The sequence below is a fragment of the Thermosediminibacter litoriperuensis genome (genome assembly GCF_008124715.1).
GTDB classification, from domain to species: Bacteria; Bacillota; Thermosediminibacteria; order Thermosediminibacterales; family Thermosediminibacteraceae; genus Thermosediminibacter; species Thermosediminibacter litoriperuensis.
This window is the reverse complement of the sequence record NZ_VNHO01000002.1, coordinates 1-56,548: the sequence shown is the minus strand read 5'-3', so window position 1 is coordinate 56,548 and position 56,548 is coordinate 1. Positions and strand designations below refer to the sequence as shown.

Here is a 56,548-nt window from a genome sequence, read left to right as displayed (position 1 = left end):
AGTTCCTGTTAGAACTTTAAGGTTGGCTGTATTCTCTAGGGCTTCGGCTAAAGCCGAACCTTCGGTCGTACCTGCTCTTTTTATAGCATCCACCAGCAGATACAATGCATCAACAGCCAGGACCGGTTCCGGCAATACAGGTTCTTCTCCGTATTTTTGCTTATATTCTTTTACAAAGTCCTGTATATCAGGATCATCCATAGAGGCGTGGTTTACCAGGTAAAAACCTTCCACCGCTGATCCTCCCAGTGTAACAATATCCGGGGTTCCGCAGGCATCACCGCCCATGAGAATAGATTTTATACCCAGGTCTCTTGCTTGTTTTGCCGCTAAAGCAGCTTCTTTTTGCGTATTCGGAAGGAATATGACATCAGGATTATTCTGTTTTATCTTTCCCAGCATTGCCCTGTAATCAAGTTCCCCTGATCTGAAGGCCTCCTTGTTAGTGATATTACCGCCCAGCTTTTTGAACTCATCTTCAAAATACTTTGCAAGCCAGGCTGAATAGTCATCACCCACATTGTATAAAATAGCGGCCTTCCTTGCATTCAACCTGTGGTAAGCAAATTGTGCCAGAACCTTTCCCTGGAACGGATCTATAAAGCATGTCCTGAATGCGTATTTTCTCACTTTACCTTCCTGAGGAACGGTTACCTGTGGGTTTGTCGCTTGTGTTGCGATAAACGGGATTTTATTTTCTTCAGCAACTGAAGACATGGCGATTGCCAGCCCGCTCATTGCCGGCCCAATTATAGCCACAACTTTATCCTGTTCTATCAATCTCTTAGCGACATTGACGGCTTCGATAGAATCCCCACGGTTATCGTAACTTATCAGTTTGATCGGCCTTCCGTTGATTCCTCCTGCAGCATTTATTTTGTCGACCTCCAGCCGCAGGGCTTTTTCACAGGATTGGCCCCAAATAGATACATCCCCGGTTAGGGCCACAGTATTCCCGATTTTTATGGGTTCGACACCGTTTTTCTCCGATCCATTTCCATTATCGGATTGTTGTAAAGGTTCGCTACACGCGGTCAGGGTTAAAACGGCAACCAACAAAATAACAAAGAAGGCGCGGAATTTTTTCTTATTCACCTTTTTCACCCCGCATTTTTAATTGAATTTTCAATAAATTTAAGTCAGGTCAATAACTTTTACCACCCCTTTTAACTTAATCTTATTAGAGCCGTTTTGAAGTTAACATAATGCTCATATAGCTGTCTTAATAAATTTTACCAAGCAAAATACATACCAATCCCAAAAAGTCTATATGGATTGGAGCTATAGCGCAAGTACATTTTGCAGTGCAAAAAAATCGGTGCAAAATTTTTGAATAAATCACTTTTAATTGATGATATATTAAATTCTGATATTGATTCTGAGCTGGTTGGCGATTGCGTGATTCCTTCATAAAAAAAGCAGGCTAGACTGCATATCTGCCGTCTAACCTGCTTTATCCACTTATCCCTGCATCACCATTTCCTTTATCTTCATAAGCCTTGTACGGCTTGAACGCTCGTTTTCGTCCAGCTTCATGGTGATGTATTTTATGGTATTTTCGAGCTGCGGTATCAAAACATACTCCAGAGCGTTTACCCTGCGGCGGGTCTTTTCTATCTCATCGGCCATGAGCTGGCAGGCCTTCTCAATTTCCGCCAGCTTCAACATCTTAGGAAGCATGGCCGACAAAGTGCGGATGGCCGAGTCCATTTCCGCCGACGTGTTCGCCAAGCCGTAGGGAAAAAGATTTTTCCCCTCTTCCCGGGATATCTCCAGCCTGGGCACGTTGACGCTCATGATGTTTTCCTTTCTGATGTTTATGCTGACCCTGGCCGAGGGGATCATGAGACTTTCTTCCACCACGTTGGCGGGCATCTGGCTTCTTGCCATGGTGAAACTTTTGAAAGCACCGACGAGCTCGCACTCGACCTCCTCGCGCAGGAGTTTATTCTGCTTGACCATGTCTAAAAACTTCTTTATAAGCTCATCCTGCTTGTCTTTCAGGAGCTTGTGGCCACGTTTTGCGGTCACAAGCCTCTTTTTCAACCTGGTTAGTTCCATCCGGGTAGGATTTACCCGTATTTCCATGTCTATTCTTCTCCTTTTTCAGGAAGGTATTTTTCGATATATTCGTCCCTCACCCTCTTGAGCTCGGCCCTCGGCAAGATCGTCAGGAGCTCCCACCCTATAGTCAGGGTCTCCTCAATGCTCCTGTCCTCGTCTTCCCTCTGGGCCACGTACCTGGCCTCGAACTCATCGGCGAATTTTGCATAAAGCTTATCCGTATCGGAAAGAGCGGCCTCACCCAGGATAACCGCCAGCTCCTTCGCCTGCTTACCGCGGGCGTACGATGCAAACAGCTGGTTCATGGTGTCCGCATGGTCTTCCCGGGTCTTGCCGCGGCCGATACCCTTATCCTTAAGCCGGGACAGTGACGGAAGCACGTCTATAGGCGGATAGATGCCCTTCCTGTGAAGTTCGCGGCTTAAGATTATCTGGCCTTCTGTAATATACCCGGTGAGGTCGGGTATCGGGTGGGTCTTGTCGTCTTCGGGCATGGTCAGAATGGGTATCTGGGTGATGGACCCATTCCTGCCCCTTATTCGACCCGCCCTCTCGTATATGGTCGAAAGGTCGGTGTAGAGGTAGCCGGGATAGCCCCTACGGCCGGGAACCTCCTTCCTGGCGGCCGATACTTCGCGCAGAGCCTCGCAGTAGTTGGTCATATCCGTCAGGATGACGAGCACGTGCATGTCTTTCTCGTATGCCAGGAATTCCGCGCAGGTCAAGGCCATGCGCGGGGTGGCTATACGCTCGATTGCCGGGTCGTTGGCCAGGTTAATGAACAGCACCGTTCGGTCGATGGCACCAGTACGCCTGAAATCCGAGATGAAGTAGTCGGCTTCCTCGAAGGTTATACCCATTGCAGCAAACACTACGGCGAACTTGCTCTCGGTACCAAGAACTTTGGCCTGCCTGGCTATCTGTGCCGCCAGCTGGGAGTGGGGCAGACCGGAACCCGAGAAGATCGGGAGCTTCTGCCCCCTTACCAGGGTGTTCAGCCCGTCGATGGCGGATATTCCCGTCTGGATGAACTCGGAAGGATAGTCGCGAGCCGTCGGGTTGATGGGGCTGCCGTTTATATCTAGCCGTTTTTCCGGTATGATCATTGGGCCTTTGTCCCTTGGACGGCCGAAGCCATCGAAAACCCTGCCCAGCATGTCGGTAGAAACCCCGAGCTCGATGCTCCTTCCGACAAACCTTACCTTGCAGTCGTTTATATTAAGCCCCGTAGAGCCTTCAAACAACTGAACCAGCGCTTTATCGCCGCTGACCTCCAGCACCTGTCCCCGGCGGATTTCTCCAGCCCCGGTCTCGATTTCCACAAGCTCGTTGTACTTGACGCCTTCCACGTTTTCTACCAACATCAACGGTCCGACTATTTCCCGGGCGGTTTTATACTCCCTAAGCATCGGCTCCACCTCCTTCGGTGAGGTCCTGCATAGCCTTCTTTATCTCCTTCTCTATTTCATCGAATACGGACAGGTTCGATTCCTCGATATATTTGGCACGGGCGATTCTCTCGCGCACCGGGTGCTTCTCTATTTCCGAGAACAGGGCGCCTTTTTCAAGGGCTTTCTGCGCTTCTTCGTAGAACATCAGTATCAGCTTCAGCATCCTGTACTGCTTTTTCATCGAAGAGTAGGTGTCCACCTCGTGGAAAGCGTTTTGGTGCAGGAAGTCTTCCCTGATGGATCTTGCAACTTCCAGCACGAGGCGGTCCCTGGTGGAAAGAGCGTCGATACCCACTAACCTTACTATTTCCTGAAGGCTGGCCTCTTCCTGCAACAGCCTCATGGCCTCGCTTCGCAGCTCTCCCCAGTCGCTGCTCACGTTTTTGTTCATGTAGTCCTCAACGACGTCGGAGTACAGCGAATAGCTCGTCAGCCAGTTAATGGCCGGGAAGTGGCGCGCATAGGCCAACTGAGAGTCCAGAGCCCAGAACACCTTCACCACGCGAAGAGTCGCCTGGGTAACCGGCTCCGACAGGTCGCCGCCCGGCGGGGATACGGCGCCTACCACCGTTAGGGCACCCTCGCGGTTGTCGCTGCCCAGACATATGACCCTGCCGGCTCTCTCGTAGAACTCCGCAAGCCTCCTCGAGAGGTAGGCCGGATAACCTTCCTCGCCCGGCATTTCTTCGAGCCTTCCGGACATCTCACGCAGAGCCTCGGCCCACCGGGATGTGGAGTCAGCCATCAGCGCCACGCTGTAACCCATATCCCTGAAGTACTCGGCTATTGTTATACCGGTGTATATCGAAGCTTCACGGGCCGCCACCGGCATGTTGGATGTATTGGCGATCAGCACCGTGCGCTTCATGAGCGGTTCCCCGGTCTTCGGGTCCTTGAGTTCCGGAAATTCAAGGAGTACGTCGGTCATCTCGTTGCCGCGCTCGCCGCAGCCTATATAAACGACTATCTCGGCGTCGGCCCACTTGGCCAGCTGGTGCTGGACTACAGTTTTGCCGCTGCCGAAAGGTCCGGGTATACATGCGGTCCCGCCCTTGGTAACCGGGAAAAGGGTATCGATGACCCTCTGCCCCGTGGCCATCGGAATTTCGGGCGGCAGCTTCTCCTTGTAGGGCCTGGTCTTTCGTACCGGCCACTTCTGCATCATCGTAACTTCCACTACCTGCCCGGAATCGGTCTTTATCCTGGCAACGGGTTCGGTTACGGTAAATTCGCCTTCCCTGATGTCCTCGACGACGCCCGAAACTCCAGGGGGTACCATTATGCGGTGTTCGACTATAACGGTCTCCTGTACCGTGCCGATAATATCGCCGCCGCTAACCCTGTCCCCGGGCCTGACTCTGGGCGTAAATCCCCATTTTTTCTCACGGTTCAGGGCAGGCACATCTATACCTCTTGTTATAAAGCTGCCGACTTTTTTTTCTATAACGTCAAGAGGTCTCTGGATTCCGTCGAAAATGCCTTCCAGCATTCCCGGTCCCAGTTCGACGCTGAGGGGTTCTCCTGTGGACACCACCGGGTCCCCGGGACCCAGTCCGGAAGTCTCTTCGTATACCTGAATCGATATTCTCTCTCCGCGTATTTCTATGACTTCACCTATAAGGCCCTGAGTACCCACCTTTACCACGTCGAACATCTTGGCTCCGGGGAGGCCCGTAGCCACCACGAGGGGACCGGAAACCTTGGCTATTACACCTTGGCTCATTCCCTTCCCTCTCTTTCAAAAATGATATCCACTCCAATGGCTTTTTCAACAGATTTCTTCACGTCACTTATACCGATTCCCAGAGTACCCCGGTTGCTGGGAATCAACGTAATGATAGGCAACATTTTATCCCTGAAAAGGTCTATTCTCTCCCTTATCTTTTCAGCCAGCTGTTCGGTTATGAAGATAACAGCGTAATTCTCACGAACAAGTTTCATGAGTCTGTCCGCGGCTTCTGTCTCGTCGACGGCGGGGAAGGTGTCAATACCCGTTGACTTAAATGAAAGCACTGTATCGCGGTCTGCGATTACTCCAATTTTATACATACACATCCCTCAGCCTTTCCCTTATCATATCTTCGGAAATGCCGTTGATCTTCCCCACCATCAGAACCCTCAGGATTTTGAGCTCATTCTCCCGGGCCCCAAGATATCCCGCGACGGTTTCCAGCCCGAAGGGCTTATAAAGCCCCTTCCTCAGCATACCGAGCAGGAAATCGTCGGCCAATCTCTCGTAAACCGCCGGGCTGCCCGTGGAAACCCAGCTCTCCAGGCCTTCTTTAATAACCATGGAGTACCTGGAAGACGCCAGGGCTTCGATCAGGGCCGGCACCGGTTCCTGGATCATCTTCTCGAAAAACCCGGTATCGATGGTACCGCCCGGCAGGAGGGATTTCTCCAGGGTCCTGAAATCGGATTGCATATACTTCAACCTGACCACCGTCTTTATATTGGTGAGGTCCATTAATGCGGCCAGGTAATTTTTGAGAAAATCGTGGCCGATCTCCCGGACGAGCAGATTGAGCTCTTCGTATAAGGCCCTGTCCAGTATGAGGTTCACCTGCTGCGGGTCCCGGGTTTCTTCGTAGACTTCAGCGGCCCTCTCAAAAGCAGCCCGCATGCGCTCCGGGACGGCTGCATCGCTTTCACCCTTGCTCAGCTTGAAAAGTTCTTCGGCGGAGACTTCGCCCAGGGTGGAGAGGTTCTCCGGCACCTCAACGCCGAGTATCCTGCTTTTTAAAACTACTTTTAGATTATGGTAGTCGTACTTTAGGGTGAAAAACCTGACGACTCTATGGTCTTTCAGCGATTCTTTTATCACGCCCAAAGTCCTTTTCATGCTGTTTTCCAGGGCCTTTTCGAAATCGTATACACTTTCCAGTTCTTCAAAATCCGGGGCATAATCGGTCTCGCCGAGGACCCTGAGGACTGCATCCAGGTCCTGCGCCTCTAGGATCCTCTCGATGATGTTCCTGCTCAAGAGCCTGTTCTCCAGGGCCCTTATCCTGCCCGATGCGTATAGGAATTCCTGTTCCCGGGCCATCGCCATCACTCCTCAAAAAGTATTCGGGCCACTTCGGTCTCCAGTTCTTCCCTCTGGGCCTTGAGCAGGTAATCGAAAGTGCAATTGATCTCCACCGTCGCCGATTTTAATATGAATCCGCTTTTTATGGGTCTTTTCTCTCCCGAAAACCTGATGTTGCCTGCTTTGCCTTGCATTTTCAGGGCTTCGTTAACCCTCACAAGCAGTTCCGGAGTTATCTTCCCCTTGTCAGCCTCGGAAACTATGATTTCCTCATTGCCGTCAACGGCGGCGGCCAGGATCATGTGGTAGGCCAGGTCCCTGTACCTTTCGGCATCCAGATTAAAAAGCTTATTTTCTGCACCGGCGAAGGCCTCGTCTATTAGGGCCTGCTTGGCCTCCAGATACCGCTTTCTCTCTTCCAGTTCGGCCATGGACAGGATCTTCCTCTTTTCCTCCCCGGCCGCCTTCCTGGCTCTCTCACCGGCATTGGCTTCGAGTTCTGCGGCTTTTTTTCTGGCCTTTTCCAGGATTTCAGCCGCTTCCTTTTTCGCATTTTCTATTATCCGGTTTTTTTCCTCTGCAGCTTCCTCCAGGATCTTTTCCTTTATCTTTGCAATGCCCTGCATTATAAGCACTCCTTAAGCCAGCTTTAGACCAAAGAGCATCAGTATCGAAGCGAGCAGCGCCAGCACCGCGTAGGTTTCAACCATAGCGGCATAGGTTATACCTTTAGCCAGTTCTTCGGGCCTCTTGGCTACTATTCCCACACCTGCGGCCGCAGCCCTGGCCTGGGCGATAGCCGAAAGCAGGCCTACTATAGCTATAGGAAGGCAGGCCGCGAAAACCAGTAGTCCCTGATAAGTGGAAAGAGGCAGCAGATTTCCTCCCAGGATTCCTATCCTCTGCATCACCACGAACCCGGTGAGCAGGCCGTATATACCCTGGGTTCCGGGCAGCGCCTGCAGTATCAGGGTCTGGCTGAATTTGCCTGGATCCTCGGTGACTACTCCGGCAGCAGCTTCACCGACCAGGCCGACTCCTTTGGCGGAACCGATCCCCGGCAGGAAAACCGCCATAGCAGCTCCTAACAATGCAAGAACTTGACCGAGTGTGACTTCCATTTAAATTCCTCCTCCAAAAGTTTGTTTTTTTAATAATTTTAATTTTAATTAAATATATTCAATTTATTCTATTAAGCGTCTTCCAGGTCCACGTACTTCGTCCTAATCCTCAGGGGGTCGAAGGATCTGCCCCCGCCGTCGTAGAACTTGCCGAAGAATTCGATATACTGCAAGCGGCTGCTGTGGACGTAAGCACCCAGGGCGTTTACCGCTATATTGAAGAAGTGCCCTCCTATCATCACCAGCAGCATCGCGATATACCCTAATATATTTACTCCCAGCATTCTAGCCATAGTATTTATGACCATCGCTATAACGCCTGTCGCAAGGCCCAGCGCCAGCAGACGGGAGTAAGAGAGTACGTCGCTGAGGTAACCGGTCACGTTGTAGAGGCTTAAAAGCCCCGACGTGAACTTCTTTATTATACCCTTCTGAGACCTGCCCTGCGTCAGCACGAGACCCACGGCGCCGGCGAGGGCCACGGATTTTGCTATTCCCGCAAAATTGGGAAAAGCCATCATCACGAGCCCCGTCAGCAGCACCAGCCACAGTCCCTGGTCCATGAGGGCGTCGGCTATCTTTCCGTTTCTTATATTTCTATAACCGTTCAGAATTATACCGGTGTATATCTGTATCAGGCCGAAGGCAAAACTCAAAAACAAAACGGCCAAGGGGTTGTCCAGGGGGTTCAGCCAGAGAGGCTTGACCTTTATAAGGTCACCAAACCAGCTACCGAAAATCATCCCCCAAACAAAAGTCGATATTCCGCCCAGGAACAGCAGCTCGGCCAATTTTTTGCCCATTCCCTTAAGCTTGAGCTTCCAGAGGGCAAGGCCCGTCAGCAGGGACAGCACAAGACCGTAACCCGCATCGCTGACCATCATACCGAAAAATACGAAGTAGAAGGGTGCCATAAATACATTGGGGTCTATCCCCCTGGGATCGGGAAGGCTGTAAAGTTCGGTTATTATCTCAAAGGGCTGTACTAACCTCGGGTTTGACAGGGCCACCGGTATGTCGTCCTCTTCCGACGGTTCGGCGAAAACCACGTGGACTGCACCGGTGGTGGAGGTGACCGCCTCTTTTACGGCTCCTACCGAAGGCTCGGGAACCCAGGCTTTCATAAGGAAGACTTTGTCGGTTCCCACCATCTTCAGGAAGTTCTCTTTCTTCTGTTTTTCCAGGAACCAGTAATCGTAGAGGGCTTCCAGGTCCAGGAGCCGGTCCGCCAGCCCGGAAATTTCTGCCTTTACTTCTTGCCTTTCAGCTTCGATGACTTTTAGCCTTTCCTGAAACTGATCGATTATCTGTGCCGGAGTCCCCGAAAATCCCGAAAATTCTTCTGTATTGACCGAAAATTCCTTAAACAACTCCTGAATGTCGGATTTCGCCGAATTGTGATAGATCATTAATAAAAGGCTGTCTTCCCGGCCTTCTCCCACCGGCATTATTTCCACGGGAAGATCTTTTTCAACCGCTTTATCCATGAAGGGTTTGAAGTTCTTTTTGGGGACCGCCACAGCCCTTACTTCCACCTTGCCGGTGGAACCCAATTCCTCTACAGGGACGTCTAGCCGCTCCCAGGGTTTTATTAATTCAATCTGATTTTTTATTCTGGATTCTTCCGTCTTGAGCCTGGAAAGCTTCTGGTCAACGCCGGAAAGCGAATCTACGAGCTCAAAAATCTCGCCCTCCCGGTTAAGGAGATCCTGCAGCTTTCTCATGCTGACCCTGGGCCTGCCGTGGATCAAGGGGTTTAACTCCCTGCCGTAAGGCTTCAGGAAATCGATGGCGAATTTCAGCCTGCCGAGCTTCAGTTCAAGCTCCGATAGCTCGTGACCCACCTGTTCCGGGAGCTTTTCGTTGTTGATGCCAACATCGATATTTTCCTCTTTCAGGTCTGCAATTTCGACCGCTCCCAGTTTCTGCAGGGCGCTGAGTATCCGGTCCCGCTCTTTATGCAGGCCAAAGACGTACATTTTTTTCATCTTAACAATTGCCATGGAAAGTCACTATCCTCTCCACAATTAAGTCTACAGCTTTTTGAATGCGGCCTTCCGCCTTTTCCCGAAGTTTTCTGATTTTGTCTTCATACTGTTCCCTCAAAGCCAGAGCTTCTTTTTGCGCTTCTTTTTTCGCATCTTCTATAATATTTTTAGAAGCCTCTTCGCCCCTCCTGCGGGCCTGTGAAATCAGTTCTTCGGCTTCGCGGTTGGCTTCAGCCAGTATGAACCTCGCTTCCCGCTCGGCTTCTTCCACCATTGCCCTGGCCTTGTTCTCCGCGTTTTTGATATCATCCAGGATTTCCTTCAACCGTCCTCCACCTCCCCGAAGAAAAAATTATTTCTTTTTTTTGAATTCAGCGGATACCAGTCGGTACACACCTGCTACACCAGAAAAAAATCCTAGTATTACCCCCAAAATCAAAAAAGCGCTACCAGTGGAAAACCTCCTGTCCAGATAGGCTCCAGCATATACACCGCCCACTATGGGCAGCGCTATATTTAACCCTATTTGCGTTAAAAGTGCAATATGTTGCATTATTTTGATGTCTTTCATATGGGTTATTATACAATATTAATACAAAAAATTCAAACCAAAATTTTAGAGTTTATTGTTTAATTCCTCGCATTTCCTCCATTTATCTTCGGTTATGTCTATTGTGAAATATCTCACAATAAAATCATACCATCTCGATGATAACTCACATACAGTATATTCTCACCCATTTGGCTTAATTCCAGCATATTGTAATTGGGATAAAACAAAAGTACCCGCCTGTTAGGCAGGTATGGATTTAATTCCCTCGTGTGGCAGGCGGTTTCGTGTTTTTGCCGGCTGGCGGATCCTTCTTCCCATAATCAACGTTCTTCGGGGTACTGGCGGGGACATCCTTTCCCCCGTCCTTTACCGATGAATCCGAAGTCCTGTACCGCGGGTTCCTGAAGGGTTTTTCTCCTTTTTTATCTCCTCTGGCCGGTGAACTCACGCCCCTCGTGCTGTCGAAGTGCTTTGCGTCCCTGTCGTCCCCGCCTTTTAAACCGGACGGATTGCCCCGGTGCTCTCTGCGGTCTTCTTTATCCCGTTCCTTTTCATTTGCCGGTACATCTTTGATTTCCCCGGGTGATCCGTCTTTCGCCGGCTTTTCTTTTTCGGCCTTTTCTTTCGGTGGTATACTGGGGGTTTTCGGACCCGGCCTCCTGTCGCCGTCTATTCTATCCTTCCCGGTTTTAGCTTTAAGTTCTTCAAGCATTTCTCTGACGCGCATCTTTTTCACGCGTTCCACGTCTAAAGCGGGACTTTCTTTCTTCAGCTTTTCATAAAGCAGCAGCTTGCCCTGGGATATCCCCATCCTTCTGGCTTCCTGGTGCTTTTTTATGGGGGCTTCCTGAACCAGTACTTTTACTTCATCCGCACCATTGCGCTGTATGGAAATACCGCCGTCACCCTTCAGTTCCTGCCGTGCGGTCTCCTCTAACTTTTTTTCGAGTTCCGGCATTTTTTTGTCGTGCACGTTAGATATGGTAAACATCACAACCGAATCCGGCCCGAGGAGGTTCTGCTCTCTAGCCCGGAAAAGCAGCATCCTGACGACCCTCTCCGGAGGCAGGGTTCTGAATGAAGTCCGGTCTCCCACAAGGCGGGCGCCGTCGTCATTAAGACCTTCAACATCTATCACGCGGTTGAACCGGTTCAGTGACATCTCCACACTGGGATTCACATCCATTGTCACGTAGGTCACCGGGCGGAAAAACGAAGCGATTCCGTATCCCGCCATAACAACAGTTATCATAAATACCGCGGCTAGAGACGCTATTCTCCGGAATACGGTGTAATTGGTGGTGATCTCGGGAATATCTATTTCATCACCGATCTGCCGGCCTTTATACATATTGTATATTTTTTTAAAATCGCCCCTTTGGTTGACGACTATGATGTATTCTCCCTCGACGTCGACAATTACGGCCTTCACCTTTTTACCTCCACTTAATGTACTCTTTTATGTACCTGTAATCCCCCGATAAAATAATCACCGCTGCTATTATATAATTTCGTCCTCGCTCGATCTTCTTTCGGGGTATTTTTGTCGCCTTTTCAATTTTATCTATCGGCAAGTATTTTTTCCGCTTTATCGTATCTAGTATTTCCGGTGACGCCATTATGAAGTCGATTACCTGAAGATAAATCCGGCGGGTGCCTTCCTGTCTGGGAGAACTCCTGGCCACATCGGAAAAGGTCAGTCCCCATTTTTCCAGTTCCTTCTTTATCTCGAGGATTTCCAGCCTTCTTTGTTCGCTTATCTCTTCTTCCCTGTGTTTTTTTATGGATTCGTCGATACTGATGTCCAGCTCGTATTCCTCGTCATACTCCTGATTCTGCGCGATGTACACTACCGTTTCCCTGTTTTTCCGTTCCCGCCGGTAGTAATCGACCAGCCGGCTTCTTATCACGTTTTTGGCAAAGGTGAGAAAATTACCTTTTTCTATATCGTATCTCTGAACGGCTTCGTTAAAGGCGATCATGGCTATGCTCAGCTCGTCGTCGATACCGTATTCGACCCGGCGGCCCAGGTACTTTTCCACAACCGAAGCAATGAAAGGCCTGTATTCCTCAATTAAATGGCTTATCTCATCCTTGTTGCTTTTTATCATCATGACCCTTTCGTTTATAGAAGGATGCGACATGGCGACCTCCAGCTACCATACTGAACCAATTCTATTATAGCACAGAGTTGCAAGGTATTGGAAAATTAAAAAAGCGGGGAGGGATCCCCGCCTCTATAAAATCTTTACTCCTCCGGCAACACCTGGTTCAATATTACACCGAGTATGGCGGCCAGGCCCATGCCCCCTATCTGGATACCGCCCCAGAGGTTTACTACGGCGCCGCCTATACCGACAACCAGAATTACGCTGGATATTATAAGGTTCCTTGACTTTTTAAAGTCCACGGCATTCTCGACAACGGTTCTGACACCGATACTGGCTATCATGCCGAACAGGATTATGGAGATGCCGCCTATCACCGGCTCCGGCACAGTCCCTATGAGAGCGGTGAGCTTCTGGAAGCCGGAAAGAAGTATGGCTATTACCGCCGCAACCCTCATCACTTCCGGTTTCCAGACCCCGGTCAGCGCCAGAACGCCTGTGTTTTCGGAATAGGTGGTGTTGGCCGGCCCGCCGAATAATCCCGCCAAAGATGTGGCTACACCGTCACCTATCAGAGTCCTGTGAAGGCCGGGGTCTTTTACGAAGTCCCTCTCCACCGTAGCTCCCACGGCGAGCACGTCGCCCACGTGTTCCACCATAGTGGCCACCGCCACCGGCGCAATAAGACCGATTGCCGCCAGGTTGAATTCAGGTTTTGTAAAGGCCGGCACGGCAAACAGCGCCGCCTCCTGCACGGGTTTCAGATCCACGATTCCGAAAATCAAACTCACCGCATAACCTGCAATTAATCCCACGAGCACCGGTACCAGTTTGAAAAATCCCCTGCCGTACATGCTGACCAGTGTTACCGCACTAAGCACTATCAAGGCGACCGTCCAGTTCTGAGAGGCGCTTTTAATTGCCACCGGCGCCAGGTTGAGACCTATAACCATTATTATCGGGCCGGTCACCACCGGCGGGAGAAGGTTTTCCATAAATTCGCGCCCCAGAAAGTAAACCAGCGCCGCCATCAACACGTAAAGCAAACCGGCCACAATGATGCCGCCCTGGGCCGCCGGAACCCCCCACTGTTTTACCACCAGTGCTACCGGCGCAATGAACGCGAAGGAAGAACCCAGGAAAACCGGAACCTTCCTTTTCGTGACCAGGTGGAACCACAGGGTGCCCACCCCCGCCGTGAAAAGGGCCACTCCCACGTCGAGCCCGGTAAGCAGCGGTACCAGCACCGTGGCCCCGAACATCGTAAAAGTATGCTGGAGTCCCAGGATGAGAAGCTGAAGGAGTGAAATCCTATCCCCCTCCCTTATCGGACCTGACAGTTCTCTTGGGCTTGCAGTAAGTTCTCTCATAATTTTCCTCCTTCCAAAAATTAAGCCCCTGCTGTGAGACATAGACAGCAGAGGCTTTTTTCTCTATCAAAAAAGCCCTTCCCCGTCAGGCGGAGAAAGGCTTTCCTTCATCTTTATGTTAAACCCCTTCGCCTTACTAGCCTCACAGGACCAGTTTAAAGGCTGGCTTTATTCAATTTCGCTTTCTTTGTATATTACCATGCGCGGAGAAGGTTGTCAAGGGGAAAATAATTCCCGTCTGTAGATGAGCCAGAGTTTCGTTCACACTACTTTTTTAAAGTAAAAAAGACATTGCAAAGGGTGGGTATCCCTGGGGTATTATGGATATGGCAAACCAAAAACCCATTAAGGATGGATCCCACCCAATGACATTATACCAAATATGGCACAAAACTGGATGCTCTATTTAAATTATAGGCGGCCGCATTTTGGTAAAAACATGAATGGAATGACTCCTGTTGAGGCGTTAAAGTTTTATCGATGCTTTTATCATTCTGCGATTGGCTCTATGCCTGTAGTTGTTTTGGATCAGCTTATAATTACGCTTCTTTGCTTTTTGACATCTCTTCTTTGCCTTGGGATAACCTACTCAGAAATAAAAAGCTATTGGAACGAAACTATGGCACATTACATTCCGTAAAAATACATTACATTAAACCTGTAATTATCTATTTACCTTTTAAGTAGGAATCGTATTTTTCAGACAAATTTTCGATAACCCGTCCTGCTTCTGGCAGGTTTGCTTTAACCCGGTCTTCCTTCTCTCTCCTTTCAGTCAACAATTCAGCCACTTTTAGAACATCTCTGGCAAAGGATTCCCAAAAGTCTCTCGACTTGCCGTCTTCGGTATTAATTGAATCTCTATTAAGTTTTAATGATATATCTTCTATAATTCTAATAAGTTTTCTTATTGGAGTTATGGATTCGTCCAAATCCTTGAGAAAAACTGTATTTGTAGATGCTAAATTATATCTGAAAGCCTTTAATACCAGGTAAATCCATATCATCTCCATTCTATACTTTTCATCCCGATTTTTAATGTATTTTTGTAAATTGTCGCCGAAAATACCAAAATACTCTCCGCAGGTAAATACGTTGGATAATAGTCTTTCCTCTTCCTTTTTTTTAATATCCAGCAATTGAGCCACAAATACAAAATTTAAAAATATGCTTACTACCAATAACATTGATATCAACGTTAAAGTATATTTTTTCATTTCGGTCTCTCCTTCATTTGCCTTTGTATAACCGGGCGGGTGGAGGCTGTAAAAAGGCTACAACGTAAGCGTCATTGTATCTTGCCTAATGGTCATTTTATTAAAGGATTTTTGCTTCTTACCGAAGGCGTCTCAAAATATCAAGTATTCGGCAATTATTTTTATAACCGAGCATATTTCCAATCTTCAAATCCATGTTCGCCCTTGCTTCGTATTCTGCTATCCAATCCCTCTTGCCGTCTGGGTCAGCTTTTGTTAAGAATATATTGGGCCTTATTTTTTGCGGGGATTTACTTGGATCAAAAGTTAGGATCGCATGATCTGCTGGAGATATCTCTCCTGCCTCATACAGTTTTAAGGATATATCACAAAGCTCATCGAAAGAAGCATTTCTAATGTTATATACTTTAGCAAGTTATTCCCAAATATTTGAAGAATACTCCGTTTTGTGCTCCATCTTTGAATTTTCCTGCATCAAGATATATGGTCTCGTATTATCACGTACATTAGATTTCATATTTGTACTGATATATGGCTTTGTTTGATAATAATTTGTGTTGACTCTCATTTTATCCTTCACTCCTATTTTAATTGTGATCAAATTTGTAAGTCTCTTTCATATCTGTGCGGGCTCTCAACCGGAGATATTAAAGATACCTTCCGCGATGAAATTGAACCGAAATTTCTTCCCTATAATATAGTCGTTTTATGCTGCCAAAAAGTTCCTTGAAGTTAAAAATTTTTTAATAATAGATATGAAAAAGTTTTGCAATAAAGGCGGTATCTTAACAATGGAAGATTTTGATCTTTTCGAGAGTCTCTACCGTATGTATTTTTCAAAAGTTTACAGGACGGCGTACCTGGTCGCCCAAGACGAGAACATTGCCCAGGATTCCATTCAGGAGGCTTTTTTAATTGCCTACGAAATATTGAAAAAAGGCCCTGTGGACCTTCCTCGGTTCCCGGCGCTGGTTAGCGCTATCGCTACCAAAAAAGCCGTAGACCTTATCCGGAAGAAAGCAAAGTATGTACTCATGGATGAGGTCTTTATGGATAAGATAGTCTCCATGAATACCGCCCTGGAAGTTTCGTTCGATTCGATTACGGATGCTGAAAATAGAATAGATATGGATAAAGCTTAAAAGTAGCTGAACCCGATTCACAGGCAGATCGTAGTATTGAAGTACTACAACAACCTTTCCGAAGGTGAAATATCGAAGTATCTCGGAGTGCCCGTGGGAACTGTCAAAAGCAGGCTTTTCCGCGCCAGGCTGTTTTTAAGGAATATCCTGGCGGAGCAGAAGGAAGGGGTAGGATACGATGAAAAAAGATAAGGATGCTTTCGACCTTTACCTGTCCAAAAAAGTAAAGGGATGCGCTGAAGACATCCCCGTTCCGAAACATATCGAAGATGAAACCTGGGTCAGTATAAAAAAAGAACTAGAGGCCAAAAAGCATAAACAAACGAATATCGCGAAAAGAATGGTCAATGCGGCTTTTGTCCTGGTGGTATTTTTTATGGGGGTGTATGCAGGAATCGCCGGCAAAGAGGTCACGGCCGATTCGAAGTTTTTCAACGTTGTCAGGAAATACTGGAATAATGTAATGACTATTTCGGGAAGAACCGGCGGGGAAAATTACGGGACGCTAAAAGATGTTTTTATTCCCATTTATGAAGCGCAGAAAAATGTGCACTTTCAAATCTCGGTCCCTGAATATCTGCCCGAAGGATATAGTTTCCACGGTGCGAAGATTTCCGGCGGGGGAAAGGATTCTGTTACGTTGATTTATAGAAAAGGAACAGAAGGCGAGGAACTTAGAATAGAACAATTTTCTATAGCGCGGGAAACAGCCTTTTCTCACAATTTCCGGACAAACGATGCAGAAGTTAAACCCCTCAGCATAAATGGATCATCCGAAGCAACGCTCATCCATTTCAAGAAAAGCGGATTAAGGCATCTTTTATATGGAAACGGCTCGACTTATTTTATAATTACGGGAAAATTGAGCGAAGAGGATATAATTCGGGTAGCCGAAAGCATGAGAACCTAAGGGTAATATCAAACCATAGTTACCTTTTTATCTTTGACGGAGTTTTTAACACCAATATGAGCACCATCGGGGTGCTCATATTGGTACGCTCTCACCTTCATGAGCCGCTCTAAAAACACCATTTGAGAATGTATTTTTGTAATACTATGTTATTAAGGAACGCTCATTATTCTTTTCATTTGCTCGAGAATTCCGGTTTTTTTATAACAAATACCGTTGTAAATGTAGCCGTTTTCATAGACTTCCACAATCTTGGAATCACCATTTATTGTAAATTTCAAAATCAGCTTCTCGTTCTCGTTATTATTAATAATCTCTTCTTTTTTAGATGGTTCCGCATCGTACAAAGACCTTATAAAAATTGTTTTCGCATAACTGTAATCTTTAGTATACTTTTCAGATTCTATTACAAACACTTTGTCGGCTTTAAAAAGATATCTAACATCATTTTCTTCGGACTCGGTCGCAGGAATAATAGAGCTCACAAAATCCCAGATGTGGCTATCGGTAACATATACATTAAACCCACCATTAGTTTCAAGCATCATTTCCGGATTTAAAATACACAACACTATTTTTTTATTGTCAGGGTTTTGTGTATAAGCTTCAATAACATAATCCGGATAATCGCCCCATTTAGGCCCAACTATTTCTTCATACTCAATAAAAGCTGATTCAAGACATTTAACCAGTTCACTTCTCTGTGAATCACTAAGTTCAACATACTGCTTCAAATCTTCAGCCTTTAATAAAATGCGGGATGAATTCTGGATTTTTTCTACTACGAATTTTTTATCGTAGATATACTTATTCAAAATGTCCCTTATGCAGGAGGCTTCATAAATACCGTAATACGTTTCTCCTCCCAAGTGCACGAATCCATCTTCTAACATAAATCTTTGCTTTTTAATCTTATTATAAATAAAAATTCCTTTGTCTGCGTATTCATGAAATTCTGCCGATGGCTTTTTTTCCATGGTCGAAATGATTTTCATAATATTCGCAAGATCGACGCTATCTTCAATTTCGACTGTCTTGTCGCGCAAAAATAATATCAATTTTTGAGGAGTTGCGTCTTTGAGAATTAGAACAGACCCAACTGCTAGAGTTAATAATACTAATAAAATTATTGCTTTAAATATAGGCCCTTTAAATTTAAAAATTTCAATCAACCCCTTCATATTACCTTAAGGATGGAAAAAGTTTTCCCATCCTTAAGCTAAGTACGTAAAACTCATCCGTGGTCGCGGTCGTTGAAATAGTCGTTTTATGCTGCCAAAAAGTTCCCAATAGTAAAATTATAGCGTGTAAAAAAAAAAGACCATCAAAAAGAATGGTCTATGGGGTATTCTTCAGCATGTTAGCTCAATATCAAATCTCCGGTTTAAATTCCTCCGGCTTTTTATCCGAAAGCCCGAAATAGTACAGAATGCTCTCCACTATCCGCCTGGAGGCGAATCCGTCTCCGTAGGGGTTCACCGCATTGGCCATGCGGGCGTATTCGGCTTCATCGCTTAATAGTATCTCTGCTTCTTTCACCACGCTCTCCCGCGCCGTGCCTATGACTTTCACGGTGCCCGCCTTCACCGCTTCGGGCCGCTCGGTCTCGTTCCTCAACACCAGAACCGGCTTGCCCAGTGAAGGCGCCTCTTCCTGCAGGCCGCCGGAGTCGGTCATGACCATGTAGCACCGGGCCATCAGGTTGTGCAGCTCGTCGGTGTCCAGGGGAGGCAGAAGCATTATGCGCTCGTGATTTCCCAGGATCTCGTGGGCCGTATCCCAGACCGCAGGGTTCAGGTGGACCGGATATACCAGTACCACGTCCGGATTCCGGTTGACCACGTCTAGAAGGCCGTAGCATATATCTTTAAGGGGCTGCCCCAGATTCTCCCTCCTGTGGGCGGTCACGAGGATGACCCGGTTTTTCTTAAAATCCAGGGTATTGAGAACAGACCGGCTGAAAACGTAGTCCCTTTTCACGGTGGTCTTGAGGGCGTCTATCACCGTATTCCCGGTCACGAATATGGATTTGGGATCGACGCCTTCCCTTATCAGATTATCCCTGGCGGTCATCGTGGGTGCAAAGTGAAGGTCGGAAAGAGCGCCGGTGAGCTTGCGGTTCATTTCCTCCGGGAAGGGCAGCCACTTATTGTGGGTCCTCAGCCCGGCCTCCACGTGCCCTACCTTTATGTGCATGTAAAAAGAGGCGAGGGCTCCGGCGAAGGTGGTGGTGGTATCCCCGTGGACCAGAACCAGGTCGGGTTTCGAATTTTCCAGCACTTCCTTTAACCCGGTGAGCGCCTTTTGGGTGACGTCAAACAGCGTCTGCCTCTCTTCCATTATGTCCAGGTCGTAATCGGGTACTACATCAAAAAGGCTCAACACCTGGTCGAGCATCTGGCGGTGTTGAGCTGTTACTGCCACTTCGCAGTCTATTAAATTGGTTTTCTTGAGCTCCTGCACCAGGGGGGCCATTTTAACGGCCTCGGGCCTGGTGCCGAAGACGGTTAATACCTTTATTTTTTTCAAAGGTCCATGCTCCTTTTAACGATCTAAAGTTCCTGGGATTTTTTGTCCTGAGAACCCGCCATCTGGCGGCCTGCCACTATAAAGGCCGCAAGTAAGGCGGCAAGAGCGAGGAATGCCTGTTTTACCCCGACCCATATCAGCATTAACGCACAGAATCCTAGGGCAAGGCTCAGGAGGTACATGTAAACCACCGCCTGCTTTTGGGAAAACCCCACATCCAGGAGCCTGTGGTGGATGTGGCCCCTGTCGGCCTGCATAATGGGCTTGCCTTTGAGAAACCTCCTTACTATTGCAAAGGCGGTATCGAAGATGGGCAGCCCCAGAGCCAGAATGGGAACTATTAACGCGATGGCTGTAGCGCTCTTTACGGCCCCGTCAACAGCGACGGCAGCCAGGATATACCCCAGGAACATTGCTCCGGTATCACCCATAAAAATCTTGGCCGGGTTGAAATTATAGGGCAGGAATCCGAGAGCAGCACCAGCCAGCAGGGCCGTCACCAGGGTTGCGTTAACCTGCCCGAGGCTTATGTTCACCAGCATCATGGTCACCGACGCGATGGCTGCAATACCCGCCGCCAGCCCGTCGAGACCGTCGATGAAGTTCAGCGTATTCGTTATTCCCACAACCCAGAAAAGGGTAACGGGTATGCTCCACTTGCCCAGAAAAAACATGCCCCCAAGAGGGTTTGTGACCCAAACTATCTTCAGGCCGAACTGCACCAGAATAAAGGCCGCAGCAGTCTGAAAGAGAAGCTTTACCTTCGCGGGGAGCCCGTAAATATCATCCAGCACGCCCACCGCCGCTATAAAAGCTCCTCCCAGGAGCATACCGCGCATGGAGCTGTACTGGAGGGGTAGCGTTACCAGGCCTACCGCCGTGAAGGCTATAAAGATAGCCAGCCCCCCGAGCCGAGGCATGGGCTTTTTATGAATCCGGCGGGCGTCCCTGGGGACGTCGACGGCTCCCACCTTCCACGCGAGTTTCATCACACTGGGCGTGGCAAGGTATGCAACGGCCATCGCCATGAAAAAAGCGTATATATATAACGGCACTTTTATCGCCCCTTTGTTGCCTTACTTTGCCTTTCTTAATTTTATTCCACAGGAGCCGACTTGTCAATCCCGCGAATACCGGCTGATTTCGACTCCCGCCTCGGAAAGCAGCTTAAGAGCCAGATCATCGGGATAATCGCCTTTAAATACTATTTTCCTGATGCCGGCGTTTATGAGCATTTTAGCGCAAAGGGCACAGGGCTGGTGGGTCACGTAAAGGGTAGCTCCTTTTATACTCGTTCCCCAGATGGCCGCCTGGATTATGGCATTTTGTTCGGCGTGGAGGCCGCGGCAGAGCTCATGCCTTTCGCCCGGCGGTATTCCCATTTTTTCCCTTAGGCATCCCACGTCTTCACAGTGGGCCAGGCCCGTCGGGGCTCCGTTGTATCCGGTGGTCAGGATACGCTTTTCCAGCACTACCACGGCCCCTACGCTGCGCCGGAGGCAGGTGGATCTTTTGGCCACCACCTGGGCGATTTCCATAAAATAGTCATCCCAGGGGGGTCTCATAATCTCCCTCATTTGGTGCCGAAGAGCCTGTCGCCGGCATCCCCGAGGCCTGGCACGATGTACCCGTGGTCGTTCAGGCGCTCGTCGACGGCCGCGGTGTATATGTCCACGTCGGGGTGCTTGCTGTGCAGGGCTTCTATCCCTTCAGGGGCTGCGATGAGGCACATCAATTTTATATTGTTTGCCCCCTTTTCCTTAAGCAGGTCGACGGCCATGGAGGCGGAGCCTCCTGTGGCGAGCATCGGGTCCAGGATTATGAGCTCCCTCTCCTGCACGTCAGCGGGCAGTTTGCAGTAGTACTCCACCGGTGACAGGGTGTTCGGATCCCTGTAAAGCCCGATGTGCCCCACCTTCGCTGCGGGAATGAGCTTCAAAAGGCCGTTCACCATCCCCAGGCCGGCCCTGAGGATGGGCACCACTCCGAGTTTTTTGCCGGAGATCATCCTGGCCTTGCACGGGCCGATGGGCGTTCTTATTTCCACCTCTTCCAGGGGTAAAAACCTGGTGACCTCATAGGCCATCAACATGGCCACTTCTTCCACCAGTTCTCTGAATTCCTTGGCTCCCGTATTTTCATCCCTTATAAGGGCGAGTTTATGCTGCACCAGCGGATGGTCTATCACGTAAACGTTCTTCATCCTATCCCCCATTTCTACCTCATATTTGCGTAAAGCGGAAATCTCTCGCAAAGGGCTCTTACCGCCTTGGCCACTTTGGCTTTCTTTATTTCGTCGTCCCGGTGGGTTAGCGTTATATCTATGAGCTCGGCTATTTCCTCCATCTCGGCTTCTTTCATGCCCCTGGACGTGAGCGCCGGCGTGCCGATTCGGATGCCGCTGGTCACATTGGGCTTTTCGGGGTCGTAGGGTATGGCGTTTTTGTTGACGGTGATGCCCACTTCATCCAGCAGCTTCTCGGCGGCGACCCCCGTCAGGTTCTTATTCCGCAGGTCCACCAGCATCAGGTGGTTGTCCGTACCGCCGGACACCAGGTTATAACCCCTCTCCATCAGGGCTTTGGCCAGCGCCTTTGCGTTTTTCACGACCTGCTCCTGGTATTTTCTGAATTCCTCCGTACCGGCCTCCTTGAAACACACCGCCTTGGCAGCGATGACGTGCATCAGAGGCCCGCCCTGAATGCCGGGGAATACGGCTTTGTCAATGGACTGGGCGTATTCCTGTTTGCAAAGGATCATGCCTCCTCTCGGCCCCCTGAGGGTCTTGTGGGTGGTGGTCGTCACAAAGTCGGATACCGGCACCGGGTTCGGGTGCAGCCCTGCGGCTACGAGGCCGGCTATGTGGGCCATGTCGACCATGAGGTACGCCCCTACCTTCTTGGCTATTTGCCCTATCCTGGAAAAGTCGATGATCCTGGGGTAGGCGCTGGCACCGGCTACGATCATCCTGGGCTTGTGTTCCTCGGCCAGGGCCTCCAATTCATCGTAATCGATATATCCGGTCTCCTTCGAAACGCCGTAGGGGATAAAGTTGAAATACTTCCCGGATATGTTCACCGGGCTACCGTGGGTGAGGTGCCCTCCGTGGGCCAGGTTCATGCCCATTACCTTATCGCCCACGTTCAGAGCAGAAAAATATACGGCGGTGTTGGCCTGGGCTCCGGAATGGGGCTGAACGTTGACGTGCTCGGCTCCGAAAAGTTTCTTCGCCCTCTCCCTGGCCAGGTCTTCCACTACGTCCACGAATTCGCAACCGCCGTAATATCTCTTGCCGGGATATCCCTCCGCGTATTTATTTGTGAGCACCGAACCCTGAGCTTCCATTACCGCCTTGCTGGCAAAGTTTTCGGATGCGATCATTTCCAGGTTGTTCTGCTGGCGCTTCATTTCGTTTTCAATAGCCTCGGCGATCTCCGGGTCGACCAGTTTTAAAATCTCCATAAAATCACACCCCATTTCTTATTGGTTTTCATAGGAGCTTATTTTATCGATCCGCCTCTTGTGGCGGCCTCCCTCAAACCCGGTTTCCAGCCATTCCTCGACGATCGTCCGGGCTAGGCCCGGCCCTATTACCCTAGCTCCCATCGCCAGCACATTTGCGTCGTTGTGAAGCCGCGACATCCTGGCCGAATAGACATCATGGCACAATGCGGCGCGGATGCCTTTCACCTTGTTGGCCGCAATGGATACGCCTATTCCCGTGCCGCAAATGACGATACCCCTGTCGTGCTCCCCGCGGGCCACCGCTTCGGCCAGCGTGATGGCTATATCGGGGTAATCCACTGGATCGTCGGAAAAAGTACCTAAATCCCTGTACTCGATGCCTTTCTGTTCCAGCAGCTTTATGATTTCGACCTTCAGGCTCAGCCCGCCGTGGTCGCAGGCTACCGCAATCTTCATGTTTTTTCCTCCCGTTTTATATGTTCAACTAAATTATATTTAAAAATATCAAGCCTTGTCCAGTTCTTTTTCCAGCTTTTTCAAGACCTTTTCGAGCTTTTCCTTTATTATACCCGCCACCCGGCGATACGTTTCCTCGTTGCTGCCGTAAGGGTCGGCTATATCGGCGTCCTCGTCGCCCCGCTCTTCAGCAAATTCCGAAAGGATGAAGACCCTCCCTTTAGTATGAGGGAATTTATTGATAATATAATCCCTGTGGCTCTTGGTCATGGTGAGTATGAGGTCGGCGTTTAAAAGGTCCTGGGAGAGCATCTTCGCCCTGTGGGAGGAAAGATCCACGCCCTGCTCTTCCATCACCTTTCGGGCCTGGGGGGATGCGGGCATTCCCTCCACGGCGGCTATACCGCAGGAGTCCACCTGGATCTCCTTTTCTTTGCCGCGCTCCTTCAGCATCTTCCTGAAAATGCCCTCGGCCATGCTGCTCCGGCAGGTGTTGCCTGTACACACGAAAAGTACCCTTTTCATTGAGAAAACCTCCCGAGAATTTCATTCCAATTTAATTATATTATACCCTGCGGCCTTTCTCAGCCTATTCATCACCGCCAGGCCCAAGCCAGTTTCCGGGATGCCTTCAGCCAGTACCTCCTCGACCCCCAGTCTGTCGAACTTCCGCAGGACGGAAAAGAGGTTGGAGGATATGGTGAGAGGTGCTTCCCTGTCTCCGACGGAAAGCACGCATCCGGTCCCATAAAACCTGCGCGTCTGGGCTGTGGCCATTATCCCCACCTTTTTCCCTTCGGCGGTAAGTTTCTCCGCGAGTTCGGTGATCTTCCTTACCTGAGCTTCGACGGGCCCTTCCACGACCAGCACCCGTGCCTTCGGTGAATAGTGCCTGTACTTCTGGCCGGGGGATCTGGGTTTTTGCCCCTCGGCCAGGCCCGGATCCAGTTCCACCCTTCCGAGAACCGCCTCCAGCTCCTCCCGGGTCACTCCCCCCGGTCTCAAGATAACGGGTAATTCCCCGGTCAGGTCCAGCACGGTGGATTCCACACCGACCTCGCAGGGCCCTCCATCCAGAATTAAATCCACCCTGCCCGCCAGGTCTTCGTATACGTCCTCGGCGGCGGTGGGGCTGGGTCTTCCGGATATATTGGCGCTGGGGGCGGCGATGGGAACCCCCGATTCCCTTATGAGCGCCAGGGCCACGGGGTGCCTGGGCATCCTGACGGCTACGGTGTCCAGGCCACCGGTGGTGCCGTAAGGAACCGCCCCTGACTTGTTAAGCACCATGGTAAGAGGGCCCGGCCAGAATTTTTCCATCAGAATCCGGGCGGAACGGGGAACACCGCTGACGAGTTTCTCCAGTTCACCGGGAGAATGTATGTGGACGATAAGAGGATTATCCTGGGGCCTTTGCTTGGCCTGGTATATCTTGAAAGCCGCCTTTTCGTCCAGGGCATTTGCCCCGAGGCCGTAAACGGTTTCTGTGGGGAAAGCCACGAGGCCGCCGTTTTTTATGACCCGGGCCGCCAGGTTTACGCTTTCAGGTTCCGGATTTTCCGGATTTACTTTAATCAATTTCGTCTCCATGCTATCACGTTCCTCGAATTAATAGATCAGAATGCCGGCGGCCGCTGCCAGAGCTATTATCAGGATGGGGTTCAGCTTGAAAATATAAAGTCCGGCCAGCACCGCAAAAGTTAAAATAATATCTTTTATTCCGAGAATCGAACTCTTTCCGAGGGAATAGGCCGCTTTCACGATCAGGGCTATCACAGCAGGCCTGACTCCGAAGAAGAAGGCATCGACCCAGGTAAGACCTCTATACTTCCTTACGAGAAACGCCAGCAGCAGGATGATGACAAAGGACGGTGCGGTCACGCCCGCCGTGGCCAACGCGGCTCCCCGGAAACCCGCGATCCGGTAGCCCACGAAAGTGGCCGCGTTTACCGCAATGGGCCCGGGGGTCATCTGGGAGATGGCTATGACGTCCATGAACTGTTCCAGGGTGAGCCACCCGTTTATATCTATTATTTCCTTCTGAATGAGGGGTATCATGGCGTAGCCGCCGCCGAAACTGAAAAGGCCTATTTTAAAAAAGGACCAGAAAAGGAGAATGTATATCACTCACCGGCACTCCTTTCCCCCCGGCCTCCGGCCATATAGGATATGACTCCCGTAATCCCCGACACCAGGATCACCAGGATGGGGTGCACGTTGAAAACCACCAGAGCTATCAGGCCGGTAATCGCGACCGCTACGTCGATTCTGTTTTTAAAGGCAGCCTTTTGCAGGTTGAAAGCAGCGGCCAATACCAGCACGACCAGGGCGGGGTATATTCCCCTGAATGCCTTCTGAACGGCGGGGTTCGACCTGATATCGGCGTAAACAAAGGCAACGGCCAGAATGATTAAAAAAGAAGGCAAAACCGTCCCGAGAGCCGCGACGACCGCACCCGTAAGCCCGAACAGCCTGTATCCTATGTAAACGGAAGAATTTATCGCCACAGCTCCCGGCGAGCACTGGGTAACTGCTATTATGTCCAGGAATTCTTCTTCCTTGAGCCAGCCTTGCCTGTCCACGATTTCCACCTTCATCAGGGGAATCATGGCAAAGCCGCCCCCCAGGGTGAAGGCCCCGATTCTGAAAAAGACACAGAACATGGATAGAAGCTGCCGGGGAGAAAGTCTTCTTTCACTCAACGCTCCCATCTCCCACGTGTAAGGATGCCGCTATAACTCGTTCGAAGCCGGCGTAATCCTTCAATATCTTTATACCGCCGAACCCCTCCCGCCGCAGGAGATCGGCGATTTGGCCGGCCTGGTCTTTTCCGAACTCCAGCACTATACTGCCGCCCGGTTTTAAAAACCGCGGTACGCCGGCGATAATTCTCCTGAAAAATTCCAGGCCGTCGGGACCGCCGTCCAGGGCGACCTCCGGTTCGTATTTTACATCCCTGGGCAGGTTTTCTATTTCCCCCGACGGGATATACGGTGGATTTGCCGCCACCACGTCGAAGCCTCTCAGGCCTTCCGCTTCAAAAGGTTCCCAGAGGTCACCCTTCAGGAAGCGAACCCGGTCCTCGACGCCGTATTTGGCAGCGTTCATGAGCGTCACCTCTCCGGCCGTTTCTGATATATCGGAAGCGTAAACAACGGCGCTCTTATTAAAAAATGCCACCGAAACCGCAACGGCTCCACTGCCGCAGCATAGCTCGGCGACTTTCGGTCCGGCAACACCCGATATGCGGAGGAGCACCTCTTCCACCAGAAATTCGGTCTCCGGCCTGGGGATTAAGACACCCTCCTTGACCTGAAAATCCAGGGTGAAAAACTCCTTATGGCCGGTAATATACGCCACGGGCACCCGGGAGCATCGTTTTTCCACGAGTGCCCTGTAAGTTCGGATTTCTTCCGCGCTCAGCCGCCTTTCCGGGTGAATAAAAAGGTCTATCCGCCTAACCCCGAGCACGTGGGCGAGGATGACTTCGGCGTCCAGGGACGGGCTGTCAACCCCGACCGCGGAAAGCCTTTTTCTGCCGTAGCTAAGAGCTTCGGTTAAGTTCACTGAGCCGCCCTCATTTCGGTATCGCCGGCCTCGGCGAGTCTCCTTGTCTGGTCTTCCGCTATAAGCCTTTCTATCAGCTCGTCCAGTTCCCCGTCCAGTATGTTCTCCAGCTGGTGCGTGGTGAAGCCTATGCGGTGGTCGGTAACCCTTCCCTGCGGGAAATTGTAGGTCCTTATCCTTTCGCTCCTGTCACCGGTGCCCACCTGACTCCTGCGGCTCTGGGCGATCTTTTCGTTCTGTTCCTGCTGCTTCATCTCCAGGAGCTTGGCCCTCAGTATCTTCATGGCCTTGTCACGGTTTTTTAGCTGCGAACGCTCGTCCTGGCAGGTGACTACAATACCGGTGGGGAGGTGGGTTATCCTCACCGCCGAGTCGGTGGTGTTGACCGACTGCCCTCCGTGGCCCGACGACCTGAATACATCTATCCTGAGTTCGTTGGGGTTTATTTCCACGTCGACTTCTTCGGCCTCCGGCAGCACCGCCACGGTGGCCGTGGAGGTATGGATACGGCCTCCGGCCTCGGTCACCGGTATCCTCTGCACCCGGTGGACGCCGGACTCGTACTTTAGGCGGCTGTAAGCGCCCTTGCCCATTATTTCGAAAATTACTTCTTTAAAGCCGCCCAGTTCCGTCGGGCTGGAGCTCATAAGCTCCACCTTCCAGCCCTGACGCTCGGCGTAGCGGGTGTACATCCTGAAAAGATCCCCGGCAAACAGGGCCGCTTCCTCCCCTCCGGCCCCGGCCCTTATCTCCATTATGACGTCCTTTTCATCGTTGGGGTCCTTCGGCAGGAGCAGTATTTTCAGCTTTTCCTCCAGCTCCTGTTCTCTTTGCAGAAGCTGTTCCAGTTCCCCCTTTATGAACTCCTCCATTTCCCTGTCGTTGGAGGTCTCCTTCAAAAGCTCCCTGCTTTCCTTTATCTCACTTACAACTTTTTTGTATTCCCTGTAACACGATACTATCTCTTCCAGGGAAGCGTGTTCCTTGGCCAGCTTTCGCCACTCTTCCTGCCTGGCGATTACGGTGGGATCGCTTATTTCGCGGGTGAGCTCCTCGTATCTTCTCTCTATAGCATCGAGTTTATCCAGCAACAGTACCACCTCCTGATAAAACGCTCTTCAAAGCCTCCAGGGCCACTTCAAGCTGGGAATCGTCGGGCTCCCGCGTGGTGAGCAACTGGAGCCACATCCCCGGCGCGCTGATCACTTGAATAAGCGGCGACCGGCTCCTTCCGGCCAGCCTGATAAATTCGTACGATATCCCGGCCACCATCGGAAAAAGCAGCACCCTGGAGGCTATGCGGGCGAGTATTCCGGGCCATCCCAGCAGGGAAAACAGCAGGATGCTGACGATCATCACCACCAGCAGAAAGCTGGTGCCGCACCGGGGGTGAAGGGTGGTGTATTTTCTGGCGTTTTCGATGGTCAGCTCCTCACCGTTTTCGTAACAGTGTACGGCCTTGTGTTCGGCCCCGTGGTATTCGAAGAACCTCCTGATGTCCTTCATAGAAGAAATGAATATCAGATACAATAAAAAAACAGCTATGCGGATAACCCCTTCTATGAGATTCAATAAAAGGTGACTTTTTACGCCTCCCGCGATTAATTTGACCAGAAGCGTGGGAACAACGATAAAGAGCAGCACCGCAAATCCGATGGCCAGGGCCACCGCATAGAAAATGTCCCTGCCGGTAAGCTCTTCCTCCTCTCCGGCCGCTATCCCCGCCGAATAGGACAGAGCCCTGACGCCTATGACCAGCATTTCGATAAGCGCCACGGCCCCCCTCAGCACCGGGAGCTTTAAAACCGGGTATTTATCGGTGATCGAGCTGTTTTTCTCTTTTTTTACTATTATTTCGTCGTTTTTTCGGACGGCAACAGCGGTGAATTCCGGGCTTCTCATCATGACCCCTTCTATAACCGCCTGGCCGCCGATGGCGGGCTTTGCTCGGCCCATTTCTTTCTCCCTTTCTATAATATGAATAAAGGCTAGAGTAAAAACTCTAACCTTCAAAATTATTCCTCATCCTTTATGCCGAACTTTTTCTTGAAACGCTCCACACGGCCGCCGGTGTCAACGAGCTTCTGCTTGCCGGTGAAGAAAGGATGGCACTTGGAGCAAATTTCCACGTGAATCTCGGGTTTTGTCGAACCGGTCTCGAAGGTCTCGCCGCAGGCGCACCTTACTATGGCTTTCCCGTACTTGGGGTGGATGCCTTCCTTCATTTATATCACCTCTCCGAATTTATTTGCCTACTCTATCTTACTCTTGAGAAAATAAAAGATAATGGTACTGAATACCTCTGTTATTATAGCATACGTGATTTTTTTACACAAGGGTTACGGTGAAAATGTGTGGTTATTTTGTTTCGCCTTCGCCCGCACCTTCTCCCAGCTTTGCCTGGCCATCTCCTTTATTACGTTATTTTCCGGTAAAGACCTGTCCATTATCACTATCTGAAGCCATTTTACCGCGCGTTCTTCCTTACCCAGCATTCTGTTCAGCTCGCCGATGAGGTAAAATTGCTTGGCTTCGTTCTGTATCCTTTCCCTTTCAGCCGCCATTTCGTAAAAACGAACGGCGTGTTCGAGAAATTTATTTTCTTCCTCTATGTTGCCCATTATCCTGTACACCCAGGCCAGCCTGTGGCATAGCTGCGCCATTACGCTCGCCTTCTCATTCTTCGCCTGTGCAGTGTATATCCCCATTTTATATACCAGTTCGGCAGTCGAGAGGGAACGCTCTAAAGGTATGCGGCCCCCCCACCTTACCTTCTTCAGTTCTTCCTTTACTTTCTCCTTCTCTTTGTGACCTATTTGGCGGAAAATACTCTCAAAAGCCGCATACCCGCATTCGGAGCATATCGTTACATCGTAAAAAAAAGGATAGAAATTTTCTTCGTAGTGCATTAAAAAATCGGTGTCATTGCACTTTTTGTGCAATTTAGAATGTCTAACCCTTGCTGACATAAATTTTGTACCGCAAATGGGACATTCTTCTTCTTTTTGGTATAAGAGCCTTTCCACCTGCATTTATCTCACCTTTTTCTCTCTATACTTTTTAAGCAAAGTGTGCAGCGAAGAGGAATCCGGCTAAAAAGTAAAAGAGAAATCGCGTAGTTACACATACTGCCTGTCGATTATTATCACAGGATTATACCCCGGATAAGCTTCCTTTATTCTTTTCGCAAGCCTCCGTTTCAGGGTTTTCTCCTCCTGCTCCCCCACATCGCCGGATACCACCGCATCGAAGATCACATTCTTCCTGCTGCCCGAACCGACCACCCTCAGGTCGTGGATCGAGAGTACCTCAGGAAATTCCCGGAGCACCTTTTCGATATCTCTTCTGGTCCTTTCGACCTCTTCGTCGTCTACGCTGACCGGGTCCATGTGAATCGTGAGGAACACACCCAGTTCTTCCGAGAGTTCCCTCTCGGCGGTATCTATGATGTCGTGGGCCTTCATCGCCGACATGTTTTCGGGAACTTCGGCGTGCAGCGATACTACGCACCTGCCCGGGCCGTAGTTGTGCACCATAAGATCGTGAACTCCTATTATCCCCTCATACGACAGTATCCGCCGCTTTATTTCCTCCACTAATTCCGGATCAGGCCGTCCTCCTATCAAGAGGTCCACCGATTCCATAACCAGGTTGTAGCCCGAATACATTATGAAAAGGGAAACCAGAATTCCCAGGTACCCGTCCAGGGGAAGGGTCGTGAATCTCGAAAGCAAGAGACCCAGTGTCGCCGTGGAAGTCGATATGACGTCCCCGTAACTGTCAAAGGAACTGGCGTCCAGGGCTCTGGAGTCGATCTTTTCCGCCAGCCTGCCGGTGAATTTGCCAAGCCACAGTTTAGCCGCAACAGTAAAAAGGAGAATTATAAGGGATACCGGACTGAACTCGACGGTTTCCGGATTCAGCACCCTGCCGATGGAGTCCCTCATCAGTTCAAAACCCATAAGTATTACGATAATAGATATTATAAGGCTTGTTATATACTCGATTCTTCCGTGACCGAAGGGATGTTCCCTATCGGGAGGTCTGGCAGCGACTTTAAATCCTATTATCGTCACTACCGAAGAGCCTATATCGCCCAGGTTGTTGAAGGCATCGGCGGAGACGGCTATGCTGTTCGTTATCCGTCCCACGGTGAACTTTAGCGCAAAAAGCAGTGCATTTACGGCTATTCCGACAACGCCGCTCAACATTGCGTATGCGTTCCTGCGAGCCTTTTCCTCGTCTTTTCCCGTGCCAGAAAATAATTTTTCGGCCAGTCTTTCCAGAATCATATTCCATCTCCTTCTGAAGGCTGGAGGGGAAGTTCAGTTCACCACAGAAATTTCGCCGCCGCACTTTCCGCATTTACCGCCGCGCATTTCAACCTGCACCCTGTAGTTATACCGCCGTATAACGGCTTCCCCGCACCGGGGACAGTAGGTGTTGCTGCCCTCCTCATCGGCCACGTTGCCGGTATAAACGTAGTCCAGGTACTTCGAGGCTGTCTCCCTGGCCCTTTTCAGGGTGCTCACGGGGGTTGGAGGCAGGTCCATCCTGTAATTGGGGAAATACCGCGTAAGGTGCAGCGGGATATCCCGCCGGATTGAAGAAAGCCAGCGGGCCAGGGCTTCTATTTCTTCATCGCGGTCGTTGAGCCCGGGGATGAGCAGGGTGGTTATCTCCACGTGGCAGACCTCCTGTGCCCGCTCAACAGTCCGCTTGACCGCCGAAAGGCTCCCCGCGGCCAGGTCCCTGTAGAAATCTTCGGTGTAAGCCTTGACGTCGATGTTCATGGCGTCCACATAGGGAAGCAGTTGCTCCAGCGGCTCTTTCTCTATAAATCCGTTGGTGACCAGCACGTTTTTCAGCCCTTCTCTTTTTGCGAGCATTGCGCACTCGTACACGTACTCGTACCATATGGACGGCTCGTTGTAGGTATAGGCTATACCGATATTCCCGGCCTCTTTCTTCGCTACTTCCACGAGGTGTTCGGCCGAAACCTCTTCGGTAGGAACCTCTTCCACCTGTGCAATCTGCCAGTTCTGGCAGAACTTGCACCGGAAGTTGCAACCGAAGCTACCTACCGAAAAAATCCAGCTCCCCGGGTAAAAGTGATAGAGGGGCTTTTTCTCTATCGGGTCCATGCCCCAGGAGGATATCCTGCCGTAGTTCATCGAATAAAGCCTGCCTTCGATGTTTTTCCTCACCCTGCATATGCCCGACCTTCCCTGTGAAATCCTGCAGTGGTGGGGGCAGAGAAAGCATTGAACGTGTCCGTCACCCATTTTCTCGTGATACATGGCTTCTTTTTTTGTTCCCGAATCAACCGGATGAGTCACGGCTCAACACCCCTTGATCTTTTAATGGTGCCGTATGACCTCAAACCTGAAAAGTTCGTACCCCTCGCCGGGCCTTATGCCCGCCTTCCTCAGGGCTATGTTTATCTGTTCTTCAACGGTATCGATGCCCTCCAGGTCGGGCAGCAAAAGCCCGGTTCTGTTTCCCCTTTTCACGATAACGCCGTATTTTTTGGGGTCCAGCTTATCCGGCGAATCGATAGGCTCCGGAGGAGTAAGCACGTCTACCGAGTACGTGAGCTCCGGTAGTTCCTCCGGCTCCACCGGGAAGAACCTGGGGTCCTCGCATCCGGCGCTGATGGCGTTTTTTATGATCTCCTCGGCTATATTCCTCCTGGTTGGCATGATGGTTCCGATACACCCCCGGAGCTGACCGTGTTTTTTTATTGAAACGAAAACTCCGGCTCTTTGCTCGAGCATCTCCCGGGGCAGGTTCCCGGGGACATCCATTACCCTGCCGGTCTTGACGTAAGTCTCCAGGCTCCGGCGGGCCAGCTTTACGTAGGAATCCTCCTTTTCCCGGCGCATTTTAATCTTTTCCGCCCTCCTGTTATACAGTCTTTCCAGCCAGCTTTTGCCTTCACCCTCAGGCCGGAACCGGGCAACGCAGTATCCTACTCCGAAGGGGCCTTCGTAGGACAGGACCCTGGAATCCACGCTGAAACCGTCCAGCGCGCCCAGCATTATCCATATGGACCTCAAGCCGCACTCCCCCGCCTTTTTGGCCAGCACCGGGTCTAGACCGTATAAAGCTCCGATGTCGAAACTTTCCAGGATAGAAACCAGCTTTTCGTCGAACACTCTGCCCTGAGGGCTGTAACCTGCCGGAGCGCCGGGAGTTAGCCTGTGGGAGAGGTCGCCGCTGGCCACTACCACCACCCTCTTCCCCAGAGCGCCGGCGGATTCGCGAATCACACGGCCGAAGGCGTAAAGGTCCTCGTAGGGCAGCATCCCGAAGGCCAGGGGAAGCAGTTTAAAACCCTTCGCATACTGAGTTATGAAGTAAAGCGGGACAAGCACGCCATGGTCCAGTTCTTCCTTCACCCCGTAACGTGAAAGGCGCACGCTGCTGGACTTTACCGCCGGAACTCCGGTCCTGCCGGCCCTTTCGAGAATCTCCTTCTTGAGCTCCTCGTCGGATTCAAATTCGAGCCTTACCTCCGGAGCTCCGAAGGAGGCGAAACTTCCCTTTAAGGGAAAGTCATAGATGCAAACGGCATCCTGAAAAATCGGGCCGTGGGGTGAAATCAGCACCAGGGTATCCGGCTTTAAGTCCCGGATTTCCCTTCCCACTTCATGGGCCGCCTCAATGGACGTGTTGACTTTCCGCGCTTCATCCTTACCCACTTCGGGGATCATTATCGGGGGGTGGGGCATCAGGTAACAACCAACTATACCCATGACAGGCCTTCTTTGCCCGGGCTCAGCCCGGGGCTGGGGTATTTTTATTCCGCCCTTGCGGTTGGGGGATCCCCAGCAGGCGGATTTTCCCCCGTTCCTGGAAGAACACCCTTAAGGCTTCATAATCAAGTATTTCCATAATAGACTCATCAATGACAAAAATGTTTTAACCATATTATACCATTTTATTCTGCCCGGTGTAATTTTTTTAGTTAAAAAAAAAAGGGCTCCGTAATAGCGCCCTTTTTTATATGACCTTGCTGTCCCACTTTGCAAGATTCTTTCTGGCGTTTTCCTTTATCCTCTCTATTTGTTCCTGTGTCACCGGCCGCTCGAAGCTCCTGAATCCGGCCAGCTTGAATCCGTGCTTTTTTGCAAGTCTTGTAATCTCTTCCACCTGCTCCACCGTCAGGTCCCGGCCCAGGGTAAAGCACTCGTACCGCCGCTCCAGCGCCAATATCATGGTCTCGGCCATGCAGGCGTAGCTGGTCTTCGGCTCGAATCCGAAATTAAAGTTAAAGTTCACGTCTCCGGGTACTTCCACAACCCCGCCTTCGATTATGAGCACGTCGTCGCGCTTTTCCGCCACTTCCTTGGAAACGTCTCTGGGCCTGGCCACATCGCAGACCACCGCTCCGGGTTTCAGGTCTTCGGCGTCTATCACCGTATCCACACTACTCGTGACCGTGATTATCACGTCGGCCCTCTTCAGGGCGTTCTTCACGTTTGAGGTGATCCTCACCGAAAGTCCTGTTTCGCGCAGTATCTTTTCGGCTATGCTCTCGAGCTTCTGGGTATTCCTGGCGACCAGTGTGAGATATCTGGCATCCCTCGCCAGGATCTCGGCGCATACCTTGCCTATGGAACCCGTGGCGCCGATCACCACCACCTCGGCGTCTTTTATGTCCTTGCCCATTATAGCAGCGGCTTTCACTGCACCCTCGACGGCGGTGGCAACCGTATAGCTGTTGCCCGTAGTAACCGGAATGTTTAAGTTCCTCGATATGGTTATGCCGGCGTCGCCCACCACCGACGTAAAGGCGCCCAGTCCCACTATTTTCGCCCCCAGTTTTTCCGCCAGCTTACCGGCTTTAATTATCTTTTTGATTACGAATTCTTCAGGCAGGGTCATCATCTGCCTGGTTGTGAGGGGACATGCCACAAACCAGCCCTCCACCTCGTTGTGGGGAGACCTGACCCCCGTTATGTGGGATACTTTTACCGGAGGGAGGTACTTCATCACTCCCTCTATAACTTTTTCGGGCCATGTCTTCATGAATTTGAATTTTCTGGCCACATCGTAGGTATCTATAGGGTGGATTATAAACGCGAAACTGTCCATTTTTCAACACCTCATAGTTCAGTTTAATTTTTCTATCCGGGGAAGAAATGCTAGTTTATCCAGAAGCTCTTCGTAATCCCGCGGAGTCAATTCTTTATACGGCTTTTGGGAAAGGGATACGAGCACCGCCTCCATCACGTTGGTGCCGAAGGACCTGCCCTCCAGTTCCGGAGTGGTCGTTACGAGCATGGAGGCGCCCCTCTCGGCCAGCATTTTAACGTCCTCGGAAGTGACCGTATTCGTGATTATCACCTTTCCGGGTATTTTCGGGGGCATATACCTTTTTATGTAATGAAAATCCCCGGCTATTACGTCCGCCTCTTCAAAAAACCTGCCATACATGGATTTACTGTTCTCCTGCTTTTCGCCGGTAGGATATAGCATCTCGAAGGGCAGGCGCGCGACTACAGGTGCGACAATCCTCGCCAGGATGTCTATGGTTTTCAGGGAATGAAGGGGAATGGGTATTTTGAGGGCGAATATCAGGTCGCCGTACGTCATTGCGGCGCCGGTTTTTTCCAGGGCCTCCGCCATGCCGAAGCGGTCAGCGGCTGAAACCAGCAGTACCTTTTTGCCTTTGAATTCCACCACGTTTTCCCTCTGCAGGTATTCTATCACTCTTCTTTCCAGGGTGTTTTTAAGCCCCGAACCGTCGACGACGGGAGAGATTTTAGCGGCATTGGCGAGATGGGCGGCGTCCTTGATTATGTACCTCCGGTTACCTGCGCAGATGTAGAGGTCTATGCCGCCGAGGCCGAAAGCGCTAACCTTACCGTCATATTCCCTGATCAGCTCTATGGCCTTCTTCTTGTCTCCGTCGGTACCGACACGCTCTATTATAAAATCCTCTCCCAGGATATTCATCTTCACCTTATGGTTTCTTTTAGATGAACCCAGGCTGACACTCATTACGTGTTTCAAAGTTTAATCCTCCCTTACCTTTCTTATGATTTCCCTCAGGTATTCCGGTTCCACGTAAGCGTCGTCCTTCATGGGAGACTTGCCTATCTCAACAGCCACAACCTCGTTGTCCAGCAGAGCCCTGAAAAGCCTTATCCTCTGGTCGGAACCCAGTATTATCACCACATCGTGCTGCCTGACCCTGTAAATCCAGTTCATTATTTCATTGATGAGCTCTATACCCGATTTCTTGTAGACGAAATCCCACCGCTCCCGGTCGGTCATAAGGAGGATGAAATCGACCCCTTCCTCCCGGGCGACCCGTTCAATTTCGGCGGTATTCTTCAGGGGAAACCCTACCAGGGCTATGGTCCTTCCCTTCCTGACCTCTCCCAGGCTTTCAACCCTTGAAAGGAACGACCTGTCAATGCCGAATTTTCTGGCCACCTCGGCCTGGGACATGCCCTTCTGCCGGAGCGCCAGCATTTCTTCCAGCGTACCCGTTATCTTTGTGAGGCTGATGAGTTTGTCGCCTATACGAATGAGATCCATGGCTTCACCTTCTGTGCACAATTTTGTGCTCATCGATTATATTTTATAACATCCCGCATAAGAAATCAATAAAAAAGAACCCATATTTAATGCCATGGGTCCTGCGGAAATCTCTTCAGTATGTCTTTTAATTTTTTCATCTCTCCGGGGGAATCATCGTGAAACATGCCTTTCTTGAGCCCCTGGAGAGCTCTTAATCCTCTTTCGGTGGATATGTCCATATCCTGGGTAAGCCGGGACACCGTCTTCCTCCTGGCCTCACTCAGCGATTCGAAAATGTCGAGGCCTTTTTTGAGCTGTTTTTTAAGTTCTTCAGTCAAATACATCGAGGCCATCTGGGTCATGGGGTTGCCGCAAACGCCGCTCCTGGTCACACCGAAAACCTCCGGCAGCTTGTGGGCAATGCCGACCTCCACCGACCACTTCAGTTCCTCGGTTTCCCTCTTCATACACTCCCGCAGGGTTTTCGGTGTGCAAATAGCGTAGTTTTTTAAAGACCGGATTATGGCGTGCTCTATGGTGTGGGCCTGCTCCGGTTCCACCTGCCCGCTCAGGCGGCCCACTATGGCCACATCCCTGCCGGTCTCGTATTCCCAGCCGTAAATGGTTATCTCTATGCTCTTTTTGTCGGAGCCGAAGGTAGTGTAGCCACCGGTCGGGCGCCAGCCTGCTCCGCAGATCACCGGATATCCCAGGACCCTCAGTTCCCTAAAGTCGACCCTCTCTACGCCGCAAGCCACCAGGCCCTCGTCCTGGAATTCGAATCCTCCGGCCCTGCACCTTTCCCTGCCCGATACCCTGGCAAAAAGCCCGACGATGTTTTTTTCCGGTATGACCTGCTGGGTCCAGAGGTCCTCTATTCTGGCCAGCACGCCTACCGGGTAAAAATCCCTGTCTTCAACGGATATGGGAAACAGGAAAATTTCGCTTCCAACTCCCGCCCGGACCAGCATCTTTGAAAAGTAAGGGTCCAGAAAAAGGCCCTGCATTACCCCGCCATCGGCCCGGGGCAAAACTCCGTTGGTGATGGGAAGCGCAAACGTTTCCAACTAAATCACCTCCTGCCCGGCGGCAAGATCAAGCTTTCGAAAATATTCATCCAGTAAATATTTTATTTCATCAGCATGTTTGCTTTGCTGGATTTTCTGTTTTACAACTGAAGAATGGGGAAGGCCCTTTAGATACCAGGCTATGTGCTTCCTCATTTCAAGGATGCCTATGCGCTCTCCGTGAAACTCCAGTGCCCTATCCAGGTGTTTGAAAATCACTTCTTTCTTTTCTTCCAGCGCCGGCGGTGGGAGCTTTTCCCCGGTCTTTAAAAAGTGTCTTATTTCGCGGAAGATAAAGGGGTTACCAAGGGCCCCCCGGCCAACCATGACGCCGTCGCATCCGGTATGTTCCAGCATCGCCGCCGCGTCGCGGGCCGAAAAAACGTCGCCGTTGCCTATAACCGGGATGCTCACCGCCTCTTTCACCCTTCTTATTATATCCCAATCGGCCCTGCCGCTGTAAAACTGCTCTCTGGTCCTGCCGTGGATTATAATCATGGCGGCACCGCTCTCTTGGGCCATCCTGGAGAAATCCACGGCGTTGACGTGGTCCTCGTCCCAGCCCTTGCGTATCTTCACCGTCACCGGCCTGTCCGAGGCTTTGGCGGTAGCTTCTATTATTCTCTGGGCCAGCTCCGGCTCCTTCATCAGAGCGCACCCGTCGCCGTTTTTGACGATCTTGGGAGTGGGACATCCCATATTCATGTTTATAAAATCGAAGGGTTTGTCCTCGATCTTTTTAACTGCATGTACGAAAAACTCCGGGTCGTTGCCGAAGAGCTGGACGCCTACCGGATGTTCGCAGGGATCTACGGTCAGGAGCGCCGCGGTCTTGGGGTCGTTGTAATATATGCCGCGGGTACTGACCATTTCGGTTATCACCACATCGGCGCCGAACTCCCTGCATATGGTCCTGAAGGGAAGATCCGTGATGCCCGCCATCGGCGCCAGGAAAACCGGGCAAAAATCAAGGAAAGGGAAAACCCCCGGGTTTTCCCTATAACGGTTCAGAGTTCTTTTCATAGATTATCCTCAGCCCCTCTAAAGTGAGCATGGGGTCCACCTTATCTACGGTCCTGGTGCCTCCGGAAATAAGTTGGGCAAGCCCACCTGTAGCCACCACGAATATATTATCTTCTCCAATTTCTTCTCTCATTTCCTCTTTCATCCGCTCAACGATATTATCCACCAGTCCCGCGTATCCGAAAAACAGCCCCGATTGAATATTTGTAACGGTATTTTTACCTATAACCCTCTCCGGCTTGATTATCTCCACACGGTACAGCCTTGAAGCACTCCTGAAAAGGGCTTCCGCGGAAATTGTAAGGCCGGGAGCTATGGCACCACCCAGGAACTCCAGATCGGCACTGACCGCATCAAAAGTGGTGGCGGTCCCGAAATCCACCACAATAAGGGGGGCTTTATACTTGTGATACGCCCCCACCATATTGACTATTCTGTCGGCCCCGACCTCCCGGGGATTTTCCACTTTTATATTTATACCCGTTTTTATACCCGGCCCCACCACCAGGGGCTTAATTCCCAGGTATTTACCGCACATTTTCTCCAGATAGGGCGTAATGGTCGGGACCACCGACGATATTACGACCCCCTTTATTTGCCGGAAGTCTATTCCGGTATCCGCCAGGAGGTTTTTCAGAAGTATGCCGTACTCATCTTCCGTCTGCTCCTTATGGGTGGACACTCTCCAGTGGGTGAGAAGGTCCTTGCCCCTGTATATCCCGAATACTATATTGGTATTGCCAACATCGATGGTAAGAAGCACGTTTTCACCTTCTCGTTATTTTCAGGCTCTTGTAGACCAGGGTGGTTAATAAGACGGCAACCACCACCTCGGGGATGCCGTGGGTCACAGCTATGCCCCAGGCCACCGGTGCGGCGATATATCCCCTAACAACCGCCAGGCCCAGAACACCGGCCGTATTGGTCACGGTGCCGAGAGCCGCCGCCAGGGCCACACTGCCGGTCAGCCGGTATGCAAGGTGCGCCACCACCCCGATTATGATCCTGGGCAAAACGGCAATTACGGGATCGGCAAACAGCGGGGAACCCATCCTGATGAAGCTGTGAAGGCCGAAGATCAGGCCCACAAGGCCGCCTGTAACCGGTCCTTCCAGCACTCCTGCCAGTACGGCCGGGATATGCATTATAGTGGCATGTCCCGCGGCCGTGGGAACGGGTATAAACCCCAGGGGAGTCATCCCCAGCACTATGGAGACGGCGCCCAAAACCCCCGCTATCGCCAGGGACCTGGCCCGCCGTACCGCTCCCTTCGTCCTGCTCCTATTCATTTTTTCACCTCCGTTCCGGCTCCTCCCGGATGCCGGACAAATTACAGCATTATTTTATCATAAATATGAGAAAAATCAACGCTGAGGAGCAGCGTTGATGTGTGATCCTAAAATGAACTGCATCTGCCGGTATACCTGTAATGCGCGTTCAAAAAAATTTTTATTTTTTCAGGGAACTTTTTGGGGTGATAAAACGACTATATTATGAGGGGAAAAATACAACAAGAATTCTTCTACGTTTAGGGGTGTCTTGTTTCGTATTCGTGTTTTAAAGGCGGAAGTGGGTATGATCATACCTGGAAAGAGTCTTTACGTAGGTTTTAACTTCAATACCTTTCGGCCGGGTGAACTTTAAGTTCACCCGGCTTTTAAGTGGGAGCTCAATAAAGCCAGAAACAGAAACACCAGAAAGCCCAGGCTCGTGAGCTGGTCTATCACCGGTCGCTGTTCCGGACTCACCCGGCTCATGATCAAGTCTTCCACAGGACCCGCGGTTATGATGGCTGCTGCTATAAAGAGTGGAAACAGGCTTTTGTTTTTAAAAAAAAGCCTGAAAGAAAATAATACAGTTAAAATCCCCATACCAAAATTCATCAATCTCAGTAATACAAGCAAATCCTCCGTTTCCATTCCCGTCTTCACCGGCTTCACGGATCAACCCCTCCTTCCCCGTAATATCCCCATATTATATAACTATTAAATATTCGAGGAAATGAGATAGAACATTTTCGCAAAGTGAGCTTGCAAGTCTCGACACGGCGTTAGTTTTTAAAGCAATTGCCGTCAGGCATAACCATAAATAGGCCAAAAGAAAATCAAACATTTATTGGGTCAAAACGGTATCCGGCTCTTTTATATTAAATATAGATAGGGTCCCGCCAGTAATACTATTAAGCCTGCGACAATTAACACAAATCTTACGCTTGTGATCTCGGCCAAAAAACCAGAGGTGCTTAAACTTATGACTGAAGCGATGTTAATGAACATCGAATTTGTACTGAAAACTCTGCCTAGATACTGATTTTCTCCATGCTTTTGAATTATCGTTGTTCTTGTGACTGAATACATTAAATTAAATATTCCGTTCAGGGACTGTAGAATTGCCGCAAGTGCAAATATCTCATTTAGGGGGAACAACAGAAGGACTAACCCGAGGCCTGTTACTCCTAATTTAAAAACCGTGATTTCACTGAATTTATTTATTAGAACTGGCATAAATAATGATGAAATAAGCATTGATGATCCCTTAAAAGACAATATAATTCCATATCCTCTGGAATCTAATTTTAGATAATTGTATACGTAAGGTAAAAGAAGTGTATTCAGATTCACCCGGCTTTTATAATGACAAGCCGGCCCTTTCAACGATAGCCGGGCATTAATGATGGCTGCGAGCACGCCTCAAGTTTTGTAGAAAGAGATACATCATTTATACATACCAATTTGGGTTTATTAAAGTATTGTGTTGTATTATTTAACTGATAAATTTAATATAATATAGCATAATAAGACTTATTGTGATATAATTATTTGCAGTCATTAAAAAATTTAAGGGAGGCTTTATTCATGAAGGTGAGGGTTGCAATAAACGGTTTTGGGAGGATAGGAAAAAACGCCTTGCGAATCTGGGTGGAAGGCAACAAGCCCGAGCTAGAGGTAGCGGCTATCAACAGCACTAGCGGCCCAAGGCCCCATGCTCACCTCTTCAAATATGACTCCGTTTACGGCGTTTTCCCCGGCAGCATAGAGGCATCCGATGATGCTCTGATAATAAACGGAAAACCGATTCCTTTTTTTGCCGAAAAAGATCCAGAGAACTTGCCCTGGGATGAACTGGGGATAGAGATAGTTATCGAATCCACGGGCAAATTAAGAAAACGCCAGGATGCGGAAAAACATTTAAAAGCCGGAGCTAAAAGAGTCATAATCACGGCTCCAGCCGAGGACGTGGACAGAACCATTGTCATGGGCGTCAATGAAGGAGATTTCTACCCTGAAAGAGATTTTATCCTGTCTTCGGCATCCTGCACCACCAATTGCCTTGCACCGGTGGTCAAAGTACTGGATGAAAACCTAAAGATAATCAACGGATCGATGTCGACTGTACACGCTTATACCGCCGACCAGCATCTGGTGGACAAGACTCATAAAGACCTCAGGCGGGCGAGAGCAGCGGCCATGTCTATAATTCCTACTACCACCGGGGCTGCTAAAGCCATAGGCCTTGTTATTCCCCATCTTTCGGGGAAATTGAACGGCTGTGCCTTCAGAGTTCCTACTCCGTCGGTGTCAATAATAGATTTTGTGGCTAATGTGGAGAAACCTACCACGAAAGAAGAGGTAAACAGTTTATTCAAGGACGCATCTCAAGGAGAGTTAAAGGGTATATTGGATTATACTGAGGAGCCTCTGGTTTCCACCGACTTTTTGAAAAATCCTCACTCTGCCGTAGTCGACGGCCTTTCCACTATGGTTATAGACAACAGGGTTGTAAAAGTCCTGGCATGGTACGATAATGAGTACGGCTACACTATGAGAGTCCTGGAACTCGCGGCGTATATCGGCGGGGCCTGCCGTAACTATGAAAAAAGCCGGAACGTTTGTCATTTTGCAATGGGAGCCCGGCGCTCAATGAAGCCAGGGGCGGAAAAATACGGCTCGTAAGGTGGTATTTGGCGCGATCTCCGGCGTATATCGATACATAAAAAGGGAAGCCCGGCTCACGCGCCTTCCAGGGCTTCCCTTCTCATCACCGCGAGCATGTCCTCAAGTTTTGTAAGAAAATCGGCAATAGCACTGCTGCTCAAGCTGTAATAAACGTATTTCCCCTCCTGGCGGCTTTTTATTATGCCGCTTATTTTCAGCAACCTCAGGTGCCCGGAAATATTGGACTGGGTGGCTCCCAATTCCTGGACCAGCTGGCTTACGGTCTTTTCTCTTTCTCTTAAAGCTTCCACAATTCTCAATCTGGTCCTGTCGGCGAGGCTTTCTAAAAACTGCACTTTGGATTCCGTCAGATTCAATGTCAATCAGTTCCCTCCCTACAAGCGGCTTCGTCTACCCGTTTATTATTATCATACCAGATTTTGTCCGCAATTTCACCCCATTTTTCGGCGTAGGGCTTCAATTTTTCAGCAAATTCCGCAGCCGTTTCGTTGGCCGTAAGCTGGGTGCTGTAGGCCCCGCTTTCCTCCACTATTTCCTTCAGCATCTGGGGATTGTCTATCAGGGGGCACGGCCTCCTCATGTTCATGTTGAAGGGCTGCCGCTTCTGATACGCCTTCATCAGAGGTGAACATAGAGCCTCCTTAAGGCTCACGTTCTTGATGTTACACGTAGAATAATGCACAAAAGCGCAGGGCTCCACTTCTCCCTGGGCGTTTATGTGAAGGTATCTGCGGCCCCCGGCTATGCAGCCGTTAGAAACCTCGCCATCGTTCCAGAAATCTACTATCAATATGGGTTTGGTCTTCCTGTACTCCAGAATCCTGTCGTAAATGTAGGCCCTCTGTTCCGGCGTTGCCATCATGTCCAGGTCCACGTCCTTGCCGATGGGGATGTACGTAAAGTACCAGGCGAAGGTCACGCCTTTATCCACCAGCATATCTACGAATTCTGGGCTGGCCAGCTCTTCGGTATTATGTCTCGTATAAGTGACGGATACCCCGTATACAAGGCCGGCTTCTCTCATTTTATCCATGGCTTCCATTACCTTCCTGAAAACGCCCTTACCCCGCCGCCGGTCCGTGGTTTCCTCGAACCCTTCTATGCTGAAGGCAAGAATTAAGTTCCCCACCCGCTGCATGTCTTCGATCAGTTCATCATTCACCAGGGTGCCGTTGGTGAAGAGGTGGAATACCATGGAACTGTGTTTCTCGGCAAGTTTTAATATATCGTCCTTCCTCAGCAGGGGTTCGCCGCCGGACATCGTTATAAAGAATATGCCAAGTTCCTGAGCTTCCGTGCATATCCTGTCAAGCTGTTCGTAACTGAGCTCTTCTCTTTTCTGGTAGTCCCCGGCCCAGCACCCGGTACAGTTAAGGTTACATCTTTCCGTCGGGTCCACCAGCAGCGCCCACGGAACCGAGCAGCCCAGTTTTTTCGCCATTTCCATCTGCTTGGGCACCCCGAGGAAGCTTGCATTCACGAAAAAGTTCACGGCCAATTTCTGCTTGACGTTGGGATGCGTCCCGGTGAGTAGCCTTTCCGCCAGTCTGTACCAGTTGGTTTCCTTGTTTTGCAGGAATCTTTTTGCCGAAGCTACATTTTTCCTGTGATGTTCGGGCATGGGAATTTTTTCCACCCATTCAATCATCTTTTCCAAATTATTTATCGGTTCATTCAACAGAAATTTGATGCCCTGCTCCAGTACCTTTTCTCCCAGGTAAGTCCTGGCAAGATCCATATTGAGACCCCCCTCCGGAAATTAATTATATCTACATATAATGATATGTTTGATTTTATTATATGTTTTCCGGAAAATATTGTCAAGTTTTCTCCCATCAATTAAGTAACAGCTTAGCCCCTATTGACAACAGGACTAAGCCCAGAAACCGCATCCACGTGAAGGGCATTTTTTCAAGACCGAAAAAACCGAAATGGTCCAGGAGGCAGGCAGTCAGTACCTGGCCTACGATGATAGCGGTAGTGGCCACGGCTGCCCCCAGCCTGGGTATGCTCATCACCACGGCGTACGTGATCAGAACACCTATAGCACCGCCCAGGTAATCGTACCATGGCACTCGGGTGTAATTGACCCAGGTACTCTTGCCGGCACCTGAAAGGATAACCGCCGTCATTATCAGGGTCGCCGTAAGATGGACGATAAAAGTAGCTCCCGAAAGTCCTATGGCCCTGCTCACCACTGAGTTCATGGAACCCTGGACGGCCATGAAAACCCCTGCCATAATTGCAACGATAAGAAAAAACAGATCTCCAGAAATGTTCAACCGGACCACCTTCCCGCTCAGATAAAATACTGTTACGGTATATTTTGGCAGTGTAACTTATGAGGGCATCTGCCATATATATTTTATAATTTCACCCATTCCGATTTGTATTCCAAAATAAATAGACCCACCACGATGGGTGAGTCTATTCGATGTCTTTTCAGGCGCTGGCGAAAACTTCGAGAAATTCCTCTTCCGTGAGCTTCTCGCGTTCCAGCAGGGCTTCCGCCACCTTGTGGAGCTTATTTATATTTTCGCTGAGCAGAGTTTTCGCTTTGCTGTAGCATTTGTCTATGATGCTGCGCACTTCCTTGTCTATCGCTGCAGCCACCTCTTCGCTGTAGTTTCTGCCCCTGGCCAGGTCCCTGCCCAGGAATACCTCTTCCTGTTTATGGCCCAGGGTCATGGGACCCAGAGTTTCGCTCATGCCGTATTCCATAACCATCCTGCGGGCTATGTCCGTAGCCCGTTCCAGGTCGTTCTGGGCGCCGGTGCTCACTTCCTGCAGCACCAATTCTTCGGATGCTCTGCCGCCCAGGAGATGGGTCACATGGTCCAGCAGTTCGCTTTTACCCATGAAGAAACGGTCTTCTTTCGGGAGTATCAGTGTATAACCTCCCGCCCTTCCCCTGGGGATGATGGATACTTCGTGAACCGGGTCCACGTTGGGCAGGAGCTGCGCCACCACTGCGTGGCCCGCCTCGTGGTAGGCCACCAGGCGCCTTTCCCGCTCGGTCATGATGCGGCTCTTTTTCTCCGGTCCAGCTATCACCTTTGTAATGGCCTCTTCCAGCTCTTCCATGTTGATTTTTTTCTTGTTCCTGCGGGCAGCCAGAAGCGCCGCCTCATTCACCAGGTTTTCCAGGTCGGCTCCCGTAAATCCCGGGGTTCTCCGGGCCAGCACCGCCAAATCAACATCATCGGCAAGGGGTTTGCTCCTGGCGTGGACCTTCAGGATCTCTTCCCTGCCCTTGACGTCCGGGCGGTCCACCACCACCTGGCGGTCGAACCTGCCGGGCCTCAAAAGCGCCGGATCCAGGATATCCGGCCTGTTGGTGGCAGCAATTATTATGATGCCCTCATTTACAGTAAAACCGTCCATTTCGACGAGGAGCTGGTTTAACGTCTGTTCCCTTTCGTCGTGACCGCCGCCCAGGCCCGCTCCCCTCTGCCTGCCGACAGCGTCGATCTCATCGATGAAAACGATGCACGGAGCGTTTTTCTTGGCCTGCTCGAATAGATCCCTAACCCTGGCAGCGCCAACGCCGACGAACATCTCCACAAAATCCGAGCCGCTTATGCTGAAGAAGGGGACGCCTGCTTCTCCGGCCACGGCTCGGGCCAGCAGGGTTTTGCCGGTACCGGGGGGACCGACCAGAAGCACTCCCTTGGGTATTCTCGCCCCCATCTCTATAAATTTCTTGGGGTGTTTCAAAAACTCCACGACTTCCTGAAGTTCTTCCTTGGCCTCATCCACACCCGCTACGTCCTTAAAGGTCACCCTCCTCTTGTCATCGGTGAGGAGCCTGGCCCTGCTCCTGCCGAAGCTCATCACCCTGCTTCCTCCGCCCTGGCTCTGCTGCATTATGAAGAACCAGGCGCCGACGAAGAGCAATGCCATCAAAACCGAGGGCAGTATCTGGGACCACCAGGGCACTGCCGGCACCGGTTGCGCGATGAGGATAAGTTCTCCCCTGTCTATCCTGGGCTGAATCCTCTCGATAAATACCGTTTTATCGGGGACATAGCTCGAGAATTTACGCCCGTCTTTCAAAGTGCCCTCTATATTGCTGTCCATCATTTTGATTTCTCTGACCTGGCCTTTATCGATCATCTGGATAAGCTCTGTATAGCCCACCCTGGCCTGGATTTCGTTCTTAGTAGAGTACCACTGGACTAGGGATAAAATCAGAATGAATATCAGCAGGTAGAAACTGGCGTTGCGAAAAAAATTGTTCAAAACTGCTCCTCCCTTCAAGAGCATGAATAATTCCCCTGATATTCTATCATAATATTATAATATTTGCAAAACCCCCAAACCTTCACTATTCCCCTGCAGGTTTTACGGCTTCCGGCTTTAAAATGCCTATAAAGGGGAGGTTCCTGTATTTTTCGTTGTAATCCAGGCCGTACCCCACGACGAAAAAGTCGGGTATCTCAAAGCCCAGGTAGTCCACCTTTATGTCCACCTTGCGCCTGCTGGGCTTGTCGAGCAGCGTGCAGATCTTTATGCTGGCGGGCTTCCTGGACTTAAGCATGCTGTAAAGGTAGCTTAGTGTAAGACCCGAATCGATGATGTCCTCTACTATGAGAATGTTTTTACCCTCGATATCCTCATCCAGATCCTTTAATATTCTAACAACTCCCGAAGACTTGGTTGATGCGCCGTAACTGGATACCGCCATGAAATCCACCTGAACCGGGAGCTGTATGTGCCTTATGAGGTCCGCAATGAAAAGCACTGCTCCCTTTAAAACTCCCACCACAAGCACATCGTCCTTGTCTTTGTAATCCCGGGTTATTTTTCCCCCGAGCTCCCTGAGTTTATTTTTTATTTCTTCCTCCGTTATCAATACTTCCTTTATGTCTTCTAACACGTCGACTCCTCCTGAATCCCATTTTGTCTTTGTATTTCCAGCACCAGGATTTTTTTCGTATCCCCGGTGACCTTGAACCTGTCGTCGATCCTCATGCCGCCGACCCAGAGTATCCGGTCTCCTGCCACGACAAGAGGCACCCGGTCCCTCTCCCCGGCGGGTATTTTGTTATCCACAAAAAAGTCCTGGAGTTTCTTCGAAAACCGGCTCCCGAAGGGAATGAACCGGTCTCCCGGCCGCCGGTTCCTTACAGCTAAATTTCCTTTTATTTTACCATAATCCAAATATGCCATCAAGGGATTGGCTTTAAAGGCAATCCCTCCCTTGTTTTCAATAATCCGGGCGGTAACGGCCGCACCCGCTTCAGGAACCTGTATTTTCCCCGGCACCGGAAGTTCGTAATAAAAATCGGCCGCTGCCGGGGGATCGCCCCTGTAAATGTAAAAGTATTCGTAGCTTTTTTCTCCGGTAAGGCCGCGGGGCAGATTGAGCCTGCTGCCGGTTGGTTTTTCCGCAATAAATTCCACGGCCATTCTGGCGTGCCGGTACTCGAAGTCCTTCAGGTCCCCCAAAATTTCCTCCACGGCCTTTCTCACTACCCTGTACCTGAGGGCCTCGTGAAGCTCATTGAATTTCTTTAAATCTATCATCACCCCGCCCGGCATTGCTCTGACGACCCGGGCAAAGGCCTCGTCCGTCAGTTTCCCCAGGAGGGAAATGTCCGCGGATGCAATTTCGGAAAGTCTTTTCAGCGAAGCCGAAAGGTGGGGGCAGTACTCCCTTTTTATGAGCGGGATCAACTCCAGCCTCAGCTTATTCCTGTAGTAATAAGTTTGAAGGTTAGTGCTGTCTATCCGGTAGGGAACACCCTCCCGCTTCAGGTACTCCTCTATGGCGGCCCTCTCCACTTCAATAAGCGGGCGGATGTAGTGGTCTCTTACGGCCTCTATGCCCGTCAGCCCCTCCAGACCTGTGCCCCTGAATATGTTCATAAGTATGGTTTCCTCGCGGTCGTTGCTGTTGTGGGCCAGCGCCACCTTTCCGGCTCCGATTTCCCTCCTGACCCTCTCGAAAAAGGCGTACCTTACCCGGCGCGCTGCATCTTCAGGCGACAGTCCGGTCTTTTTTATATAGTCGGGCACGTCCACCTTTTCACCGTAATACGGCAACCCCCATTTCCCGGCCAGGTCCCTTACAAAGGCTTCATCTTCATCCGACTCTGCACCGCGAAAGCAGTGGTTGAGATGCGCCACCGCCAGGCTGATGTCGAACTCTTCCCGGTGACGGAGCAGCAGGTGCAGGAGGCATACCGAATCCGGCCCTCCCGAGACGCCGACCAGCACCCTGTCGCCCCTTTGCAGCATTCGGTATTTGTTTACCGTATCTTTGAATACGCTGATAATGTCCATACCCACCCACCGTGAAATCTAACAGCAGGTGAAAGACCGGTACCTGCCGTTTGATCTAGTGAATCCATTATTTTAAATGATATCAGAACCGCCCTTCAAACACAAGCCGCCGGCGCTAAAATTAAAAGGGCCTTGCGGCCCTATCGATACTGCTGGTGCCATATCCTGCCCACCAGCACCGTCATGTCGTCTCTTACGGTTTTTTTCTTTTCCCTCACCTTTTCCAGTATCATGTTGGCGAGTTCCTGGGGGTTGGTGGTGTTGGTCGCCGCCAGGAATTCTATCATCTCGGCTTCCTTATCCTCTCCGTCCGAGAAGGAATCCAGCGCGCCGTCGCTCAACAGCACAATCATGTCACCCGGTTTAAGGCGCTTTTTCACGCTGCTCGCCGTTATGCTGTCGACAATCCCGACGGGCAGTGAACCTCCTTTTACAGTATCCACCAGCTTACCCCGCTTGATGAACCCGGTCACCGCCCCGGCCTTTATGAACTCCACCTGGCCCGAATAGGTATCTATCAGAGCCAGGTCCAGGGTGGAAAAACTATCGTCGTTCCTTGCAACCTGCATGGCGGAATTCAGAATGTCCAGAGCCGTCTTATGGTCGTAACCGGCTTCCAGGAGCTCTTCCAGGATGGAAAGGGTTCGCTCGCTCTCCTGCCTGGCCTTTTCCCCGACTCCCATACCATCGCTGATAGCGAGCATAAATTTACCGTTTTCAAGTTCCATAAACGAGAAACAGTCGCCGGAGACTTCGGCACCTTCTTTGGGAACGCTGACTACGCCTACGGTCACCCTGTAGATGCCCGCGGGTACCACTTTAAGCCTGCACCTGGTGCTCCCGCTTTTAAGCGGGCATTCCACGATCTTGATCGCCGCACCGGCGCCCAGGGCCTCTGCCACGCAGGAGGGTATACTGCTCTCGCACTGGCGGCCGCCTATGCAGGGTCCCTTCACTATATTGACCTGCAGCCTGTCCGCCTGTTTCACGCTGTAGACGTGTTCAACTCTTATACCCATTTCCGAAAGCCTGTTTTTTATCTTTTCTTCGATGCCGGAGCCGGCGCTCTCGGGGAATGCTCCATCGGCCAGGGCTCTTATAATGCCGGCCGTTTCTTTGTATTTTTTAAGAACCATCTCCTGGTGGCTCCTTACTATAGAATCCATCTGGAGTTCCAGGCTCCTGACATAGTTCATGTCTCTTATCAGTTTCCTTATTTCCTCGGTTCTCCCGCAGCGGCCTTTGAAAAGCCTTGGCATACCATCGCGCGAGGTATCTCTCTCGCACTTCATCAATTCGTAGAAGGCCCGGACCGTGGCCTTGAACTCCCTTTCCCAGCAGGTCTTCTGAAGTCCGCATTCGCAGCATATCTCGCTTCTGGCCTTCTGGTAAACCCTTGTAAAATAGCCCGGGTGGTTTTCCTCCTTCAGCGGGAGGGTTAAAGCTCCCGCCAGATTTTCAAAGAGTCTGGCGAGCTCGTAAAGCTTGTCCCGGAATATTTCGCGCCTGTTAATCAGATCCTCCTCGCTGCTATCGCTCGAAAAGTACTCGGCCGCCTTTCGCAAGACACCGGACGGCAGCAGCGCAAAAGCCACGAGAGCCATGGCCAGCGAGGAAACTTGAATTGCTACTTTTCCAATGGAGCCCGCATAAAGGTTAAAAATCATGTATCCCAGTATAAATCCTGCTATCGTGCCGTACTTGCCCAGCCGGTGAAAAGCTCCTGCTACAAGCCCCGCAAACGCCATGATTCCCGCCGACCAGGGTGCTACCGCAGCAGGAGATCCCATCATGCCCATTACGGCACCCGCCACGGCCCCGGCTCCGGAACCTGTCGCAAAGGCCGCGACCAGGATAACAAGAACGCTCAGGGCTTCTTTTATGCTGAGGCCATACGGTTCCCACAGCCCGGCGAACCTGAGGATCGCACCCGTTATAAGTATGAGGCACAGGCTCTTTTCGATCCTCGTAGTCCGGGTTCTGAATACGCCGGGAAGGCCGAAGGGTATAATGTAAGTCATAACCAGGGCCAGCGCAGCTTCGAGGAAAACCAGAATATAATCGTATAAGCTAGTCCCTTTTATAGAAAAAATTAAAAGCCCCGGCGCGGTCAGAGATGCCAGAATACTGCCGCCGATTAATAGGTCTTTATTGGCGACCCTATTTTCCAGCATATAGTAAATCGCAGTAAAAAGGATTATCGACGCCGCATACCTTATCGCTGTGAAGTCACGGGTAGCGGTTAGGGTTCCGAAAAGAGCCGCCAGCCCTATCGAAAAAAACCTGCCGCGGTACAGTGCGGCCGCAGCCGTTATGGAAATCCCTAGGGGATAAATACCCATGACCGGCGCCCTCCCGAAGATAAAGGCTATGATGTGAATCAGGAAGCTGTCGGGAGTCAAAGACACCGGCGGGACGGCGAGTCCGGGTCTATTCAACCGGGTTTTATTTATCACTTCCATCACCTACCGCACATTTTGGTAGGCTTTATTATACAACCTGAGTATAATAAAAATTGTCAATACGACGGTGTCGAGTAAAAAAATCGTTAGACAAAAAAAAATAAAAGTCGCGGCCCGCGACTTTTTTATCCTTAAAATAAAATGGTGACCCTGAGGGGAGTCGAACCCCTGTTACCGCCTTGAAAGAGCGGTGTCTTAACCACTTGACCACAGGGCCACTAAAAGTATGGTAGCGGCGCAGGGATTTGAACCCCGGACACTGCGGGTATGAACCGCATGCTCTAGCCACCTGAGCTACGCCGCCATATTTTCGCTTTTTTGGTGGCGGGGGCTGGATTTGAACCAGCGACCTCCGGGTTATGAGCCCGACGAGCTACCAGACTGCTCCACCCCGCGTCGTAATTTCGCAATGCATTTTATATTTTATAATAAAAAGCTTCTTTCGTCAAGGGTTTCCCATTAAAAAGTGCCGCGGGCACGCCCTGGGGCGCGCCCGCAAATTTTAGGCCTTTTACTTTATCTCGACAGTAGCACCGACTTCGGCAAGTTTCGCCTTGATCTGCTCGGCTTCTTCCTTGCTGACCTTTTCCTTTACGGGTTTCGGGGCTCCGTCTACCAGGTCTTTGGCTTCCTTCAGCCCGAGGCCTGTAATCTCTCTCACAACCTTGATTACCTTGATCTTTTCGGCGCCGGGGTTGGCCAGGATTACGTCAAATTCGGTCTGTTCGGGAGCTGCAGCCTCGGCGGCACCGGGAGCAGCCGGACCGGCAGCCACGGCCACCGGAGCGGCGGCGGTTACGCCGAATTTTTCCTGAAGCGCTTTCACCAGTTCGGAAAGCTCGAGAACGGTCATATTCTCTATAGCAGCAATGATTTCATCTTTTGTCATTTTTTTACATCCTCCTCGAATTTTTTATTTGTAATTTCTTTGATTCACTGCAAAATCCCTTCGCTTATTGGCAGACAACAATCCGGCACCCGGCTGTTACACTGCCATAATGATCTTGCAGTGAACCTTTTTCCAAATAATTAAGAAGCCTTTTTGTCCTGAATGGCCTGCAGGGTGTACACCAGATCGCGAATGGGCCCCTGCAGGACCCATACGATACCGAAGAGAGGCGACTGGATAGCTCCCACGGTCTTGGCAATGAGCTCTTCCTTCGGGGGAAGCTTTGCCAGCTGCTCAACCATGGCCTTGTCGGCCACACGGCCTTCCACGACGCCGGCTTTTATCTCAAGCTGCTTATGGTCTTTAGCGAAGTCCACCAGCACCTTGGCCGGAGCAACCGGGTCGCTGAACCCGAAAGCCACCGCCGTAGGACCCTCTAAGTACTCATCCAGGTTGTAATCGAAATCCTTAATCGCCAGTTTAGTGAGGGTATTCTTTACTACCTTGTATTCGACACCCTGCTCCCTTAATTTTCTGCGGAGTTCGGTTATTTCCCCCACATTGAGGCCTTTGTAGTCGGTCAATATGGCTGCCCTGGCCCTGCTGAACTTATCCTTCAGCTCGGCGACCAGCTGCTGTTTTTCCTCTCTGGTTCCCACCTTCTCACCTCCTTAAGCAAACTTAAAAGGCCTTTCTGCAGAGGTACAGAAAGGCCCTGTATTCGACTTCATACATTGCCTTCGCCTCGGTAGGATATTAAGCCTTCCGGCACCTACTGTCTGCAGCGAATGTGCTCTTTATTTCACCGCAAACTACATCATGGGCGGCGAAATAGATCTATATTCAATTATAGAATTATTTTCCCCACTACTTTTTTTCCACTACTTTCATCGGATTTATTTTAATCCCCGGACCCATGGTACTGGAGATTACCACGCTCTTTATATACGTTCCTTTGGCAGCGGCGGGTTTCGCCTTTATTATGGACTCCATCAGAGCCGTGAAGTTATCCAGCAATTTATCGGGGCCGAAAGATTTCTTGCCTATGGGAGCGTGTACTATACCGGTTTTGTCGACGCGGTATTCGATCTTGCCTGCTTTTATCTCCTTTACGGCCTTGCCCACGTCGAAGGTGACGGTCCCGGCTTTGGGGTTGGGCATCAGGCCCTTCGGGCCCAGTATGCGGCCCAGCTTACCCACAGCGCCCATCATGTCCGGTGTGGCCACTGCCACATCAAAGTCCAGAAATCCACCCTCAATTTTGGCGATCAGGTCTTCGGCACCTACGTAGTCAGCGCCCGCCTGTTCGGCTTCCGTGGCCTTCTCACCCTTTGCAAACACCAGCACTCTGGCGGTTTTGCCTGTACCGTGGGGAAGCACCACCGTGCTCCTTACCTGCTGGTCGGCATGGCGCGGGTCGACGCCGAGCCTCACGGCTACTTCAATAGTCTCGTCGAATTTTTTATTGGCGGTCTGGATGGCCAGTTCTACGGCTTCCCTGGGCTCATATAGCCTGGTCTTATCCACTAACTTCAATGCTTCAAGATAGCTCTTACTTCTCTTTGCCATTTTTCTCCCTCCTGTGGTATTGCCGGAAATAAAATTCCTCCCACATGGTCCTTACTCGACCACGGTAATGCCCATGCTGCGGGCTGTACCCTCTATCATCTTCATGGCCGCTTCGATGCTGGCGGCATTCAGATCCTTCATCTTCAGCTCGGCAATTTCCCTTATGTCTTTCTTGGTAACCTTACCCACCTTGTTCTTGTTGGGTTCTCCGGAACCCTTTTCAACGCCGGCGGCTTTCATGAGCAGCACCGATGCCGGCGGTGTCTTTAGGATAAAGCTGAAAGATCTATCCTGGTATACGGTCAACTCCACCGGAATTATGAGACCGGCCTGAGCTGCGGTTTTCTCGTTGAACTCCTTGCAGAAGTTCATTATGTTTATACCCGTCGGACCCAGGGCAGGACCTACCGGAGGAGCAGGTGTAGCTTTTCCAGCGGGGATCTGGAGCTTTACTACTGCTATTACCTTTTTGGCCATACTTGCACCTCCTCGCAAATATTATATTTTTTCCACCTGATTAAAGTCAAGTTCGATGGGTGTTTCCCGCCCAAACATGGATATAAGGACCTTTACTTTCTGTTTTTCCTGGTTTATCTCGAGCACCTTGCCCACAAAGTTCTCGAAGGGTCCTGAAACGACCTTCACATTCTGGTTGACATCCACGTCAATCCTGGGTTTGGGCTCCTCTATACCCATCTGCTTCAAAATCGCCTTTACTTCCGATTCCTGCAGCGGGATGGGCTTATTCCCGGTGCCCACAAATCCCGTGACTCCGGGAGTGTTCCTAACCACGTGCCAGGAATCGTCGGTAACGATCATCTCTACAAGAACGTATCCCGGAAATATCTTGCGCTGGGTTACCTTCTTTTTGCCGTTTTTTATCTCGACTTCCTCCTCCACGGGAACCAGCACCCGGAAGATCTTGTCCTGCATTCCCATGGACTCCACGCGCTTTTCCAGGTTTGCTTTTACCTTGTTTTCGTAGCCTGAATAAGTATGGATTACGTACCAGTTTTTAGACATATCCTTACAAGGGGTGAGACCCCGCCCTCCCTTACCGGAGAATCATCTTCAGTATATTGACCAGAATGCTGTCAACTATCCATATAAATCCGCTGACCAGGGCTACGGATACAAGTACAACGATCGTGTACGATACCAGTTCATCCCTGGTAGGCCAGGTTACCTTTTTCAGTTCCGACCTGACTTCTTTAATAAATCTGCTGCTTCTTTTTAAGAAACCTTCGCCGCCGGCTGCCATTAAGCATTATCCCCCTCAAAAGGAATCATTTTATTTTGTCTCTTTGTGCAGGGTGTGACGCCCGCAGAACTTGCAGTACTTTTTGAGTTCCAGTCGATCCGGGTCGTTTTTCTTGTTCTTTTCTGTATGGTAATTCCTGTGCTTGCATTCAGTGCACTCCAGCACTATGTTTACCCTCATCCGGAACACCTCCTACCCCTTTAAGCTCAGTGCATTCCGAGTATACAGTCAGTCACTTAAATCAATTTATCATAATTCGTTTTTATTGTCAATAAAAAGCCAAAAATTAAGGGGAATCTCCCGATTCCCCTTAATTTCTCCCTTTATTTATTCGATTATCTCGGTCACCACACCGGCCCCCACGGTCCTGCCACCCTCGCGGATAGCAAAGCGAAGGCCTTCTTCTATCGCTATGGGAGATATAAGCTCGATCTCCATCACCACGTTGTCCCCCGGCATCACCATCTCGGTGCCCTCGGGCAGTTTTATTACTCCCGTAACATCGGTGGTCCTGAAATAGAACTGCGGCCTGTATCCGTTGAAAAACGGTGTGTGCCTGCCCCCTTCTTCCTTCTTCAATACGTATACCTGTCCCTTGAATTTGGTGTGCGGATGGATGGATCCGGGTTTGGCTATTACCATGCCCCTCTCTACTTCGTCCCTGTCGACTCCCCTCAAGAGGGCTCCGATGTTGTCTCCGGCTACCGCCTGGTCCAGGATCTTCCTGAACATTTCTACACCCGTCACTACGGTCTTCTTCTTCTCGGGGTTCAATCCCACTATCTCTACTTCGTCGCCTACTTTCAGGGTGCCCCTCTCTACTCTCCCGGTCACTACGGTGCCGCGCCCGGTTATGGTGAATACGTCTTCGATCGGCATGAGGAAGGGTTTGTCGGCGTCACGCTCCGGTGTCGGTATATATTCGTCTACGGCGTCCATGAGCTGCCATATCTTCCCGCACCATTCGCAGTCCCTCTTGCCGCATCCGCATTCCAGCGCCTTTAATGCCGAGCCGGCCACTACGGGTATCTCGTCGCCGGGAAATTCGTAGGAGGACAGGAGTTCTCTTACTTCCATTTCGACCAGTTCCAAAAGTTCGGGGTCATCTACCATGTCAACTTTGTTCATGAAGACTACGATGTAGGGTACGCCTACCTGCCTGGCAAGCAGTATGTGTTCCCTGGTCTGGGGCATGGGTCCGTCCGCCGCCGATACTACCAGGATGGCTCCGTCCATCTGGGCGGCTCCGGTGATCATGTTCTTTACGTAGTCGGCGTGACCCGGGCAGTCCACGTGGGCATAGTGCCTGTTCTCGGTCTCGTATTCCACGTGGGCCGTCGCTATGGTTATTCCGCGTTCCCTCTCTTCGGGAGCTTTGTCTATCTGGTCGTATGCTACGAAGTTGGCAAACCCTGTGGTAGAAAGGCACCGCGTGATCGCCGCCGTCAGGGTGGTCTTTCCGTGGTCTACGTGGCCTATCGTGCCTACGTTAACGTGAGGCTTCTTCCTCTCAAATTTTTGCTTTGCCAT

The 56,548-nt window shown here is 50.5% G+C and carries 62 protein-coding genes, 3 tRNA genes, 1 pseudogene and 1 other annotated feature (1 of these 67 cut by a window edge); of the genes and pseudogenes, 5 read left to right on the top strand and 61 right to left on the bottom strand.

Features of this window, described 5'->3' with window-relative positions; all coding sequences use genetic code 11:
* The 14 genes from LZ11_RS01180 to LZ11_RS01115 all read right to left on the bottom strand — a co-directional run.
* Window positions 1-1,095, bottom strand: partial view of an ABC transporter substrate-binding protein gene (locus tag LZ11_RS01180; RefSeq protein WP_222927136.1) — the 5' portion only. Its footprint begins 105 nt before the window's first position; 1,095 of the gene's 1,200 nt are visible here — the first part of the coding sequence; its start codon is at window positions 1,093-1,095; its stop codon lies off the left edge, out of view.
* A 366-nt stretch (window positions 1,096-1,461) separates the two neighbouring features.
* Window positions 1,462-2,088, bottom strand: a complete 627-nt coding sequence (locus LZ11_RS01175; RefSeq protein WP_148865851.1) for a V-type ATP synthase subunit D — start codon at window positions 2,086-2,088, stop codon at window positions 1,462-1,464.
* 2 nt (window positions 2,089-2,090) lie between these two features.
* Window positions 2,091-3,473: a V-type ATP synthase subunit B gene (locus LZ11_RS01170; protein ID WP_148865849.1), complete on the bottom strand. Its 1,383-nt coding sequence runs from the start codon at window positions 3,471-3,473 to the stop codon at window positions 2,091-2,093.
* On the bottom strand, window positions 3,466-5,238 hold the full coding sequence (locus LZ11_RS01165) for an ATP synthase subunit A (RefSeq protein WP_148865847.1): 1,773 nt from the start codon (window positions 5,236-5,238) through the stop codon (window positions 3,466-3,468). Before LZ11_RS01165 ends, LZ11_RS01170 begins: the two co-directional genes overlap by 8 nt.
* Window positions 5,235-5,564: a V-type ATP synthase subunit F gene (locus LZ11_RS01160; protein WP_148865845.1), complete on the bottom strand. Its 330-nt coding sequence runs from the start codon at window positions 5,562-5,564 to the stop codon at window positions 5,235-5,237. The genes LZ11_RS01165 and LZ11_RS01160 overlap by 4 nt, the downstream gene beginning before the upstream one ends.
* A complete protein-coding gene (locus tag LZ11_RS01155) occupies window positions 5,557-6,561 on the bottom strand; it encodes a V-type ATP synthase subunit C (RefSeq protein ID WP_148865843.1) in 1,005 nt (334 codons plus the stop codon). Before LZ11_RS01155 ends, LZ11_RS01160 begins: the two co-directional genes overlap by 8 nt.
* Before the next feature lie 5 nt (window positions 6,562-6,566).
* A complete protein-coding gene (locus LZ11_RS01150) occupies window positions 6,567-7,169 on the bottom strand; it encodes a V-type ATP synthase subunit E (protein ID WP_148865841.1) in 603 nt (200 codons plus the stop codon).
* 12 nt (window positions 7,170-7,181) lie between these two features.
* Complete coding sequence (locus tag LZ11_RS01145; RefSeq protein ID WP_148865839.1) at window positions 7,182-7,664, bottom strand: V-type ATP synthase subunit K; 483 nt, start codon at window positions 7,662-7,664, stop codon at window positions 7,182-7,184.
* Between the two features lie 71 nt (window positions 7,665-7,735).
* Window positions 7,736-9,667: a V-type ATP synthase subunit I gene (locus tag LZ11_RS01140; RefSeq protein WP_148865837.1), complete on the bottom strand. Its 1,932-nt coding sequence runs from the start codon at window positions 9,665-9,667 to the stop codon at window positions 7,736-7,738.
* Window positions 9,654-9,977, bottom strand: coding sequence for a V-type ATPase subunit subunit G family protein (locus LZ11_RS01135; protein WP_148865835.1), 324 nt, complete (start codon window positions 9,975-9,977; stop codon window positions 9,654-9,656). Before LZ11_RS01135 ends, LZ11_RS01140 begins: the two co-directional genes overlap by 14 nt.
* Window positions 9,978-10,004: 27 nt before the next feature.
* A complete protein-coding gene (locus LZ11_RS12960) occupies window positions 10,005-10,205 on the bottom strand; it encodes an AtpZ/AtpI family protein (protein ID WP_342782578.1) in 201 nt (66 codons plus the stop codon).
* Window positions 10,206-10,461: 256 nt separating this feature from the next.
* Window positions 10,462-11,637 (bottom strand): anti-sigma factor domain-containing protein, encoded by a 1,176-nt coding sequence (locus LZ11_RS01125; protein ID WP_148865831.1) that lies wholly within the window; start codon window positions 11,635-11,637, stop codon window positions 10,462-10,464.
* Window positions 11,638-11,641: 4 nt separating this feature from the next.
* Window positions 11,642-12,349, bottom strand: coding sequence for an RNA polymerase sigma factor SigI (sigI, locus tag LZ11_RS01120; protein WP_148865829.1), 708 nt, complete (start codon window positions 12,347-12,349; stop codon window positions 11,642-11,644).
* A gap of 104 nt (window positions 12,350-12,453) precedes the next feature.
* The gene (locus LZ11_RS01115; protein ID WP_148865827.1) at window positions 12,454-13,683 is read right to left on the bottom strand and encodes a uracil-xanthine permease family protein; all 1,230 of its coding nucleotides are present in this window, start codon (window positions 13,681-13,683) and stop codon (window positions 12,454-12,456) included.
* Between the two features lie 382 nt (window positions 13,684-14,065).
* Between LZ11_RS01115 and LZ11_RS13125 the strand changes: the two are divergent.
* Window positions 14,066-14,323, top strand: a pseudogene (locus tag LZ11_RS13125) (integrase core domain-containing protein); the annotation flags it as partial.
* A 28-nt stretch (window positions 14,324-14,351) separates the two neighbouring features.
* On the opposite strand, the gene LZ11_RS01105 reads toward LZ11_RS13125, so the two are convergent.
* The gene (locus tag LZ11_RS01105; RefSeq protein WP_148865825.1) at window positions 14,352-14,900 is read right to left on the bottom strand and encodes a hypothetical protein; all 549 of its coding nucleotides are present in this window, start codon (window positions 14,898-14,900) and stop codon (window positions 14,352-14,354) included.
* A 791-nt stretch (window positions 14,901-15,691) separates the two neighbouring features.
* Between LZ11_RS01105 and LZ11_RS01095 the strand changes: the two genes are divergently transcribed.
* From LZ11_RS01095 to LZ11_RS01085, 3 genes are read left to right on the top strand one after another with little or no spacing between them, the layout of a single operon-like run.
* Entirely contained in the window at window positions 15,692-16,042 is a 351-nt protein-coding gene (locus LZ11_RS01095) for an RNA polymerase sigma factor (RefSeq protein ID WP_170240250.1), read from the top strand.
* A 6-nt stretch (window positions 16,043-16,048) separates the two neighbouring features.
* Window positions 16,049-16,234, top strand: a complete 186-nt coding sequence (locus LZ11_RS01090; RefSeq protein WP_148865821.1) for a sigma factor-like helix-turn-helix DNA-binding protein — start codon at window positions 16,049-16,051, stop codon at window positions 16,232-16,234.
* Window positions 16,221-16,952: a DUF4367 domain-containing protein gene (locus LZ11_RS01085; protein ID WP_148865819.1), complete on the top strand. Its 732-nt coding sequence runs from the start codon at window positions 16,221-16,223 to the stop codon at window positions 16,950-16,952. Before LZ11_RS01090 ends, LZ11_RS01085 begins: the two co-directional genes overlap by 14 nt.
* A gap of 152 nt (window positions 16,953-17,104) precedes the next feature.
* Here LZ11_RS01085 and LZ11_RS01080 read toward each other — a convergent pair whose 3' ends face one another.
* The 28 genes from LZ11_RS01080 to LZ11_RS13120 form a co-directional block, all read right to left on the bottom strand.
* Window positions 17,105-18,124 carry a hypothetical protein gene (locus LZ11_RS01080; protein ID WP_148865817.1) on the bottom strand — a complete coding sequence of 340 codons (1,020 nt, stop codon included), beginning with the start codon at window positions 18,122-18,124 and terminating at the stop codon, window positions 17,105-17,107.
* A 199-nt stretch (window positions 18,125-18,323) separates the two neighbouring features.
* Entirely contained in the window at window positions 18,324-19,481 is a 1,158-nt protein-coding gene (gene wecB, locus LZ11_RS01075) for a non-hydrolyzing UDP-N-acetylglucosamine 2-epimerase (protein WP_148865815.1), read from the bottom strand.
* Between the two features lie 23 nt (window positions 19,482-19,504).
* Entirely contained in the window at window positions 19,505-20,536 is a 1,032-nt protein-coding gene (locus LZ11_RS01070) for a glycosyltransferase family 4 protein (protein WP_246110665.1), read from the bottom strand.
* Window positions 20,537-20,599: 63 nt separating this feature from the next.
* Window positions 20,600-21,046, bottom strand: coding sequence for a deoxycytidylate deaminase (locus LZ11_RS01065; RefSeq protein ID WP_148865813.1), 447 nt, complete (start codon window positions 21,044-21,046; stop codon window positions 20,600-20,602).
* An 8-nt stretch (window positions 21,047-21,054) separates the two neighbouring features.
* Window positions 21,055-21,696 carry a uracil phosphoribosyltransferase gene (upp, locus tag LZ11_RS01060; RefSeq protein WP_425473426.1) on the bottom strand — a complete coding sequence of 214 codons (642 nt, stop codon included), beginning with the start codon at window positions 21,694-21,696 and terminating at the stop codon, window positions 21,055-21,057.
* Window positions 21,697-21,698: 2 nt separating this feature from the next.
* Window positions 21,699-22,943, bottom strand: a complete 1,245-nt coding sequence (locus tag LZ11_RS01055; protein ID WP_148865809.1) for a serine hydroxymethyltransferase — start codon at window positions 22,941-22,943, stop codon at window positions 21,699-21,701.
* Window positions 22,944-22,961: 18 nt separating this feature from the next.
* A complete protein-coding gene (gene rpiB / locus LZ11_RS01050) occupies window positions 22,962-23,402 on the bottom strand; it encodes a ribose 5-phosphate isomerase B (RefSeq protein WP_148865807.1) in 441 nt (146 codons plus the stop codon).
* A gap of 48 nt (window positions 23,403-23,450) precedes the next feature.
* The gene (locus tag LZ11_RS01045) at window positions 23,451-23,927 is read right to left on the bottom strand and encodes a low molecular weight protein arginine phosphatase (RefSeq protein WP_148865805.1); all 477 of its coding nucleotides are present in this window, start codon (window positions 23,925-23,927) and stop codon (window positions 23,451-23,453) included.
* Between the two features lie 21 nt (window positions 23,928-23,948).
* Window positions 23,949-24,992, bottom strand: a complete 1,044-nt coding sequence (locus LZ11_RS01040; protein WP_148865803.1) for an L-threonylcarbamoyladenylate synthase — start codon at window positions 24,990-24,992, stop codon at window positions 23,949-23,951.
* 18 nt (window positions 24,993-25,010) lie between these two features.
* Window positions 25,011-25,529 carry a chromate transporter gene (locus LZ11_RS01035; protein WP_148865801.1) on the bottom strand — a complete coding sequence of 173 codons (519 nt, stop codon included), beginning with the start codon at window positions 25,527-25,529 and terminating at the stop codon, window positions 25,011-25,013.
* Window positions 25,526-26,104 (bottom strand): chromate transporter, encoded by a 579-nt coding sequence (locus LZ11_RS01030; protein WP_222927134.1) that lies wholly within the window; start codon window positions 26,102-26,104, stop codon window positions 25,526-25,528. The genes LZ11_RS01035 and LZ11_RS01030 overlap by 4 nt, the downstream gene beginning before the upstream one ends.
* Window positions 26,097-26,969, bottom strand: coding sequence for a peptide chain release factor N(5)-glutamine methyltransferase (gene prmC, locus LZ11_RS01025; protein ID WP_148865799.1), 873 nt, complete (start codon window positions 26,967-26,969; stop codon window positions 26,097-26,099). The genes LZ11_RS01030 and prmC overlap by 8 nt, the downstream gene beginning before the upstream one ends.
* Window positions 26,966-28,060: a peptide chain release factor 1 gene (prfA, locus tag LZ11_RS01020; protein WP_148865797.1), complete on the bottom strand. Its 1,095-nt coding sequence runs from the start codon at window positions 28,058-28,060 to the stop codon at window positions 26,966-26,968. The genes prmC and prfA overlap by 4 nt, the downstream gene beginning before the upstream one ends.
* A complete protein-coding gene (locus LZ11_RS01015) occupies window positions 28,050-28,925 on the bottom strand; it encodes a DUF1385 domain-containing protein (RefSeq protein ID WP_148865995.1) in 876 nt (291 codons plus the stop codon). The genes prfA and LZ11_RS01015 overlap by 11 nt, the downstream gene beginning before the upstream one ends.
* 59 nt (window positions 28,926-28,984) lie before the next feature.
* Window positions 28,985-29,194 carry a 50S ribosomal protein L31 gene (rpmE, locus tag LZ11_RS01010; RefSeq protein ID WP_013276800.1) on the bottom strand — a complete coding sequence of 70 codons (210 nt, stop codon included), beginning with the start codon at window positions 29,192-29,194 and terminating at the stop codon, window positions 28,985-28,987.
* Window positions 29,195-29,308: 114 nt separating this feature from the next.
* Window positions 29,309-30,001 (bottom strand): DUF2225 domain-containing protein, encoded by a 693-nt coding sequence (locus LZ11_RS01005; RefSeq protein WP_148865795.1) that lies wholly within the window; start codon window positions 29,999-30,001, stop codon window positions 29,309-29,311.
* A gap of 87 nt (window positions 30,002-30,088) precedes the next feature.
* Entirely contained in the window at window positions 30,089-31,261 is a 1,173-nt protein-coding gene (locus tag LZ11_RS01000; RefSeq protein WP_148865793.1) for a cation diffusion facilitator family transporter, read from the bottom strand.
* Window positions 31,262-31,294: 33 nt separating this feature from the next.
* Complete coding sequence (amrS, locus tag LZ11_RS00995; RefSeq protein WP_148865993.1) at window positions 31,295-32,269, bottom strand: AmmeMemoRadiSam system radical SAM enzyme; 975 nt, start codon at window positions 32,267-32,269, stop codon at window positions 31,295-31,297.
* 60 nt (window positions 32,270-32,329) lie between these two features.
* Window positions 32,330-33,727: an AmmeMemoRadiSam system protein A gene (gene amrA, locus LZ11_RS00990; protein ID WP_148865791.1), complete on the bottom strand. Its 1,398-nt coding sequence runs from the start codon at window positions 33,725-33,727 to the stop codon at window positions 32,330-32,332.
* 247 nt (window positions 33,728-33,974) lie between these two features.
* A complete protein-coding gene (locus tag LZ11_RS00985; RefSeq protein ID WP_148865789.1) occupies window positions 33,975-35,069 on the bottom strand; it encodes an NAD(P)H-binding protein in 1,095 nt (364 codons plus the stop codon).
* A gap of 18 nt (window positions 35,070-35,087) precedes the next feature.
* Window positions 35,088-35,990: a quinate 5-dehydrogenase gene (locus LZ11_RS00980; RefSeq protein ID WP_148865787.1), complete on the bottom strand. Its 903-nt coding sequence runs from the start codon at window positions 35,988-35,990 to the stop codon at window positions 35,088-35,090.
* A 3-nt stretch (window positions 35,991-35,993) separates the two neighbouring features.
* Window positions 35,994-36,521 (bottom strand): helix-turn-helix domain-containing protein, encoded by a 528-nt coding sequence (locus tag LZ11_RS00975; protein ID WP_148865785.1) that lies wholly within the window; start codon window positions 36,519-36,521, stop codon window positions 35,994-35,996.
* 86 nt (window positions 36,522-36,607) lie between these two features.
* Window positions 36,608-37,570, bottom strand: coding sequence for a hypothetical protein (locus LZ11_RS00970; RefSeq protein ID WP_148865783.1), 963 nt, complete (start codon window positions 37,568-37,570; stop codon window positions 36,608-36,610).
* Window positions 37,571-38,593: a tRNA dihydrouridine synthase DusB gene (gene dusB / locus LZ11_RS00965; RefSeq protein WP_148865781.1), complete on the bottom strand. Its 1,023-nt coding sequence runs from the start codon at window positions 38,591-38,593 to the stop codon at window positions 37,571-37,573. It abuts the gene before it with no gap.
* Window positions 38,568-39,356, bottom strand: coding sequence for a type III pantothenate kinase (locus LZ11_RS00960; protein ID WP_148865779.1), 789 nt, complete (start codon window positions 39,354-39,356; stop codon window positions 38,568-38,570). Before LZ11_RS00960 ends, dusB begins: the two co-directional genes overlap by 26 nt.
* A 4-nt stretch (window positions 39,357-39,360) precedes the next feature.
* Complete coding sequence (locus tag LZ11_RS00955) at window positions 39,361-39,882, bottom strand: ECF transporter S component (RefSeq protein WP_148865777.1); 522 nt, start codon at window positions 39,880-39,882, stop codon at window positions 39,361-39,363.
* A gap of 357 nt (window positions 39,883-40,239) precedes the next feature.
* Window positions 40,240-40,533, bottom strand: a complete 294-nt coding sequence (locus tag LZ11_RS00950) for a hypothetical protein (protein ID WP_148865775.1) — start codon at window positions 40,531-40,533, stop codon at window positions 40,240-40,242.
* A gap of 201 nt (window positions 40,534-40,734) precedes the next feature.
* On the bottom strand, window positions 40,735-41,214 hold the full coding sequence (locus LZ11_RS13120; RefSeq protein ID WP_170240248.1) for an MFS transporter: 480 nt from the start codon (window positions 41,212-41,214) through the stop codon (window positions 40,735-40,737).
* 234 nt (window positions 41,215-41,448) lie between these two features.
* Between LZ11_RS13120 and gap the strand changes: the two genes are divergently transcribed.
* Entirely contained in the window at window positions 41,449-42,546 is a 1,098-nt protein-coding gene (gene gap / locus LZ11_RS00940; RefSeq protein ID WP_148865772.1) for a type I glyceraldehyde-3-phosphate dehydrogenase, read from the top strand.
* A gap of 56 nt (window positions 42,547-42,602) precedes the next feature.
* Here the strand turns inward: gap and LZ11_RS00935 are convergent, their stop codons facing one another.
* From LZ11_RS00935 to tuf, 18 genes are all read right to left on the bottom strand, one after another.
* The gene (locus LZ11_RS00935) at window positions 42,603-42,905 is read right to left on the bottom strand and encodes an ArsR/SmtB family transcription factor (protein ID WP_246110661.1); all 303 of its coding nucleotides are present in this window, start codon (window positions 42,903-42,905) and stop codon (window positions 42,603-42,605) included.
* Between the two features lie 2 nt (window positions 42,906-42,907).
* Window positions 42,908-44,287, bottom strand: coding sequence for a radical SAM protein (locus LZ11_RS00930; RefSeq protein WP_148865768.1), 1,380 nt, complete (start codon window positions 44,285-44,287; stop codon window positions 42,908-42,910).
* Between the two features lie 97 nt (window positions 44,288-44,384).
* Entirely contained in the window at window positions 44,385-44,831 is a 447-nt protein-coding gene (locus LZ11_RS00925; protein ID WP_148865767.1) for a DMT family transporter, read from the bottom strand.
* Window positions 44,832-44,991: 160 nt separating this feature from the next.
* Entirely contained in the window at window positions 44,992-46,815 is a 1,824-nt protein-coding gene (ftsH, locus tag LZ11_RS00920) for an ATP-dependent zinc metalloprotease FtsH (protein ID WP_148865765.1), read from the bottom strand.
* Between the two features lie 61 nt (window positions 46,816-46,876).
* Window positions 46,877-47,428: a hypoxanthine phosphoribosyltransferase gene (gene hpt, locus LZ11_RS00915; protein WP_148865763.1), complete on the bottom strand. Its 552-nt coding sequence runs from the start codon at window positions 47,426-47,428 to the stop codon at window positions 46,877-46,879.
* The gene (gene tilS, locus LZ11_RS00910; protein WP_148865761.1) at window positions 47,422-48,837 is read right to left on the bottom strand and encodes a tRNA lysidine(34) synthetase TilS; all 1,416 of its coding nucleotides are present in this window, start codon (window positions 48,835-48,837) and stop codon (window positions 47,422-47,424) included. The genes hpt and tilS overlap by 7 nt, the downstream gene beginning before the upstream one ends.
* A 140-nt stretch (window positions 48,838-48,977) precedes the next feature.
* Window positions 48,978-51,293, bottom strand: coding sequence for a stage II sporulation protein E (spoIIE, locus tag LZ11_RS00905; RefSeq protein ID WP_170240247.1), 2,316 nt, complete (start codon window positions 51,291-51,293; stop codon window positions 48,978-48,980).
* 148 nt (window positions 51,294-51,441) lie between these two features.
* Window positions 51,442-51,516 (bottom strand) — tRNA-Glu (locus tag LZ11_RS00900).
* A gap of 10 nt (window positions 51,517-51,526) precedes the next feature.
* Window positions 51,527-51,603, bottom strand: a tRNA-Met gene (locus tag LZ11_RS00895).
* 15 nt (window positions 51,604-51,618) lie between these two features.
* Window positions 51,619-51,695 (bottom strand) — tRNA-Met (locus LZ11_RS00890).
* A 115-nt stretch (window positions 51,696-51,810) separates the two neighbouring features.
* Entirely contained in the window at window positions 51,811-52,188 is a 378-nt protein-coding gene (gene rplL / locus LZ11_RS00885; RefSeq protein WP_148865757.1) for a 50S ribosomal protein L7/L12, read from the bottom strand.
* Window positions 52,189-52,328: 140 nt separating this feature from the next.
* The gene (gene rplJ, locus LZ11_RS00880; RefSeq protein WP_148865755.1) at window positions 52,329-52,847 is read right to left on the bottom strand and encodes a 50S ribosomal protein L10; all 519 of its coding nucleotides are present in this window, start codon (window positions 52,845-52,847) and stop codon (window positions 52,329-52,331) included.
* Between the two features lie 13 nt (window positions 52,848-52,860).
* Window positions 52,861-52,991 (bottom strand) — a sequence feature (ribosomal protein L10 leader region).
* A gap of 64 nt (window positions 52,992-53,055) precedes the next feature.
* Window positions 53,056-53,757: a 50S ribosomal protein L1 gene (rplA, locus tag LZ11_RS00875; protein WP_148865753.1), complete on the bottom strand. Its 702-nt coding sequence runs from the start codon at window positions 53,755-53,757 to the stop codon at window positions 53,056-53,058.
* A 51-nt stretch (window positions 53,758-53,808) separates the two neighbouring features.
* The gene (gene rplK / locus LZ11_RS00870) at window positions 53,809-54,234 is read right to left on the bottom strand and encodes a 50S ribosomal protein L11 (RefSeq protein WP_148865752.1); all 426 of its coding nucleotides are present in this window, start codon (window positions 54,232-54,234) and stop codon (window positions 53,809-53,811) included.
* 21 nt (window positions 54,235-54,255) lie between these two features.
* Window positions 54,256-54,780 carry a transcription termination/antitermination protein NusG gene (nusG, locus tag LZ11_RS00865; protein ID WP_148865750.1) on the bottom strand — a complete coding sequence of 175 codons (525 nt, stop codon included), beginning with the start codon at window positions 54,778-54,780 and terminating at the stop codon, window positions 54,256-54,258.
* Window positions 54,781-54,811: 31 nt separating this feature from the next.
* Window positions 54,812-55,018 carry a preprotein translocase subunit SecE gene (gene secE, locus LZ11_RS00860; protein ID WP_148865748.1) on the bottom strand — a complete coding sequence of 69 codons (207 nt, stop codon included), beginning with the start codon at window positions 55,016-55,018 and terminating at the stop codon, window positions 54,812-54,814.
* A 30-nt stretch (window positions 55,019-55,048) separates the two neighbouring features.
* Window positions 55,049-55,198, bottom strand: a complete 150-nt coding sequence (rpmG, locus tag LZ11_RS00855) for a 50S ribosomal protein L33 (RefSeq protein WP_148865746.1) — start codon at window positions 55,196-55,198, stop codon at window positions 55,049-55,051.
* A gap of 147 nt (window positions 55,199-55,345) precedes the next feature.
* Complete coding sequence (tuf, locus tag LZ11_RS00850) at window positions 55,346-56,548, bottom strand: elongation factor Tu (protein WP_148865744.1); 1,203 nt, start codon at window positions 56,546-56,548, stop codon at window positions 55,346-55,348.

Coding starts and splice junctions, on each gene's coding strand:
- LZ11_RS01175 (WP_148865851.1), bottom strand. CDS start 2,088: ATGGAAATACGGGTAAATCCTACCCGGATGGAACTAACCAGGTTGAAA.
- LZ11_RS01170 (WP_148865849.1), bottom strand. CDS start 3,473: ATGCTTAGGGAGTATAAAACCGCCCGGGAAATAGTCGGACCGTTGATG.
- LZ11_RS01165 (WP_148865847.1), bottom strand. CDS start 5,238: ATGAGCCAAGGTGTAATAGCCAAGGTTTCCGGTCCCCTCGTGGTGGCT.
- LZ11_RS01160 (WP_148865845.1), bottom strand. CDS start 5,564: ATGTATAAAATTGGAGTAATCGCAGACCGCGATACAGTGCTTTCATTT.
- LZ11_RS01155 (WP_148865843.1), bottom strand. CDS start 6,561: ATGGCCCGGGAACAGGAATTCCTATACGCATCGGGCAGGATAAGGGCC.
- LZ11_RS01150 (WP_148865841.1), bottom strand. CDS start 7,169: ATGCAGGGCATTGCAAAGATAAAGGAAAAGATCCTGGAGGAAGCTGCA.
- LZ11_RS01145 (WP_148865839.1), bottom strand. CDS start 7,664: ATGGAAGTCACACTCGGTCAAGTTCTTGCATTGTTAGGAGCTGCTATG.
- LZ11_RS01140 (WP_148865837.1), bottom strand. CDS start 9,667: ATGGCAATTGTTAAGATGAAAAAAATGTACGTCTTTGGCCTGCATAAA.
- LZ11_RS12960 (WP_342782578.1), bottom strand. CDS start 10,205: ATGCAACATATTGCACTTTTAACGCAAATAGGGTTAAATATAGCGCTG.
- sigI (WP_148865829.1), bottom strand. CDS start 12,349: ATGTCGCATCCTTCTATAAACGAAAGGGTCATGATGATAAAAAGCAAC.
- LZ11_RS01115 (WP_148865827.1), bottom strand. CDS start 13,683: ATGAGAGAACTTACTGCAAGCCCAAGAGAACTGTCAGGTCCGATAAGG.
- LZ11_RS01105 (WP_148865825.1), bottom strand. CDS start 14,900: ATGAAAAAATATACTTTAACGTTGATATCAATGTTATTGGTAGTAAGC.
- LZ11_RS01095 (WP_170240250.1), top strand. CDS start 15,692: ATGGAAGATTTTGATCTTTTCGAGAGTCTCTACCGTATGTATTTTTCA.
- LZ11_RS01085 (WP_148865819.1), top strand. CDS start 16,221: ATGAAAAAAGATAAGGATGCTTTCGACCTTTACCTGTCCAAAAAAGTA.
- LZ11_RS01065 (WP_148865813.1), bottom strand. CDS start 21,046: ATGAGACCCCCCTGGGATGACTATTTTATGGAAATCGCCCAGGTGGTG.
- upp (WP_425473426.1), bottom strand. CDS start 21,696: ATGGGGGATAGGATGAAGAACGTTTACGTGATAGACCATCCGCTGGTG.
- LZ11_RS01055 (WP_148865809.1), bottom strand. CDS start 22,943: ATGGAGATTTTAAAACTGGTCGACCCGGAGATCGCCGAGGCTATTGAA.
- rpiB (WP_148865807.1), bottom strand. CDS start 23,402: ATGAAGATTGCGGTAGCCTGCGACCACGGCGGGCTGAGCCTGAAGGTC.
- LZ11_RS01045 (WP_148865805.1), bottom strand. CDS start 23,927: ATGAAAAGGGTACTTTTCGTGTGTACAGGCAACACCTGCCGGAGCAGC.
- LZ11_RS01040 (WP_148865803.1), bottom strand. CDS start 24,992: ATGGAGACGAAATTGATTAAAGTAAATCCGGAAAATCCGGAACCTGAA.
- LZ11_RS01015 (WP_148865995.1), bottom strand. CDS start 28,925: ATGGGCCGAGCAAAGCCCGCCATCGGCGGCCAGGCGGTTATAGAAGGG.
- rpmE (WP_013276800.1), bottom strand. CDS start 29,194: ATGAAGGAAGGCATCCACCCCAAGTACGGGAAAGCCATAGTAAGGTGC.
- LZ11_RS01005 (WP_148865795.1), bottom strand. CDS start 30,001: ATGCAGGTGGAAAGGCTCTTATACCAAAAAGAAGAAGAATGTCCCATT.
- LZ11_RS01000 (WP_148865793.1), bottom strand. CDS start 31,261: ATGATTCTGGAAAGACTGGCCGAAAAATTATTTTCTGGCACGGGAAAA.
- amrS (WP_148865993.1), bottom strand. CDS start 32,269: ATGTATCACGAGAAAATGGGTGACGGACACGTTCAATGCTTTCTCTGC.
- amrA (WP_148865791.1), bottom strand. CDS start 33,727: ATGGGTATAGTTGGTTGTTACCTGATGCCCCACCCCCCGATAATGATC.
- LZ11_RS00985 (WP_148865789.1), bottom strand. CDS start 35,069: ATGGACAGTTTCGCGTTTATAATCCACCCTATAGATACCTACGATGTG.
- LZ11_RS00975 (WP_148865785.1), bottom strand. CDS start 36,521: ATGGATCTCATTCGTATAGGCGACAAACTCATCAGCCTCACAAAGATA.
- dusB (WP_148865781.1), bottom strand. CDS start 38,593: ATGAAAAGAACTCTGAACCGTTATAGGGAAAACCCGGGGGTTTTCCCT.
- LZ11_RS00955 (WP_148865777.1), bottom strand. CDS start 39,882: ATGAATAGGAGCAGGACGAAGGGAGCGGTACGGCGGGCCAGGTCCCTG.
- gap (WP_148865772.1), top strand. CDS start 41,449: ATGAAGGTGAGGGTTGCAATAAACGGTTTTGGGAGGATAGGAAAAAAC.
- LZ11_RS00930 (WP_148865768.1), bottom strand. CDS start 44,287: ATGGATCTTGCCAGGACTTACCTGGGAGAAAAGGTACTGGAGCAGGGC.
- ftsH (WP_148865765.1), bottom strand. CDS start 46,815: ATGCTCTTGAAGGGAGGAGCAGTTTTGAACAATTTTTTTCGCAACGCC.
- tilS (WP_148865761.1), bottom strand. CDS start 48,837: ATGGACATTATCAGCGTATTCAAAGATACGGTAAACAAATACCGAATG.
- rplL (WP_148865757.1), bottom strand. CDS start 52,188: ATGACAAAAGATGAAATCATTGCTGCTATAGAGAATATGACCGTTCTC.
- rplA (WP_148865753.1), bottom strand. CDS start 53,757: ATGGCAAAGAGAAGTAAGAGCTATCTTGAAGCATTGAAGTTAGTGGAT.
- rplK (WP_148865752.1), bottom strand. CDS start 54,234: ATGGCCAAAAAGGTAATAGCAGTAGTAAAGCTCCAGATCCCCGCTGGA.
- nusG (WP_148865750.1), bottom strand. CDS start 54,780: ATGTCTAAAAACTGGTACGTAATCCATACTTATTCAGGCTACGAAAAC.
- secE (WP_148865748.1), bottom strand. CDS start 55,018: ATGGCAGCCGGCGGCGAAGGTTTCTTAAAAAGAAGCAGCAGATTTATT.
- rpmG (WP_148865746.1), bottom strand. CDS start 55,198: ATGAGGGTAAACATAGTGCTGGAGTGCACTGAATGCAAGCACAGGAAT.
- tuf (WP_148865744.1), bottom strand. CDS start 56,548: ATGGCAAAGCAAAAATTTGAGAGGAAGAAGCCTCACGTTAACGTAGGC.